This window comes from Ktedonobacteraceae bacterium (genome assembly GCA_035653615.1).
Classification (GTDB): domain Bacteria; phylum Chloroflexota; class Ktedonobacteria; order Ktedonobacterales; family Ktedonobacteraceae; genus DASRBN01.
The window spans coordinates 1-57,671 of sequence record DASRBN010000038.1 but is presented as its reverse complement, the minus strand read 5'-3'; the positions used below and the strand labels follow the sequence as shown (position 1 = coordinate 57,671).

Below are 57,671 nucleotides of genomic sequence, written 5' to 3'. Positions count from 1 at the left end.
CGTCAACCTTGTCCTGCTGGTTATGTTTTGTGCCGGAGTCGCTTTCGTCTTTATTTCGCCCTGGTTCGTCGATACTATTCTGGTGCCCGGATATCCGCTCGCTCAACAGCAACTCACCTTGCAGTTCGCGCAGATCATCTTCTTCTCGCTGCTGGCTCTGGGGCCGTTTGCCGTGCTATTGGCGGCATTATATGCCCTGAAAGAATTTGGCTGGCCCGCTTTTGCCACCGCTTCTTATCATGTCGGTATCATCCTTGGCGCTCTCGCCGGTAGTCTGCTTGGAGCGCATTACTATGGTTACCTGGGCCTCGCTATCGGAGTCCTGGTTGGCGCGGCGGGGGAAATTGCCTTGCTCCTGCCCGGCATACGCAACCAGCGCCTGCCCTACATGTTCGTACTCGACCTGAAACAGCCTGCCCTGCGCCGTATCGTCAAACTCTACATCCCGGTCGCGTTCAGCTTTTTAGTCAGTATGGGCCTGATCTACCTGGATCAAAACCTGGCGTCGCGCACTCCCTGCGGCATCATCGCGAATTTCCCTATCCACCCGGGAACCTGCGGCGCTGCCAACTACACCGCCATGCGCCTGGCAACCACGCTCATACAATTCCCGGTCGGATTAGTCGCCGCGGCCCTCTCATTTGCCGTCCTGCCCACGCTTTCGGCGCACGCGCGCGAGGGCAACAACGAGCGTTTCAAAGAGACACTCCTGTTAGGATTCCGCGTTGGGCTGTTGCTCATGGTTCCTGCCGCCGTCGGCCTGATTGTGCTGCGTCAACCGATCGTCGACCTGCTTTTCCGCCACCGCAACTACACTGCCGAGGACGCTGCTCGCACCGCTATTGCCCTGCAAAACTACGCCTACCAGCTCCCTTTTGTGGCCCTGGATCAACTCTTGATAGCCGCTTTCTATGCGCGTAAAAACACCATCATTCCGGTAACAATCGGGGTCGTCAGCATCCTGGGCTACCTTGCCGTCGCCCTGCCCCTCTGGAGTACCGTCGGCATGCCCGCGCTTGCCCTCGCCAACACCGTACAGAACTCACTTCATCCCATTATTCTTCTGATCCTCTTAAGAATAATCATGGGTTCCCTACACATACGCAAGATGCTGCCGACTGTTCTCAAGATACTACTCGCCGCCGCCGCAATGGGCGCGATAGCCTGGGCAATGCAGCTCTTGCTTGGACACATCGCGCTCTTTTCGCTCGACCGGCTCTCAGGCGCATTGCTCACAGTCATCATAGCAGGCGGACTGGCGAGCCTTGTCTACACCGGCAGCGTGCTGCTATTGAGGGTGGAAGAGGTCAATCTTGTAGTGGGTGCTGTGAAGGCAAAGCTGGGAAGAAAGTAATACAATACACGGCTATTATTGTACCCGCGCGAACAAATCATTCTCTCCCGGCACATCTAGCCCGACACGTGATGCCGCCAGCTGGTAGCACTCGTAGCCGCGCCATTTGCGCAGCAGATCCTCCGGTATCTGCGCCATAAACGCGCCAGAGTTTGCCTGGGTGCGATGCATCGACCAGGAACGGTCTTTCGCCTCCTGCCACTTCCCGACATCCAGCCACACACTGATCTGTTCGTCGGGTAATCCCAGCTTCTCAGGATCGAGTCCTGCGAAAGAACTCTGCATCTCTTGCGCCTGTGGCTGCGACCTCATCCATTCGCCGATAGCCTTTATAGCGCTGCGTGGAAACGCTGTGTAATACAGCTTGGAGACGGCATGCGCAGGTCCAAGCTCAGGATATTGCACCGCGTCGGATGCCGCGTAGAAGGCGCTCGTCGTATAACGATAGATCGCGATGTGGTCAGGATGCCCATAGCCTCCGGTTTCATCGAATGTTACCATCACATGCGGTCGAAATTGGCGGATGATCTCAACCAGCCTGGCCACTACCTCCGCGCGATTAGCCTGGACGAATGCGCGTGGGTCCTGGTTCTCAGGCGTTCCCGCCATGCCCGAATCACGGTAACCAAGGAACCAGAGGTGGTTCAGACCCAGTACCTGGGCCGCTGCTCGCATCTCTCCCTCGCGCACCTGTCCCAGATTCTCAGGTGTTGCCAGGCTGGGGTCGGCAATCTCACCAACCTCACCCCGTGTCGCGCATACCAGCCCTGTCTCTACACCGGACGCACCGTATAGTAAAAAAGCTCCGCTCATCGTCCCCTCGTCATCGGGGTGGGCGAAGAGACCTAATAATCGTTTCGTTGACATTGTTTCCATGCTTTCATATAATTTTGCCGTTCAACGGCAGACTACAGTGTTACTCTAACACCTGGACGGATTTCCTGTCAATGAGCGCGGATTTGTTGCACTTATCCTTTTAGAATAGAACAACTATTTCCAATATCACTCTATCTTTTCTGCAAGAAATGTGGTATATTCTTCTGTAGGGACGACGGCTTATCCCTGTCCTAGTCCGGTAGCAGGACAGGCACCAGGCCCTGACCCTACAAGTAAACCTTTGTGGTCGTCCTGAGGAGCTGCACGTCAATCGACCCCTTCCTATGATCGATATGGAAGGTAAAAATAGCGAAAGTAATAGAGTATAAGGAGGAGCTTCTGCATGCCAAGAACGGTACTGGATAGAGAATTACAGGAACTGAACGATCAGATCATACAGTTGGGCAATGACGTAGATAATGCTTTTGAAAAGGCTCTCAAGGCTTTGGAGACCGGTGACCAGGTTCAGGCCGGTATGGTGATTGAAGCCGATGCCATTATCGATAGTCTACGTATGGCCATCGAAGAGCATACCATTCGCTTATTGACGCTGCAACAGCCTTTAGGGGGCCGCGATTTGCGTTTCCTCACCTCAGCGCTCTCTATTGCTGGCGATCTTGAGCGAGCCGGCGATGGCGCCGCCGGGATTGCGCAGATCATCCTGCGCATGACGCCGCTGCGAGGCACGCCCGCATCCCAGGTAGTGATTAGCGGCGATGGCAAGGAGGATCAGGTCACAGAAGCCTCGATCTTACACAATATGATTGAATTAGGACGGGAAGCACGGCGGGTCTTGCAAGGCACCATGACCGCATTTGCCAACCGCGATGTCGATGCCGCGCGTCATATCTGGGAGGAAGATGATGTTGTAGATGTGCGCTATCATCTCGTGCGCCACGATCTGATGACCTTGATGGAAGGCGCTCGCGCCATTCCAGCCTTGCAGAACGACTCCCGCATCTTGCAGCGCGCCACCTACCTGCTCTGGATTGCGCATAAGCTAGAGCGCGTTGGCGATCATTGCACCAATATCTGCGAGCGCATCGTCTTCATCCTCAAGGGAGAAACGAGTATTCAGCGTTCAGAAACCTGAGGCCAGGGGATAGGGCGCGATCAATCTGGCCCCTACCCATCAATCGCTTGCCAGAAGAGGTTGGCTAACTGCACATACCCGGCGGCGCTGGGATGAAATCCATCCGAGCTGATATATTCGGGATGTGCCGTTAGCCTGCTCCCCTGGCGAAACAGGTCCACCAACGTCACCCCATAGCTTGCCGCCGCCTGAGCAATACCAGCATTCCAGTGTTGAATGGCCTGGAGCATCTGTGCTTTCTGTGCGGTCGTCTCGTTTGCGAAAGCGGGCAGACGCGTCAGGTCAGGCAAATTCGCCATTATGATACGCGCGTGCGTCCTCGTATGCAACTGGTGCAGCAGCGTATTGAGGTCTTGCATATAGTCGTTATAAGCAATACCGTCGACGAAATCATTGGCTACCAGCCAGATTGTTACCAGGTCGGGTGATGTCGAAATTGCCAGCGGTAATTCTTCCGTCAGCGCATCGTGCAGCCGGATGCCACTCACACCCAGGTTTATCAGACGCGAGCCCTTTGGCAAATGCGCCGCTATCAATGGCACGTATCCCTGCGATCCTGGCACGTTGCTGCCAACGCCAACCGCGTCGGAAGCCCCCAACGCGACATACGTGATGGGCCGTTGAAAGGTCTGGCTTTGAGCCGACCGTGTAGTCGCGGTAAGGGATGGTGAGGCCGGATGCGTCATGCTGGTAACGTTCGGACTGCCCCCCGCGGCGCAAGCTGAAAGTGCCAGGCAGAGCAGCAGTACGGATATTGAAAAGCAGCGGAAGAACCACCCGCGGATAAACTTCTTCATAGGGAGTCTGTATTTCTAGCGGATCACCGGCTTTCGAGCATACAGTCAAATATAGTACATCATATTGTATCACGTGCTTTGTGATCCACCTCACAGTTTTCCCACAAGCCGCATGCTAGACTGCTATGAAGCCCCTCATTAGAGGGAGAACCCATAAATTCTAGCCTTTATAGCGTATAAGTCAGGTGAACCCCACGCCTACAGGCGGGGGCTTGCATCTGGCCCCGAAGAGCCGACACGAGAGGCCGCCTGACAGGTCGGCCCACTCAGGGCGGGTCTACCATCCTGAGCAAGAAAAGTAAGGTACTTCTCTCGAATGTTGTAAGCAGCGTTGAGGTCTGCATTGAGTTGATAGCCACAGGAGCGGCAGTGAAAGACGGATTGCGAGCGACGATTGGAGCGATGCTGATAGCTACAGCGCGAACAGGTCTGCGAGGTGTGCCGCGGGTCAATCTTGACGACGGCAATACCCCGTGCCTGTGCTTTGTACTGCACAAACGAGTACAATTGCGCAAACGACCAGCTATGCAAGCGTCGTTTGTTGCTCACGTTCTTGTTCTTTTTACCTCTTCCCATCCTGGAGGTCTCTCGGATGTTGGTCAGATTCTCAAGAACGATGGTAGCGCCTGCAGGGGAAGTGGACACAATCCGTTTACTGAGGACATGATCGTGGTCTCTGCGTTGCCGAAACCGTTTCTTGTTCAGCTTCTTGAGGTGCTTCTTCGCCGAACGAGTGCCTTTGGCTTGCAGTTTTCTCTGGAGGCGGAAGAGACAATGTTCCTGCTCTTTCCATCGCTTCTTTCCCAGGAATTGTCGGTTGGAAGTGACTGCCGGGCGATTGAGACCCAGATCAACTCCAATCACGTCCTGAGAAGGAGGAACAACGGGTTCAGGAAAGGAAACAACGATGTGAAGCGTGAAGCGTCCTTGGCGCAAGCACAGGTCAGCACTACACACGTTGTAGCCAACGTACTGCATGAGGTGAGGTGGCACCTTGAAAGGCATTTCTACGCGCCCGTTGACTGTGGCAAGACTACAGCTGAGCGTTTGCCACTTGACCCGGTACGAACGCTGATCATAGCGGATACAGACCAGTTCGCTGTGGGGACAGCGGACAGGCTTGAAGACAGGAATGGGCTTGCCTTCTTTCCTGGCCTTCTCAACCTTGCTGGCATAGGCCTTTTCCTTCTTGATCTTCCACGTGAGGGCAGACTTGATCGCTTCCGTTGCCTTGAGACGGGCCGAACAGACCAATTGAGCGGGAAGATCAGGAAACTGGGCACGCAGCGGATAGTACGTGCGTTTGTGCAACTCCACGCCATTGCTACAGGCAGTCGAAAAACCTTCCTGAGCAACAGCATTAAAACAGGCGCTATAGTGTTCAAGCGTTGCCTTCAGACTTTGCGCCTGCTCTGGCGTCGGATTGAGTTGTACGATTATCGTTCTATTCATGCGAAAAGTATGTCATATAGACCAGGTTTTTGTCAAACATTCTGGAAAGGAGAGGGCGCATTCCTTCCCATAGCTGAAGCCAGGGGTCTCCTGCGCCTTTATGATGATCAGAAAGCAACTATATTCTAAAGAATGTCTGATTTGAAAGGAAAAAATTATGTATCGTATGCGTTCTCATCCAATGCTCATTGCTCTCTTCTTGTGCTGTATCGCGTTGCTGGTCGTGGCCTGTGGATCACCGGGCACAGGTTCGACACCCGGAGGTGGCACGACACCGACTGTAAACCCAACACCGGCAGGAAAGACTTCTACTCCCACCCCAAAGGGAAATGGGAATGGAAATCCCGGAACGGTTTCTACCACGGCTCCGGTGCCGGCAACACAGACCAGTTGTCCCGCTTCGGGCGGCGGACGAGCGGCCGTGCTTGCGCCATTGGCGCTGGGCAGCGACCAGAATATCGTCTATATTGTCAATCAGGGGCCGGCGGATGCGCCTACACTTGCCACGTTGAAGCGCTATGATGTCACGACCGGTAGTAAAACTGAGATTCTCAACCTTCCCAGGACAGAAATCAGCGAGGCCCAGGTTTCGACGGATGGACAATGGATTCTCTTTGTCGCCATTGCATCCGGTCAGGCGAAGTTGCAACTGGTGCGCATGGATGGTCAGGGGTTACAAACGTTGTATTGTGCCGCGCCACCCTCCAACGGCGCCAATACCGGTAGCGCCTTGCATGATGCGCAGTGGTCTTCCGATCAGAAGCTCATCGTTTTTGATAGCTATACCAGCAGTGGCAGCGGTGTTTATGTGCTGAATGCACAGAACGGTAGCGTGCAGGCGGACATCTTTATGAGCGGAACAGGCGTTGATTATCCGATCCTGACCTGGCTGGATACGACAAGGGTGTACCTGCTGGGGCCTCAGGTAGATGCTCCTTCGGGCGCTCTCTACCTGCTCGATACCAGCAAAGGGGCCAATCAGAACCCGCAAAATCTGCCGGTAGTCGTCACTCCTACCAATACGTTCTGCTGGAACTCCGACAGCAGCTATGATGGGACGCAATTGTATACCGCCGAATGCACGACCGACCCGAATCCAAATGGCCCCGGTATCGGCGACCAGCGCGGCCCCAGCATGATTAACGTGCGCGCGGCCAGCGGTGGCTCACCGCATACCTTTTTCACCAACGCGAACATGGCTATTACCGCCGTGCGGGCCATCAGCAAGACCACGCTCTTGTTCCTGGTTGAAAACGCCTCTTTTACCGGAAACGCCGATACCAGCAATAACGGGTTGTGGAAAGTCAATACCGACGGCAGTGGTCTGGCACGCCTGACCAGCGATGGCGCGGGAGTTTCCGGGGGGCCGAGCAATTTCAACATGTTCTCGCAGTATCCCTGGTCAAATGTTTCTCGCGATGGAAACCTGTACGCCCTGCAACATAGCAGCGCTAACGGTAAAACGCAATCGCTGCTGTTCGGTGCGCTGAACGGTGGAACGCCAACTACATTCGCGTCCATCTCGGACGGCACGCAGTTGTCGATTGTTGGCTGGACAACGATGTAATAAAAAAAAACAAGAAGAGTTCAGCGCCGGCTGGCTTCCGCGCGGAAGCCAGCCGGCGCTGAACTCTTCTTGTTTACCTTATTTACCCTCTATCGACCATTTCTAATTTGCCGGTTTCGATATTGATTACCAGGCCATGCACCGGAATCCTGGGCAGGTAAGGGCTGTTGCGAATAACCTTGACCACTTCGCCAACATTCACATGCACGTCGGAAAATGCGCCGAGCCAGCGCACCAGGCCCTGGACGTTCCCCAGGCTCTCCTGCTCGATCAATCGTTGCGGATCGACACCCAATGCCTGCATCGACGCTATCACAGCATCAGAGTTCGCATTCGCCAGGCCGCAGTTTGTATGACCGATTACGGCCACTTCGCGCACCCCCAGCAAATAGATGCCGCCAGCAAGCGAGCGAATCAAGTCACTCGCTCCTCCCTCGCGCTCAGGTTCGGAGATGGTCGCTCCAGCGGTACGCAGTTCGAGTACGTCGCCGCGTTGCAGTCCAAGCGCCTGCTCAAACATGTTCACCAACCGGCAATCCATACAGGTTACAACGGCCATATGTTTGCGGGGCGCGTGTCCGATAATGGGCAGCGGTGGCTGGCGCAGGAACTGCTCGTTATGCGCCAGGATTTCATCAATTACCATCTTATTCCCCCGCGACCACCGAATAGCTCGGCTTGCCGTTAAAGTTGTACAGGTTCTCGATCTTGATAAAATCGAAACCGGCATTGTTGACGCGGCGCAGCAACTCGATCACCTGGTCGTGATCGATTGGCGTCCCATGTTCCGGGGCCATGAAGCGGCAGCGCCAGTGGTCGGTGCAGAACGTCTCCGGCAATCCCTCTGGCCAGACCTTTGCCCCGCGATTGGTGATTACCACCAGCTCCAGGCCATCACCGCTCACCTGCCGGAATGTCTCGCCCAGCTCGTTCGCGCTTCCCTTATGCCAATCAAGGAACACGTCCACGCCAACCAGTTCCTTTGTCTCCTCTGGCTGGTTCATCGCCACCGGCTTATACTCTTCATGCTGGGGAGAAGTAGTATACTGTACCTCTTTCAGTATCTGCGGCTTCTGACCAAGGCGCGCGATCACCGCTTCGGCAAATTGTCGCGTACCCACCTTTTCCTTGCTCACGCCCTCTACATAGATGTCATAGGTATGAATGCCATCCTCGATGGTGCGCAGCCAGGCGTTATGTACCAGTGCCGCCACGTCCGGCTGGTTGATGTGTACGAGCATCATCACCGCCGCCAGCAGCAAACCTGATGGATTGGCGATATTCTGTCCGGCGCGGCGCGGAGCAGACCCATGAATAGCCTCGAACATCGCGCAGCTATCGCCGATATTCGCCGAACCTGCCAGCCCGACCGAGCCTGCAACCTGCGCCGCGATATCCGAGAGAATATCACCATACAGGTTAGGCAGCACAATCACATCGAAAGCCTCCGGCGTATCGGCAAGCTTGGCCGAGCCGATATCAACAATCCAGGTCTCGTTGGCGATATCGGGATACTCTTGCGAAATTTCATTGAAAACCTTGTGAAAGAGGCCATCCGTCAGCTTCATGATGTTGTCCTTCATGAAGCAGGTCACCTTCTTACGGTTATGACTGCGCGCGTACTCAAAGGCGTAGCGAATAATCTTCTCGCTGCCCGGTCGGCTGATCAGCTTCAGGCTCTCCACCATCTCGTGTGTTTGCCGGTACTCGATGCCCGTGTACAGGTCTTCCTCGTTTTCGCGGATAATCACCACGTCCATCGTCGGGTGCTTCGTGTCGACAAATGGATAATACGAAACGCAGGGGCGCACATTGGCATACAGGCCGAACATCGTGCGCGTCGTCACGTTGAGGCTCTTATAACCTCCACCCTGCGGCGTCGTAATGGGAGCCTTCAAAAAAACTCGCGTGCGGCGCAGCGATTCCCACGCCGAAGGCTCGATACCGGCAGCGATGCCGCGCAGGTAGACCTTCTCGCCCACCTCGACAGGCTCGATCTCGATGCGCGCTCCGGCAGCCTGGATAATGTGCAGGGTGGCGTCCATGATTTCTGGCCCAATGCCATCCCCGTATGCGACTGTAATCGGTGTCTTTTTCTCCATGATAGTAACCTGACCTTTTTCTTTGCTTCCTGATGATAAACTTTCACGAGCAAAACCGGTTATCCGAGTGGCTCAGGGCATGTCATTCTGAGTGAAGCGAAGAATCCGTGTCCATCGTGCTAGAGATTCTTCGCTTCACTCAGAATGACATGGCCAGGGTACTTACCGATTTTGCTGGTAAAAATTCATTATATATGTCCGTACAGACCATATCATATTTCTCGTTGCCTCAGTTTAGCATAGCAACGTGCGTTTGACAATTCGCTTGCATTCTGTTATCTTGAGAGAACAACGATGTAGCAATGCGGCTCTCGTCCTTCGTTTCATAGGATGAGAGCCTCTTTTATTATGAATATGCTTCTACCGGATACCGGAATGCAACCCATTCATAGGTCAATGAACGCCATGATCTCAGTTTCAATCATCAACGTCACCAGCTACACAGGCCTGGAATTGCTGCGCTTGCTGGCTCAGCATCCACAATTTGAGCTGACCTCGGTGACCGGGCGCAGCGCTGCCGGGAAACGGCTGGGCGAAGTGTTTCCCCAGCTTGTCATAGCCGCATCATCTGGCTTTGCCAGGGCTGCCAGCCTCATTATTACTGAAGAGCCTGAGCAGACCGACCTGGCTTTTGTATGCCTGCCCCATGCCGCCGCCGCCGAATCAATCCTGCCCCTGCTGGAGCGTGGTATAAAGGTAGTAGACCTCTCCGCCGATTTCCGCCTGCGCGATGTCGCCACCTATGAAGAGTGGTATAAGCATACACATCCGGCGCCCGCCTTATTGGAGCGTGCGGTCTACGGCCTGTGCGAACGCTATCGCGTGCAAATAGCCAGCGCCTCGCTCGTAGCAAATCCGGGATGTTATGCTACCGCCGCTATCCTGGGGCTGTTGCCCGCCGTATCAGCGCGTATCGTCGCACCCGGCCTCATCATCGATGCCAAATCCGGTATCAGCGGCGCGGGTCGTGGCCTTACGCTCGGCACGCATTATGCTGAAGCCAATGAGGACGTAAGCGCGTATAGTCTAACAGGGCACCGCCATCTCGCCGAGATCACGCAGGAGCTTGAAGCAGCATCCTTAGCAGGCGGGCTGCGCCTCACCTTTATACCGCACCTGATACCCATGACGCGTGGTATCCTGGCGACCTGCTATGCCGACTTGAAGCAAGATGAGATGGGCCGACTTCCGACAACGGAGCAGGTTCGCGCGCTGTACACCGAGTACTACGCGGGCGAGCCATTTGTGCATGTAGTAGACCAGCCGCCGCATACGAAGTGGACCTACGGCAGCAACGCCTGCCTGATTTATCCGCTGGTGGATAACCGCACCGGGCGTCTCCTGGTGATCTCTTGCCTGGATAACCTCATCAAAGGAGCCGCGGGCCAGGCGATACAGAACGCAAATATTCTCGCAGGATTGCCGGAGACAACGGGCCTGCCGGCGCTGTCTGTCTATCCTTAGGGGCGAAATAATGACATCAACTTTTTCAAAAATGGTATCTGAAAACAACATCAGCAATGAGTATCAACTGATCGCGCACGTATTGCGCGAAGCGCTGCCCTATATCAACTTCTTGAAAGGCAAAACGCTCGTCATCAAGCTGGGTGGCAGTACCCTGACCCATCAGAAACATGTGTTGCAGGATATTGTTTTGCTGCGCTCGTTGGGGTCCTGTCCTGTGCTTGTGCATGGCGGAGGGCCCTATATCAATGAATGGCTCGAAAAGCTCAATGTGCCTGCGCGTTTCGAAAATGGACTGCGCGTCACAGATGCCGGGACATTGGATATCGTGCGTATGGTTCTATTGGGCCAGGTCAATCAGGGCCTGGTGGCGTCTCTGATCGAAATGGGAGGGCTAGCCATCGGCCTGAGTGGAACCGATGGCAACACCATACGCGCGCGTGTCGCCGATGAACAACTGGGCTTTGTTGGCGCGATTGAAGAGGTCGATCCGAGCCTTTTGCAACTCCTTATTGAGCAGGGATATATCCCTGTCGTTGCGCCTCTTGGGCAGGGACCAGGCGCGCCTTGCCTGAATATTAATGCCGACCTCGTGGCTTCGCATATCGCGCGCGCCATGCATGCCGAAAAGCTGATCTTCCTCAGCAATGTCAGCGGTATCTGCCGCAAAGATGGCTCGTTGATTTCAGAACTCAGCCAGGCAGAAGCGCAGAGACTGATAGCCGATGGTACTATTCATGGCGGCATGATTCCCAAGGTTGCTGCCTGCCTGGATGCCCTTTCTACCGTCTCGCGCGTGCATATCGTAGATGGTAGAGACCCACACTCCTTATTGCGCGAATTGTTCACGGATCAGGGGGCTGGAACAATGATTGTGAGAAATAAAGCCTGAAAAATCTGGCTCAGCCTGTATACGTTTGCCCCAAAATCTGCTATGATTAGCTGCAATAAATCGAACCTGTTTCAATGTAGAGGGGCAACATTGAACGATGCAACACCGCCGGAGGAACCGGCCGAATCGAATACTGTACAACCGGGCTATCTGGGTATATCGCCCCCCGTTGGCCAGCTGGCGGCACGGGGAGAGCGCATCTGGGTTGATCGACCTGAGCAATTGCTTGCCGCCGTCAACACGCTGAAGCAATCACCTGTTGTTGCCGTCGATGCCGAATTTACGCAGGTGCGTTTGCGCACGCAGAATGATGCCTTTACCACCACACAGCGCCTGGCGCTTCTACAACTGGCCATTGATGGCAAATGTTTCGTCGTAGACGCATTGCGCCTGAACGATCTTTCGCCCTTGAATGCTGTCCTTGATGATCCCAATACCATCATCCTGCTGCATGGTGCGGGCGCGGATTTACGCGTGATGGCCGAGCGTGGGCTCAATATCGCCCATTACATTGACCTGGAAGCCGCGAGTCGTTCCATCTTTGGGCAGCACGAGTCGTCACTGGCGGCCATGTTGCAGCGGGCCTTTCATGTGCGCCTGGATAAGAGCTTGCAGCGCACCGATTGGACGCGCCGCCCGTTGCCATCGGCTATGATCGCCTATGCCGCGCGCGATGCCGAGATGACCCTTGCTCTCTACTCCTGGCTGGGCGAATATTTCCCTGCCGTCTTACAACTGTACGATAATGCGAACCTGCTCAAGCCTGTTGCAACCTGGATTGAACCGTTCCTGCGCGGATCATCGCCCGTTCCAGTCGATGTGGCAGTGGCCGAAGCAATAGAAAAAGGCACTATCCGTGACATCGAACAGGTATACGCCGATGTGAGGAAGGCGTTAGCCACGTTGACTCACCCTATGCGCCGCAGCCGCTTACTGCGCTTGATTGCCGATTTATTGCTTGTGGACCTCGTTCCTGACATAGAGCCTTTGCTTACTGCGCCGACTGCCGAGGAGCGCGCTGCTGCCATACGTACACTCGGCCGCCTGGGCGCCGAACAGAGTAGAGCGTTGATTACCCCATTGTTACAGGACCCTGTGCAAGAAGTGCGCAGAGCGGCGCAAACCGCCCTCCGAAGCATGTCTCCTAGAGAACCCCGCGCGCGCAAGACGACACTCGTGAGGAATGCCGATGGCTCGCGCAGCTGGACCATCGACGCAAACGACGAAAACGGCAAAGAAGCAGCATCTGATGACAATGATTGGAAAGCCCGCCTGCGCTCAATGCTGGGTGAATAACCTGCCTGGCAGGCGCGTACCCACCCATACGAGTAGCAACAGCGCCGTAATCATACTCATGCGTTTCAAGCGCCTCGCCCATTGCTCCTCTAATAGCGGGTCGCCATTGCCCAATCCCAGTTGGTGAACCAGGTTGCGCAGCAGGGTAGACCACCTGGTGCCGGCTAGCGCAAGTGTATCTTCCTCGCTCGTGTCTTCTACTGCCGCCATCTCGCCTATATGCACCGGAACGTCGCCGGTGAAGCGGCTTGTCGTGCGTATGTGCTCGGTCAGGGCGGAGAAAAATTGTTGAATAAGAACCTTGATAATGCCTTTAGCCATTGGCACCGGCACCAGCATGCTCATCGAATCAAAATGAAGTGAGCCTTTATAAGCCACGACAGTATTTTCATTCAGATCGCTCAGTTGCACCGTCCATTCCCCATCAACCCTGTTCTGCTGCCCGTCGCCTTCAATCGTAAAACGGTACGATGCCGGATAATCCTGCTCAATGATGCGCACACGCCCCGTGTACTGACCTTTTAAAGGGTTATGCTTTACCTGTATACAAAAGGCATACGTATGATTACCTAGCGCCTCGAGTCGCTCTATTCCAGGGATGCATTGTTCCATGGTACGTCTATCCATCAAACTATGCCATACCTCTTGCGGCGATGCCTGAAGCGTATAAGTTCCTTCGATCTCCATAAGAACACCTTCATAAAAGTAATTTTCGAGAATACCGCTTTCCTCCATTATAGGTGAGGATGATATATGCTGCAATGGGTAGATGTAGCGAAAGGTCAAAAGATGCTCGACACATTACCCCGTAGCATAGAGAACTTCTCCTGTGTCCAAAACTTGCGTTCGCGTCAAGCAACATGTATACTAAGCCTCGTATTATAGAGACTTTGAGTGGGTTATCCGGCACACCACGAGGGTGCCGTCGCATTTCTGCTATCCACTGGTCGAATTTTGAGTGGGAGATGTAGTGGCACCCGCGCGGGTGCCAGGTATAACTTCCTCTGTGAGGAGCATGTGCAATGAAAGTAATTCTATTACAAGATGTTGAAGGCCTGGGAAAGGCCGGCGATTTAAAAGAAGTGGCGAATGGCTATGCCCGCAATTATCTGCTGCCCCGTCACGTCGCGGCTCCCGCGACTCCTACCTTGATTGCCAATCGCGATCAACGCATTGCTGCCGAGAAGCGCAGGCTGGAGAAACAGGCTGAAGAGAATCAACAGCGAGCAGAGCGCCTGGGCCAGGTGACATTGACGTTTAAGGCTCGCGTCGGTCGAGAAGGACGCCTCTATGGGTCGATCACCAGCCAGGATATCGCGGAAGGTCTGCGCCAGAGCGAAGGCATCATCATCGACCGGCGTATGATCGAACTAGCGAGTCCGATTCGTTCCGTCGGCACGTTCATGGTGCCTGTCAAGGTCGCTCAGAAACTGGAGCCAAAGATTACTGTTAATGTGATCGATGAGGCTCAGGCCGGCGCTCCTGAAACGCAAAGCGCCGCCGTCGAGTAATACACCTGATACACCAATAAAAAGCAAGACTGGGCGGCACCTCGCATCCCGGCACCAGGTCCGCCCTCTCATTTCGCCTTGTAGGAGTGACATGTCATTCTGAGCGAAGCGAAGAGTCTCCCCGCTCACGAACATGTCATTCTGAGCGAAGCGAAGAATCTTTCCGCTCACGAACATGTCATTCTGAGCGAAGCGAAGAATCTCCGCGCAAGGCGAACTGAGTATTCACAAGTACGGGAATCCTATGCAGCGCTGGCTTTATAGTTTCTTAATCATGGCCGTCGCCGCTCCCATCGTCGCGTTGATCTGGGGGCAACAGCAAGAGATGGCCGTTTTTATTTGCTCTGCTATTGGCCTGATACCGCTGGCCGCGTTGATCGGGCAGGCTACAGAGAATCTTGAATACTACGTCGGCCCTATCGCCGGTGGGTTGCTTAATGCTACCTTCGGCAATGCTCCCGAAATCATCATCGGCATCTTTGCGTTGCAGCAAGGCCTGATCTCCGTCGTCAAAGCCTCGATCACAGGGTCTATCATTAGCAATGCGCTGCTGGTGCTGGGCAGTTCGCTGGCGCTGGGGGGATGGCGCTGGGGCAAACAATACTTCAATGCGCGTGACGCGGGCCAGTATTCGGCGATGATGGTACTCGCGGTGGCCGGTTTGCTCATACCAACCACCGGTTCGCTGGCATTAAAAATCTCTACGAATATAGAGGCCATCAGCGTCGCTATTTCTATCATCCTGCTGCTCGTTTATGCAATGTACCTGGCGACACATGTCTTCCATATTCGTTCTGAGCGGCGCAGCCCCAAACGCCACCGAAATGCTCCACAGGCAGAATCCACTGAAAATGAAGAGGTTGAGGCGGTTACAGGCGGACTCGCCCCTGAAGAGCGCGGAACGCAAAAACCTCCTAAACTCTGGTTAACGGCCCTCATCCTGTTCGTCGCGACTGTTGGCACTGCCATCAATAGCGAATTGCTGGTCGGCGCGATTCGACCTGTGACCGTGCAGCTTGGCCTGTCGCAGGTCTTTATTGGCGTGGTAATAATCCCCATTATAGGCAATGCCGCCGAACACTCCAGCGCCGTCTACATCGCCTTGCGCGATCACATCGACCTGAGCATGGCAATCGCGGCTGGCTCATCGATCCAGGTTGCCACCTTCGTCGCGCCGCTGCTGGTGCTGGTCAGCCTCCTATTTACACCCTCGCTCAGCCTGGTCTTCCAGCCCCTGGAACTGGTGGTTCTCGGATTGGCAACCATCCTCTTTGCGCTTGTCAGCCTCGATGGTGAGTCATCGTGGCTGGCGGGAGTGCAACTGGTGGCGATCTATATCATGGCCTGCGTGGTCTTTTTCTTCGTGCCCGGCTAATCACCTCGCCCTGACGCGACATTACATTTCACCATCGCGCGTGGTATCTTCGGCAAAAGGTCAGAGGCCAGCAGTCCGGCATGCCCGATTTCGGTGCTGACAAGATCGGCGGCGACCGTATGCAGGTAGACAGAGGCGCCGGCAGCGTCAAAAGGTGTCATATCCTGAGCGAGAAAACCCGCGATCATGCCGGCCAGCACATCGCCCGTGCCGGCAGTCGCCAGCGCGGGATTCGCCAGCCAGTTGATGCGCGTGCGTCCATCCGGCTCGGCGATAATCGTGCAGGCCCCTTTCAGCACAAGCGTCACCTGCCACTCTTTTGCTTTGCTGCGTGCCAGTTCCAGGCGCTCGATGCTGCCACCCGATACTTTTATTCCTCCACAGAGACGCCCCATTTCGCCAGGATGCGGCGTAATCACCGTTCCTGCAGGTAGCAATGTCCACCAGCGTTCCAGAGCGGAAAGATTATTCAGACCATCCGCGTCAATAACCAGCTGGGGACGCTTTTCATCGGGCATGGTGCGCAACTCCTCCAATACCTGCAAAATCACCTCGCGAATATATGGCGATTGCCCCAGGCCAGGACCCATCAGCAGCGAGCGATAGCCGTGCAGATGATTCACCAGCGCATTGACGCGTGCAAGACTGCCCTCGCTCTCTTCCGGCAGCAAGACAAACGTGGCCTCGTGGAACGCGCCGGCATAGATGGGCAGCATCGGTTCAGTCACCGCCAGCGTTACCAGGCCCGCGCCGACACGTCCTGCCGCGCTTCCTCCTAGAAATGCCGAGCCTGGATACGGTGGCGACCCACACAGTAGCATTACCTTGCCGAACGTGCCTTTGTTGCTCTGCAATGGTCGCTCAGGCAGCAGACCCTTTACCAGGGACGCCGTCAGCATCTCTGTTCGCAGGTGAAGCTCCATTTCAGCAGGCAGGCCGATATCGCCCACGTACATCTCACCAAGATAATCTCGACCAGGAAAAAAGAAAAAGCCTTGCTTCGGGCAGGCCAGCGTAATCGTCATATCGGCGTGAATGGCTCCGGGATCAACCTCGCCTGTGTCCGCGTTCATGCCCGTTGGCAGATCGACTGCTATCACACGCAGCGAATCTCGCTTCTCTCGCTCCTTGCCAACGCGGCCCAGCAGTTCTCGCATGCTATCGGGAAGTGGGCGCGAGCGTCCCGTTCCCAGCAGCGCATCCAACATATAGCTGGCGCGTTGGATGATCTCCTCCAGCCTCGCGGGCGTATCTTGCTCGGGAACATCCTCACCGTGAATAGTTAGTTTTTGCTCTTTCCAGCGATAGGTGCTGATCAGCCCGCCCCACTTTTCCAGGTGGCGTGCCATCACCAGCCCATCGCCGCCATTATTGCCGGGGCCAACCAGAATCAAAAATTCAAGCCCTTTGACCGAAGGATGGTGGCGCATGTGCTGCAATAGAATTTCCGCCGCACTTTTGCCGGCGTTCTCCATCAGGATAGCGGAAGTCAGGCCATACTCTCTATCGGCTCGCTGTTCAAGCTCGCGCATTTCATCAACAGTCACGATGTACATAACTTTTCTCCTGGCTCTATAGATCGGTGTTTGCTTTGTTGTTTCGCTATACATCATTGTAATGCGTAAGCGGATATCAGGGAAGGGTTCGGGCCTATTGCATCTCTTTCGCCTGACTGGCAATGATCGCCGTCACGTGTTCGGAGAATGATGCCTCAAAATAGCTGTTGAGGCGGCTCCAATGGTTCCCAAGCCGCTGTCTTCTCGCAAAATACTCCAGATCGCGCGTCCAGGAGCTGAATGTATCCTCGTCTATCAACCTGCTCCTCCATTGATGGTAAATGTTTTCGTGCAGCATTAACCACCACGTCAATAAATTGAAGTAGCGCTGCTTATCAATGTCATCTAACTCGTCGAATCGCTGCATTGCCTGGCTCCAGAGCTCTATCAACCCACGGTCCTGGGCCAGCTGGAAATAGAAAGGTGTGGATAACTCGACGAGCTTCTGGGTATTAGCGGCTCGCACCAGTTTGGTGTTCTCCCGCAGCTGGTACCATACCAGCACAATGGAGACGATGAAAAGAACCCCTTGAATAATAATGGCGATACTCGCCAGATCGCTTAATGCCATAGTATCTACTCCTATTTCATGATGCTAGTGATGCAAGCTTGTAGCTCTTCTGCTATGGTAGCACAAGATGGATGGGGTGGTTCCTATAATATAATGAGGCCAACCTATTAAAAGGCAGCTATTTGCTCGAACTGGAGAAAAATCAATGGCAATTCAGCACAATCAACCACAGAGGGGATGAGCCTTGAGGAATTCCTGGCTTTTATTGAGCGTGACCCTGAACATCGCTATGAATTAATTGATGGCTATCCTTACCCGGTGACTGGCGAGTCCAAAACGTGACCATGGAATCGGGACGAAGGTACTCACGACCAGGTGGGAGATAGGTATAGATACCTGCCCTCATAATCAGAAAAGCTGCCGAAAGAGCGAACAAGACAGATATTATGCTCAAAACTCCTAACAAGATAGTGATTCGAGCTATGAGAGATATATTCGGATGAGGGTTTGACCTGTAGTTAGTCATAGGTCCTTCGTCCATTCTATGCGCTCGTTTCAAAATATTAACTTCACTATATAATTAATTTTCCAGGTTATCTTGAGATAATTTCCCGCTCATCCATATAATAATCCAATATTTGCTTATCTGTCAATCTCTCTGCTATTAATTGGCGCTCCGTCAATTGAGGGAAAGAGGATGAAAACCCAAAAAGAGTAGAGATCTACACGACCTCGCAAGACTATGCTATACTCCCACTATGAAACTGGCGCTCAAAATCACACCACAACGCAGCACGCAGTACGCGAATATGACCCAGGCGCTGGCCGCACCCGAACTGCTTGCCAGTTCCGTTGGCCCTGCCATCACACAGATCGAACCGGCTACATTAGCGGGCCAGGAATATCTGTTAGCCACATTCGACGAACAGGACCCGTCCTTTCCCCTATCTGATATGCTGCCTATTCTCTCTCGATTAGGAGCCACAAGCGAGGTCTACGAGTATTTCGAGCAGATTGGCGAAACCCCGGGACCGTTTTTGCGCCCGTTAAGCCCCCAGTTCGTCCCTTTCGTGCCCTTAGAGATGGCCGAGGTGCGCCGCTATAAAGGCAAGACTAACGAAATCTTCACACGGGTAATGCTCAATGTGGCTATTTTCGCGGGCGCCTATGCCGGGCAATTCACGGGGCGCTTGAGAATACTCGATCCCCTGGCGGGTGGGGGTACGACACTCTTCCTGGCGCTGGCGAACGGCTACGATGCCTTTGGCATTGACCATGAACGGCAGGACATCGAGACGACCGCCGTCTTTATCCGCCAGTATCTCAAAAGCGAGGGCATTCCGTTCAAGGAGATTGATGAACGCGGGCGCAGGGCAGGGAGACGCTACCAGTTCGAGGTCGGACGCAAGGGTGCGACGCGCGCACTTGTCCTGGCGCATGGCGAGACTGCCCAGGCGCAATTGCACATGCAGGAGGTTCCGGGTGGGCCGCGCATGCACGCCGTCGTTGCCGATTTGCCGTATGGCATCCAGCATTTTGGGGAGATTTCCAGTTTGCTCGGCAAGGCGTTGCCTGCCTGGGAGAGCTTGCTTCTAGCAGGTGGCACATTGGCCCTGGCCTGGAATGCCACGCGCATCGAACGCGCCGCGATGATCGAGCTTGTGGAACGAGAGACGCACATGCATGTACGCAATGAACCGCCCTATACGCAACTGGCGCATACAGTTGATCGTGTCATCAAGAGGCGCGATATTGTCGTTGCTGTGAAAGCCGGTAGGGATAGTAGCTTGTCCCTGTCCTGACCTGGTCTAGCTCAGTAATTCTTTCACCATCACGGCCGCCGCCGCATTTGGGTCACCCGCGTTATTTGTAGCGTAGAGAACGACGAGGCCGTCTTCGTCGCCGGCCTTAAACGTAGTGGTAAAGCTCACGTTGACGGAAAATGTGGTGCTACCGTTGCCTGCCGCTCCTGTGGCGCTGGCCTGACCAATGTTGGTGTACAGGTGATCGAGAACTGCTACCTGGCCAATCTTCCCCTCGAATGCATTGCCGGTCCCCTTGACGGTGACGGGACTGCTGAGGAGATCGCGGCTCTGTGGGGCAGTAATAGCCATGCCATTGGATTCAACCGCTACGACTTCCCAGATGCCGCCGTTCGTATTTCCTTCTAAACGCTGGAGGGTGACTTTGATCGTACCACCTCCTGTATCCGGATTTTTCACCGACACGGCCGCCTCCGTATCATGGCTGCCGCCACCGCTTACAATCGTGGTTGGGGAGTTGGCAGGCCAGTTCAGCAGGTTCGGGTTAGAGACCATGTGATCGGTGACCATGGCGGGATCGAGTTTCCATGCATCCTGTCCCCGGTTTACTAATGCCTGATCTCGCTCGGCCTGGAAACGCGTCATATCGGGAAAGATGCCGGGGAAGGATATTGGTACAAAAGTGCCGGCGCCATCGGACCATTTGAACTCACGAAACAGGTCCTGGGTCAATTGGGCGTCGGATTTGCCCTTATTGATGCTGGAATTCGCATCCACCTCACCGGTCAGGATGGTGTTATATACGCTGATCTTCGCGTCACCCTCCGCCAGAGACAGTAATTTGAAGAGTTGCGTGGGATTGGGGCTGGTAATGTTGTTATACACATAGACATCCAGGATGCCCCCACTGCCGGAGTTGCGCACCGTCACCAGCGCCTGCAAGGTGGCATTGCCGATGAGGTTGCCACAACTCACCGTCTCTACTTTAGAGATATTGCTCTGGGTGGGAATAATCGGGTCCCAATGGGATGGAGCTTTTACCGCGTCGGGACACGGTCGTGTTCCCAGGCCAATGTATGGTGTTGCGCTGGGAGTAGCGTTTCCACCCGCGAGAGTTGTTCCTTGCGCGGTAGGAGTTGCGTTAGCTCCATTGCTGCCACCGCTGCAAGCTGCGAGCGCAAGCGAGATTGTAAAGAGGAGCACCGCGCTGAGAAGCAGGTACCTGGCACGCGCTGAGAGTTTTTGCCACATTTTTCGGGTCCTCCAGGGGAGCAGTGGAAAGAAAGATAAAGGCGTATTCCTTACCTATGTATGCACGGGTACATAGCCGGTACGCCTTCAAATTGTCACTCTATCTTAGATAATGAACGATTGAGAGTAACTATCTCGTCGTTTCCCCCGGTTCTCTCATCTTCAACAAGCTCTACTCAACAGCTGCAAGCGGCTAGCCAGACAGGAGAGTTCCTATTTCAGCGCCATACTGATGATAGAAACGGCGCCAAAGAGGATGATGAAGACGATGGTGATATTGAAGATCAGGCGCTCTACGCCGCGGCGCGTCTTAAAGACCGCTCCGCTTGTGCCGCCGAAGGCGCTGCCCAAACTGGCGCCTCGCGCCTGCAGCAGGATAAAAATGATGACGGCTATGGCCAGAATAATTTGCACTGTTTGCAGTGCAGGAAGCCAGTTAGACAAATGTTTCCTCGCTTTCGTATCTCAGCCCAATAGGGATATGCTGTTCATTGCATGATACATCATTATCGAGCGAGATTATATCATATCATGTGCCAGGCGTCGAGACCTTTTTATCAGGTGATTCTCCAGAAGTGGGGCAGAGATTCTTCGCTTCACTCAGAATGACATGATGAAGGACGGTCCTTCATCATGTCATTCTGAGTGAAGCGAAGAATCTCTGCCCGCCTTTCATTCAGCCGAGCCACCTTGTCTGAGCTTGCGGACTTCTGCGAAATCACCAGCTTTTTACGGATGTTCTTATTGTCGAATCGTGATGCTTATCCTATCTTTGTGAGTTGTTCGGCGTCATGTGGGCGGGGCAAGCCCACGCCCCTACTGGCATGTGCCTTCTCATGGCAGGTCGCGCATAATACCACAAAGTGCCGGGAATTGTAGCGGTCGAATATATTGCGCGCGAAATGCAGCGTGTGTAACTGCAGCGCCTCGTCGTATTTCCCACATACCGGGCAGGTAAAACCGGCCTGCTCGCTGAGCGAGCGTTTCAACCCGCGCATCTGGGAGGTATGGATCACATCCAGGCTGACGTGAAACAGCAGGCCCGACAGGATCAGTAAGAACAGGCGCGAGCGCATGCGCACGCCTAGAAATAGCAATGCTCCCAGTACAATCGGGTGGTGGAGCAGCCTTGCTTCTGGCCGCTGGGGTGGATCGGCCTGCCCGAAATAGCGTATCGCGGCGCGCAAGCTCAATGTGCGATGTGTCACGGCGTGCCATAGATAATGATCCACATCGATAAGGACGCTCGCGGCCAGCGGTATCCAGACATCTTTTTTCAGCACGGGTAGCGCAATAACGGCCGCCGCGGTCGATAATTTCACATGTTCCTGTATCTGCATTCCTCTAGTAGTACCTTTCGAGCAAACAAGGAAATCCTGTTTTCACAAACGTTCATTGCTTATGAGAGAAATAGACTCATGCGTCTCTGGCGGGAAAAGTATAAACCCTGAAGCAAGATCGGGTCAAGACCGGTCATAAGCAGGCAGGCTTGAAACCAGGACTACCGCACATCGTGTGTCCTGGGAAAACAGAAATTCATAACTACATTTGAATATTCACAACCATATCTTAACCCGATTTCTATTGGAACACCAGCATCTCAATGGTATGCTCTCTCCTGAGCCAAGGGGAGGTCACTGGAAATGAGTATCGAGTTCTAAATAAGAATAAGTAGATACGAGGGCAAGTTCTCAAGCTATCAGGAGAACTTGCCTCTCTAGCTGTATCTACAGAAAATATCCCCGATATCAATCTCGCAAAAGGAGATGCCGTTGATGGCAACTAATGTCGTGAATGAAGTTCAATTAGAGCAAATACCGGCTTGTTTCCCCCAGCCGGAATCAGAAACAAATGAGAGTATTGGATGCAGCGTCGGCATAATGGCATATAATGAAGAGGCTAATATCGCTCGCACGATAAAGGCAGTGCTTGAACAGACAGGCCCTTCTTTCCAGCTTGAAGAAATCATCGTCGTTGCCAGCGGATGTACCGATCGTACCGTGCCCATCGTCTCTGAAATTGCTCTGCAAGAGCCGCGCGTGCGCTTGTGCGTGCAGGAGAAGCGCGAAGGCAAAGCCTCTGCTATCAACCTCTTTCTCAAACAGGCAACCAGTCCCGTGGTCATCCTGATTGGCGCCGATATCATTCCTGAAACTTCATCCTTAGAAAATCTCTGTGCCCCCTTTAAAGACCCATCCGTCGGTATGGTCGGCGGGCGTCCCGTGCCGGTCAACGATCCATCAACCTTTATGGGGCATACCGTGCATCTCCTGTGGCGCCTGCATGATCGAGTTGCTCGCATTCATCCCAAACTTGGCGAGGTAATTGCCTTCCGCAATGTTATCTCGGGCATCCCGGTCGATAGCGCCGTCGATGAAATCTCCATTCAAGCCCTGATCTCCCAGCTTGGCTTTAAGCTCCTGTATAAACCTAATAGCGTCGTCTACAACAAGGGTCCCGTCACGGTGCGCGATTTCCTCAAACAGCGCCGCCGCATTTACGCGGGCCATCTAAAAGTGCTCAAGCAGCAAAACTACGAAGCCTCGACAATGAAAGTCACGCCCATTGCTCGCCAGCTCATTGCCTGTCGCGATTTTACTATGAGTAGTCCAAAGCAGGCGATGTGGACGCTGGGCGCCATCGCTCTGGAAGGCATTGCGCGCATGCAGGGTAATTACGATTACTGGCGCAAACGCGAACACCATATCTGGCAGGCCGTCGAGTCTACAAAAGACCTGGAGGCCGGTGAGCGCAAGGTACGCCGCATCTGCAACGCCCAGAGCGTGATCGTCTTCCGCTTCATCCTCGAGGGCGCGAAACATACCGATGTGCATCGCGAGCGTGAGGATCGCGAGGCGACCGAAGCCGCGCGCAAGTTCCTGCCGCTCCTGCGCACCAGGATTCGCAAAGAGGACCGGCTCTCGATCAATGGTCCCGGTATCATGACGGCCGTTATTCGCGCCGACCAGCATGGAGCGGAAATTGTCGCCCAGCGCATCAAAAAAATAGTAGAGAGCAGTACTGTGCGCGTCGGTGCGCGAGGCAGAGAGGTGAGGGTGACGGTAGCTCACAGCTCGCTGACATTTGCCTCTAAGGCCCCCAACGGTGGTATGACAGTTACCGGTCCGCTTGTCGATGAAGCGATATTGGCCGCTTTCACGGCCAATAATGAAATCTAGCAGGATATAAAAAGAGGTAAGCCAGCATACAACACTTGCTGGCTTACCTCTTTTTATATTTATCAACCAGCTTGAAAAATCATATCATATTTGATATACTTCAAACAGAGGAATGTAATGAATAGTGAGCATTCCGAACATAAAAGACAGTGGCGCGACTATCAAACTGAAAATGGAGCCAGACCCATAAAAGATTTCTTACTGGCCCTACCGATGAAGATCGTGCTGCCATCCTTGAAGAAATGGAGCATGTACGCAAGTACGGTAAAGCAGTAGCCCGCCATTTGCATAAGGATATCTATGAAGTACGTGCTACCTACAACACGAAAGCTTATCGTATCCTTTTTGCTTGTGAAGGGCGCTATCAACACATACTCCTTTCTTTGGAAGGATTTCAGAAAAAAACGCAGCAAACACCCAGGAACCATATTAAATTAGCAGAACAAAGATTAGCAGATTGGCGAAGGCGCGGGGAAGCAAAACGAGCTAGCCAGGAGCATTAGACTAAAATGTCTGGGAGGCCCGTTGGGGATTGAAACACCTCAACAATGAAGCTTCTCCACTTATTAAAAACAAGCTAAAATGTCTGGGAAGCCCGTTGGGGATTGAAACTCCATGCGATAGGCTCGGGCTTATGTTGGCTTGTAGCTGAATGATCTGGCAAGCCCGTTCGAGATTCTTATGAAAAGAAGGAGAAGATGCATGGAAAAAGATTTCCTTGACGAAATGATCGACGAATCAACTAAGCGAAATCCTGAATTCCCCGCATTAATGGAAGAAGCACGCCAGAGGCGAGCTTTATTGAATGCGCTGGCTAATGTCCGGAGTCGCTCTCGAATTTCACAAAGCGCCCTGGCAAAACGCATCAAAACCTCGCAACCGGCCATTGCACGATTAGAGGCCGGGGTCGTTGATCCACGACTATCGACGTTACAGCGCTATGCGGCCAGTCTAGGGAAGCGCATAGAATGGACAATTGTTGATGCCTGAACTGCAAAAAAGAACTCCCAAGGTTGTGCTTTAGACAGAAAGTGAACCATATCCCAATATTGGCTATCCCCTTGTAGAACATCTATCCTTGTGGTACAATAGAATTCGGGCGAGGACAGTAGTCCCCGCCCGAACTTATTGAGAAAAGCGAATCTTAACCTGTATGGAAATTTCCTGGTTTGGCCACTCCTGTTTTCAGTTGCGTGGCAAAAATGTTACGTTGATCACCGATCCCTTTTCTCCTCAGCCGGGTTACTCGCTGGGTAAGGTCAATGCCCCCATCGTCACCATCAGTCATAACCATCCCGGGCATAATTATGTTCAGGGTGTTGCGGGGGAACCATATGTTGTGCGCGGCCCAGGCGAATATGAGATCAGTGATGTCTTGATTACCGGCGTCCCCTCCTATCACGATAATAAACGCGGGCAGGAGTTGGGGCGCAATACCATTTATGTCATTCATATGGATGAAATAGTAATTTGTCATTTAGGCGACCTGGGCCATATCCTGCAAGAGGAACAGCTGGAAGAGGTCGCCGATGCCGATGTGCTATTGATTCCGATTAGCGGGCAGCATACCCTCAATGCAGCTCAGGCTGCGGAGGTGATCAGCCAGGTAGAACCGCGGATCGTTATTCCTATGCACTATCGCCCCGGCTCAGGAGAAAGTCCCGACCCTCTCGACAAGTTCTGTCGTGAGATGGGCGTTGAAACTGTGACGACACAGCCGAAATTAGTGATAACGCGTAATACCGTGCCTGCTGAAATGCAAATCGTCATTTTAGAAGCGCGCTTAAAAGTCTCATCAATGTAGGGCAACTCTACCTACAAGCCCGTAGGAGCGAGAGGTGGATGTGGATGCGAGATGGAACCCTTGGAGCCATCCACCGGCCATATCGGCAGCATCGCTCGGGCTCGTGACTACGGGTAAGGAGGATCGCATGTCAAAATTTATCTTTGTAACGGGCGGTGTGGCATCATCGGTGGGTAAGGGTATAACGGTCGCCTCGCTAGGCCGCTTGCTCAAGAACCGTGGTGTCTCCGTCTCCCTGATGAAACTCGACCCTTATATTAATGTTGATCCTGGCACCATGTCGCCCTACCAGCATGGGGAAGTCTTTGTCACCGATGATGGCGCCGAAACCGACCTGGACCTTGGCCACTATGAGCGTTTTACCGATGAGCCTGCCTTACAGGCCAATAATGTAACCACCGGCCAGGTCTATGCCTCTGTTATCGCTAAAGAGCGTCGTGGAGAATATCTCGGCGGCACCATCCAGGTCATCCCGCATATCACCAACGAGATTAAGGAACGCATCCACAATGTGGCCCGTCGTTCCGATGCCGACGTAGTCATTGTCGAAGTCGGTGGTACCGTCGGCGATATCGAAGGCGAGCCCTTCCTAGAGGCTATTCGCCAGATGCGCAAGGATGTCGGGCGCCGTGATGTCCTGTATATGCATGTCACGCTGCTGCCCTACCTGATGGCGACCAAAGAGCTAAAAACTAAGCCGACCCAGCACAGCGTCAAAGAGTTGCTACGTGTTGGTATTCAACCCGATGTGATCCTCTGTCGCTCAGATTATCCCCTCAGCGATGAATTGCGCGAGAAAATCGCGCTGTTCTGCAATATCGAAGAGCGGGCGGTCGTTCCCCTGCTCACAACCGAGACGATTTATGAGGTTCCCTTGATCCTGGAAGAGGCGGGATTGGGAGAATACCTGGTGCAGGAGCTTGGTCTGCCTGAACATCCCGCTCAAATGCAGGAATGGCGCGAACTGGTAGAAAAGATCAAACGCCCGCGCCGCAGCATCAAGATTGGTCTCGTCGGTAAGTATGTTGAACTGCACGATGCCTACCTCTCGGTTGCCGAGGCGCTGCGGCATGCCGGTTGGTATCACGATGTTGATATAGATATTCAATGGATCAATTCCGAGGCCCTGGAGAGCATGGGCGAGGGATATACCGAATTGCTGGAAGATGTGGCCGGTATCGTGATTCCCGGCGGCTTCGGTCATCGCGGCATCGAGGGAAAGGTAAAGGCAGCTAACTTTGCGCGCCGTAATAACAAGCCGTACCTGGGCCTGTGCCTGGGCTTGCAGGTGGCGATGATTGAGTATGCGCGCAATGTCCTGGGTCTGGCAGGCGCTAACAGTACGGAATTCGATCCCCAGACGCCTAATCCTGTCATTGACCTGATGGTGACGCAGCGCCAGGTGGCCGACAAGGGTGGCACAATGCGCCTTGGTAACTGGGTCTGCTGTCTGACTCCCGGCACCAGAGCCTATGCCGCTTATGGTGAGCCTATCGTGTTTGAACGCCATCGCCATCGTTATGAATTTAATAATGAATTCCGCAAGCGTATGGAATCCAATGGCGTTATAGTGAGCGGTCGTTCTGCCGATAATAGCCTGGTTGAGGTCGTTGAACTGGCGGATCATCCCTGGTTTGTCGCGTCGCAGTTCCACCCTGAATTTAAGAGTCGTCCCACGCGCCCGCACCCGCTCTTCCGCGATTTCATCGGCGCCTGTGTGCGCCTGGAGAACGAAAAACAAGAGGAGCATGCCATTCTGAGCGAAGCGAAGAATCTCTCTGATCAGGCATTCGAGCGGGAAACGGTCGGAGTGCCCTATACGGAGCGGGGTGCGCGCAACACGTTTCAAGCTCCTCACCAACCAGACTCCCGCGTCGAAATATAGTATATAATAGAAACTATGCAGTACCTTAGTCAACTGCTCGGCGCGCCCATCGAGGATTCGGAGGGTGCGCGAGTAGGGAAAATCGCTGATATATTCATAGCGCAGGAAGAGCCTGCGCCCCGCACAATCTTGCTGGTCGAGGGGCAGGAGGATCAGCGCTGGTACGTGCCTGCTGAATCCGTCGCATGGCAGGGCAACGTTCTGCGCCTGCGTGTCCCTCTAGAACAGCTTTCTGCTCAGTCCATTGCTACATTTTCGCCGCTGATCAGCCTGGCACAGGATGTGCTTGATAAGCAGGTCATCGATCTTGCGCGCAAGAAGGCCGTGCGCGTAAACGATATCTGCTTCGACGATAACTGGCACATTCTCGGCATCGATAATAGCTCCCTCGGGTTGGTGCGCAGGCTCGCGCCCTCCTGGCTGCTCGGCGCCAATAGCAGGCGTTCCCCCGCCAAATTGATTCCGTGGAATCGTATCGAACTCATTGGTACGCCCCCTCCTGAAGAGGATATGAATGAAGAGCAGGACAAAGGGGAACCTCCGGCAGGTACTACGCCTGAAGGCTTAACCGGGCCGTTGCGCCCCGTGAGCGGGCAGCTTGCGGAATTGCACCCTGCCGATATCGCCGATATCGTCCATCAACTGACTCCCGGTCAGGGCGCGCGTTTGATTGAAGGTCTGGACGACGAGACGGCCGCCGATGCGCTCGAAGAGATCGATACCGAACGGCAAAGTCATATTCTGGAGAACATTCGCCCGGAGCGGGCCGCTGATATCCTGCAAGCCATGGAGCCGGACGAGGCCGCCGATTTGCTGGCGACCCTTCCCGAAGAACGCGCCCAGGAACTCTTACGTCTGATGACTCCCGAGGAATCCGAGGATGTCCAGGAATTATTGGAATATGAAGAAGATTCGGCGGGCGGTCTCATGACCACTAATTTTATTGCCCTCAATACCGGTAAGACCGTCGCCGAGGCAATCGATACCGTCCGCGCTTATATGAGCGAGCAGGATGTACGGGCCGCTTATGTGTATTGTGTTGCCGATGAGACATCGGATGAAAGTTCTTTACTGGGCGTCGTTTCTCTCTGGGATCTGCTGATCTCCGATCCCACGCTATCTCTAAAGGAAGTGATGGAGACGGATACGATTACCGTCCGCCCGGATACCGATCCGCGAACCGTCGCCGAGATCATGGCGAAATATAACCTGCTGGCCGTTCCTGTCGTGAGCGACGAGGGCATTCTCGAAGGCGTTGTCACCGTCGATGACGCGCTGGATGTGCTGCTACCCAACGAGCGGCGTCGCAAACCAACCAGAATGTATTGATGATGTCCACTGTGGGATAGGTGATACCTATGGCATGGATACCTGGTCGCAAATCGAACAATAATGGGCGAGGCCCCGGGGCTGCTTCCAATGGGGCGAAAAAGCATGATACACGCGATGCCGACCCGACATATTGGCCAGACTTCGGCTTTATTCCACCGGCTGCCGCGCCTCTCCCTCTCGCCGAAGCAATTCGCCAGTTGCCGGAACAATATAAGCGTGTAGTGACTAAACCATACGCGGAAACATTTCTGGTAGAGATGGCGCAGGCCAGTTGGAGCATGGTCTGGATTCAATTGCTCGGCTATGCGATCATTGCCGCAGTGCTTGCCTTCCTTGTCTCGCTCTTTTCACTGCCTGCTACTCCCAACCCGGCAAGCCCCACAGGCCTGAGCAGTCCATCCGTAATCCGGGCGCTTACGCTTGGCTCGACGCTGGGGCTTTTTATCCTGATACCCGTTCTGTTTTTCTTACTGATGGCTATCCTCTACCTGCTCGCCAGGGCCTATGGTGGGCGCGGAACGTTCTTGCAACAGTGTTATACCACCCTGCTTTTTCTTGTGCCGTTTGGCCTCGCCGTCAGTGTCGTTGGGATTCTGCCTATTTTTGGCAACTTCCTGTCGGCTTTCCTGGCTATCGTATGCTTCGTCTACAGCATCGTGCTACAAAGCTTTGCGAACGTTGCCGTCCATCGCCTGACGGGTGGAAAAGCCACAGCAGCCGCGGTCATCACCGCTCTGCTCCTCATCCCCTTAGCTGTGGGAGCCTTGATTCTCTGGACTTTTATCCTTGTTTCCCTGGGCGTGTAGGGGCCGATTGATCGGCCCTCCGTCCATTACCGAACTATTCTGTTTAACTGCATTATCGCGCCCTGAAGTACGCCCCTCATATATCCTAGTACTTCTGACCCGTTCTATTGAGCAATCCAAATGCATCAGGCTATAATACTGCCTTGTAAAGCGTATTCTCTCGCATCGCTTTCTGGCATACATAAAAGTATCTCATTGCCGGAAGCCGTGAGAGAAAAAATTCTAAGTATAAAGAGGGGTAAACGTTCATATGGATGTTTCGGGTAATCAGAAGGTGAAAGCACCTCGCCCACAAGTATTTCAAGCTCTATTGAATCCTGAAGTTCTCAAAAATTGCGTGCCTGGTTGCGAAAGTGCCGAGTTTGTAGATTTCCCAACGGGCCGCCAGTTAAAGCTGGTCGTATCGCCAAATATTCCTGGCTTGAAAGGGCCGTATAACATCTTCTTGCAGACAGGGGAAGTAATTGCGCCGTCGCGCGTCGTCTTCATAGCGGAACCCAGCAGCTCAGTTGGCACCATCCGCGCCACCTGCGCCATTGATCTCACGGATGATGCCGAGGGAACGCTGCTCAACTATAGTGGGCACGCGGATATGGAAGGAAAGATCGCCGCTACCCCCGATATGGTCATCAACGGGGCAATGAAGATGGCGCTCGGCCAATTCTTCAAGAATTTTGAGAAGCAGGTCAGCACGGTTCGCGCTTAGTTGACTTTAACAGGGCGCGACAGCATGGTTAGATGCTTCGCTGCGCGCAGCGAAGCATCTCTGGTTCCCTTTCGTTCAGTTGAGCCACCGCACTCATGGGTAATCACCAGGAGCCTCCTCTTGATCCCATCCAGAAACTTTTGTAAAATTGCGTCTATGCAGCAGCATACTCCATTCTTAGTCGCGTAAGCCTGGCGCAGCGCTTACCCGGCAGAGAACAGGCGCCACCATTCAGTTACCGGGCGGCGCTCATTCCCGATGAACTCCAGGGCCGCGTCAATAGCGCGTATCGCCTGCTTGCTCTCTCAACGCCGCCTCTCGGCTACTTTCTGGCCGGTTTGCTTTTGCAAGTTGCCGGTGCGCGTCCGACCATCCTTGTCTTTCTGGCCAGCCTGCTTTGCCTCGCATTGCTGGCAACATAGAGTCGCGCATTGCGAAAAGCTGGATAAAAAAATATCCCGGCTGCCTATTCCTGAACATGTACGCTGCGCGGCCCAAAGGCGATAAATCTTGCCGGTAAATCGCGTACAAGCGGCACGCGTAACAGCAGCGAGAAGAATGGTGATATCGCCGGCGGCTTATCCGTCGTCAGAACCCTGGTCAGCACCTGCTTTTGTATCAGGTTTTGCAAGCCCTGGATAATGCGTGTTGGCAATTCGCGCTCCCGCTGTACGCGTGCCAGGTCGCCGGTTGGCGCTTTGCCTTGCAAGAGGTCATTGCCGAGTATGTTGGCCGTGACTACGGCATCTTGAATGGCGTAATTAATGCCCACTCCACCGACCGGCGACATCACGTGGGCGGCATCTCCGATGAGCAGCAGGCCCGGGCGATACCATCTGCGCAGGCGACTCGATTCCACCGAGAGCACGGATACCTGTTTCCACTCCTGAATGGTATCCACGCGGCCGGCGAATTCCGGCAGCATCTCTCCTATCACCTGGCGCAAATGCTCGAGGCCCGCGGCGCGGATTTCCTGGTATCCACCCTTGGGAATGACATAGCCCATCTGCCAGTATTCGTTCCGGTCAAGCATGATCAGGATATGACCCCCACTAAGCCGTCCGCCAGATTTCTCTGGATCGCCTGCTTTGCGTGGCAAACGAAACCAGAGTACATCCATCGGCGCTGAAGTCTGGATCGGCTCAAAACCTGCCAGGCGGCGCACACGAGAAAAACGACCATCTGCTCCGACAGTAAGTACCGCGCGCAGCTCGTGCCAGCCATCCTTGCCGCGGTAATGAACACCGTGAATGTAGCCATCCTCCTCTATCAGCTTCTCCGCTCTGGCCCCCATAACCAGCCGGAAGTTCGGGTAGCGGCCGGCTTCGCTCGTAATGAATGAGAGGAAGTCTGCCTGTGGAATCAATGCGATGTAGGGAAATCGCGTTTTCAGGCGATGGAAATCGGCAAGCGTCAAGTTCCCCTTAGCGGTCTGTACGGGTATACTGGATGCTTTGGTGTGACGCAGCTGGAGTAAGCGATCCGCGAGACCTATTTCATCCAATATTTGCAGAGTCGATGGATGAATGGTATCTCCACGAAAGTCCCGGTCAAAATCCATATGCTCCTCCAGCAGCACGACGGGAACGCCTTTACGCGCGAGAAGGAGCGCCAGCACCGCTCCGGCAGGGCCACCACCTACGATACAACAGGTTGTTTGCTCAACTTGTTTGGCCTGTGTTGTTTCCGCAACGACTTCGTTCTGCATTTTTTAGTACCTCCTAAATCTTGAATAACGACCTGGTGTCATGCCATGGCTCGCATGTCATTCTGAGCGCAGCGAAGAATCTCACATGAGCTAAATTGATCAGGTGCGTGCTTCGGATTCTTCGCTGCGCTCAGAATGACACGTCCGGCTCGGTTCTTATGTCACGCGATCTGCCGGCGCATCGTCAACGAGCTTAACAGAACCATAACCAGCGCGAATATCAACAGGCCCGCCAGTTGCCCCGCGATTTGCCCGATATCATCGCTCTTGAGCATGACACCGCGTAAGGCATCATTGGCATAGGTCAGGGGCAGGATGTAGGAAATGGGACGTAACACGCCCGGCAATTGAGCGATGGGCCAGAAGATGCCGGAAAGGAAGACCTGCACGCCAAAAACCAGCGGGATAAACTGCACAATCTGAAATTCGTTCTGCGCAAAGGTCGAGAGGAAGATGCCGAGATTGACGCTGCCAATGGTGAGCAACGCCGTGACCAGGAACACTAAGGCGAGGTTGCCGCTGTAATGAACCTGCAGCACGAAGACGACGAAAATCAGGATCAGCACCGACTGCACAAGCGCAAAAAGCGTAAAGCCGCAGATGTATCCCAGCACCAGTTCGGGGCGCGTCAACGGCGAGACCATTACTCGTTCAATCGTGCCCTGCGAGCGTTCGCGCAGGAAAGCGACCGAAGTAAGGATGAAGACGAAGAAAAAAGAGAAGACGCCGATGAAGACGGGTGCGATGGAGTCGTTGAACGTATATTGCGGCCCTCCATGCAGGTAGTGTGGCTCGCTGATGGTGAAAGGTATAGGTCCCGCGAGCGTTGCCGGGGTAATCGGTACCTGCCCACCCTGGTTTTGCTGCGCCTTCAAGCTCGAGAGCGCGAGACCAAGCTGGTGCGTAAATGACTCGGTGAGGTCTCGCATGGCGCTTGCTACGGTCGGGTCAGAGCCTTCGAGTTCGATCTGCACGACCGGGTTCTGGCCCGCCAGGACCTGCCGCGCGAAATCCGGGGGAAATAGAATCGCGGCATCGGCATTCCCGTTTTGTAGTGTAGTTGTTACCTGATTGGCAGGAATATAGATGGTGTTCAGTTTATCCTTTCCGGGCAGCAGGTCGGTAATCAGCGTGTTGATGGTATCGCTGCCCGGGTCGGTGGGGCGCACAATCGCCAGTGTGTGAACGCTGCTCGTATTTGTGAGTACCAGGTAGAGCAACGTCATGATCAAGAGAGGAACGATGAAGATCAGCCCCAGCGTGCGTTTGTCGCGCAGAATCTGGCGAATAATGCGCGTGGCCAGTGCTAGAGTGCGTTCGAGACTCATAATACTTCTCCGTTTCCTATAGCCATAAGAGCTTGTTTTGTATGGTGTTCGGCTGATTCAAGATGACGATATGTGTTGACATCCCTTGCACATGTTTCATTCTCTTTCATCCTTCCTGCTGTCGCGTGGCGAAGTAAAGGAAGGCATCTTCCATGTTATCTTTGCCGGATTGGCGTAGTAGCTCCTGGGGCGTGTCCTGTGCCAGCAACATGCCCGCCCGCATCAGGCCCAGGCGTGTGCAGCGTGCGGCTTCATCAAGATGGTGCGTGGAGACGATGATGGTAATGCCCTCGCAGTTCATTTGCGCGAAATATTCCCAGAAAGAACGCCGCAGTTCAGGATCGACTCCGACGGTTGGCTCGTCGAGCAAGGCCAGGCTGGGATGATGCACCAGCGCCGTGGCAAGCGAGAGGCGCTGCTTCATACCGCCACTAAAGTTGCCGACGATATCATTGGCGCGGTCGGCAAGGTCAACCCGTTCCAGCATTTCGTCGATGCGCTGTTTCTGCTGCTTGCCACGCAAACCATAAATGTTGCAGAAGAACTGCATGTTCTCCCGGGCTGTGAGGTCAAGATAGAGGGCGCTCAACTGCGTCATGTAGCCAATGTGAGGTGCGATTATTGCGCTCGGCATCCGTTCGCCCAGAATGCGTATCGTGCCACTTGTGGGGCGCATCAAACCGACCATCATGCGGATCAGCGTCGTCTTGCCTGAGCCATTGGGACCGATCAATCCGAATGTCTCGCCGGTATTGATGGTCATGCTGAGATTATCGACAGCTCTCAGTTTGCCAAACTGCTTGACAAGATCGCTGATAACGACGACGAGAGAACCGGTAGCCTTATCCGGTTGCTGTCCCTCGTGAATATCGGAAGTAGCTTCTGCCATGGAGATTCCTCCTTTTGATATTAACTGACCGGCCAATTAATAACAGATCAAAAATTTTTTAGTATCGCTCCGCAGAAGGGCAACGCTGCTAAAGATTTCCTGACTATCGACCTGGTAAAAGGCCCTTGAGCATCGTTTCAACTATCGCATCAGCAATCTGTTCGTGTGTATAATGCAAGACCTGCGGGTCATGGAGAATATTGCGTCGCAGTACGAAAGCCATCACGCTACCGATAAATAGCTGTGGTAGCAGCGCCGCGTCCATCGGGCGCAGTTCTCCTGCCTCTATTTTGTTCCGAAAGTAGCCTTCAAGAAAGCCCAGGGCCTGTTGTATCGCCTCGTTTATCGTCGATCCTGTATCAGGGTTATACACAACTTCCGGGAGAAATACCCGGATCAGTTGAATGAAATTTTCGTCTTCAAGAATGCCCAGCACCTGCATCACGATAAAACGCAGGAACACTTCTGGCGGCAGAGCCAGCGCCTGTGGGGGCAGAGCATTGATAATACGCAAAGGCGAACGCCCATCGATAATGGCCCGCAGTAATGCTTCCTTGCTCTCAAAGTAATGATAGATCAGGCCAGGGGTAATCCCCGCCTCGCGCGCAATATCTTTGTTTGTAGCCCTGACGAAGCCTTTTTCCGCAAAGACATGCATAGCCGCATCGATGATTTGTTCGCGGCGATCTTCCACCACTTTCGTTGTGCGTGCCATATAGTGATATCGTTTCTAGTCCCTATAATTAATTGACCGACCGATTAATTTTAATGAAAGTATAGCCAGGAAAAGGGGGAATGTCAAGAGGGATAGAACGCAAAATGCTCTCAAATTTTTGGGAAAGGCAAAACCTGCCTATGTAGCAGCAATTATGAGACCAGTTCAAGTTGCGGGACATCTAGCACGCGCGCCAGCAACCGTAATTGATATGGTTGTGGGTCCTCGCGACCGGTCTCCAGGTGCGCGATTGTATCGCGGCGAATACCGGTCATATCAGAAAGCTGGCCTAAACTCAACCCTTTGCGCTGGCGAAGGGTGCGTAGATGTGGTAAGCCATGCGGCTTAGTGGAACCCGGTTTCAAGACATGATGCTTCATTATGACCTCTCCTTTGAGGTTTGCAACGACCGTCTCAGCTTCGTTGCTGGAACAGAGTCGAGCTGCAACGTGAGCTAATTTCCTTTAAGATCATTCGTCATTGTTTATGATACCAGTTTCTCACAGTGATGTCCAGCGCAGCAGAAAATATGGCCAGGTTTGCCATCATCCTTTTCTCCATTCACTGATGTTCCAGTTGTTCTCGACGACGTTGGGATTGGGGACGACGTTCCGCACCGTAGCGCTGATGGTCATGATATTGAGGCCGGTATACAAAGGAATAATGTAGACCTGGTCTGCAAGGCGCTCTAAGAATTGGTGATAGAACTTTACGCGACCGGCAAAGCCTACTGTATTTCTTCCCTGTTGTAGGGCCTGGTCGATGATAGGATCCTTGACGCGGCCGTAGTTGCCCAGACCTGGTTGATCCGCGGTTGGTATTTGCGAGGAGTCGAAAACGGCATATTCATCATCGGGTTCCGGGCTATTTTGATAGCCGAACATGGCCAGGTCATAGGCACCGGTTGCCAGGATACCACCTTGATTATAGAGGCCAAAGAAGGTGTTCAGGGGATAATACAGAATCTGGATGGAAATGCCGGCTGCCAATAAATCCTGTTGGATTCGCCGGGCAGCAGCGGCGCGCAGAGGATTGGAAGCGGTTGTAACAAGACGGAGCGCAAACGGCTGGCCATGGCGGTACAGTAAACCATGTTGACCGGAAAGCCAGCCGGCCTGCGCGAGTAGCTGCCTTGCCATGTGGGGGTCAAAAGGGGCCGAAGCAATGCTGGAATCATAGACGAGCGAGGGAGGAGGCTCGACCTGGTCTGCAAGGCGCGAACAATCTGGCATGTGCAGCGCCTGTTCAATGATGGCGCACCTGTTGATTGCCATTTGAATTGCGCGCCGTACCCGCACATCTTGAAAAATAGGACGAGCCAGGTTGAAGTCAAGGTGCTCATAGGAGGCAGCGGGTGTTTCGCGTAGTTGCACGCCTGCCGGAAGGTGGACAAGGCTTGAGAGATCATCTTCCATATATCCCTCGCTGATGTCAACCTGCTGCTGCTTGACTGCGCCGGTGAGCGCGGTAAGATCGTTGTAAGAGCGGTAAATGAGTTGTGAAACAAATGGGCCGGAGAATGTCGTCGAAGTGTAGTAGGGGTCTGGTTTCAACGTATAGCTCTTTCCATTCTCGAAGTGGGCAAGCATGTAGGGGCCATCGGTTACAGTGGGGGCCAGGTAGACGCTCGTCATGTTTTGCAGGTCGATGTCTTTTAGCTTGCCCCAGGCGTGCTGGGGAGCGGCATATGGCAGATACGACAGGTAGGGACCGTATGCGTGTTTCATATGCAGGATCACGGTGAAGTTATCAGGCGTATCGATGCTGGCTATCTGGTCGTACCCGCTCATGGTGATCGCTCCAGTATTTGGGTCCTGGTCGAGATGCCACCAGTATTGAAAATCGCTTGCCAGGATCGGCTGGCCATCCGACCAGCGCAGATCGTGACGCAGGTGCATAATGATAGTCTTGCCATCATCCTTCACACCACCATTCGCGGGCAGGGGCACTTCAGTCAACTGGTCGGGTTGGATGTGAAACCGGTTGTCATAATAGACGGGCGCAGACCAGAGCGCCGCGCTCACCTCAAGATCGACCGCGGAGGCCGAAAACAAAGGGTTAACCGCATCAGGAAATCCTCTGTCTGCGAAGATAATCGTGCCACTGGTTGAGCCGTGAGGAGGCGATGGAGGCATGGATGGAGTTGTGCTACACGCGACAACCAGCCATATCAGCAGTAGGGGCAGTGCTTGCCGCGCCCACCATGACACTTGACGCACCGGCAGCATTCGCACCGGGGGCGCGGCAAGCACTGCCCCTACTGCTGTACGCGCCATTAGTGACCGGTAGCCACAATTTTTTGCGCCGTTTTTACCAATTGATACGAGCTAACCGGTATGTACGAGGGGCTATTCCCGTTTTCACCCTGGAAGACCACTACAACATCCGTCAGAAACTGATCAGGCGCCCAGTCAATCACCGTCACGCCTGCCGCATCTCGTGAATCGCTTAGCATATGCATCTGGTGGCCGATATGGAAAATCTGTAACGACTGGGCAATCGTCAGCAACATCTTTTCATTCACGCCCATTTGCTGGTTGCCAACGATCCAGAAGACAACGTTATTCTGCTGGTAAATCAGCTCGCTGCGCCCGCCATAGGCCCATTGAGGCAGCGATTGACCATCTTGTAATGCCCATTGCCCATCGACATAAATTGCTTTCGCCTCGCCATATTGATCGATTTCTACCGGGTGAGCTGCACCCTCCTGCACCAGCTGGAGCACATCCTCATTGGGCAGGAATTCGCGCACGATAATCTGATTATTCGCATCCGGTTTCTGGCCGTTGAGCGTATAAACCAGATCCAAAATGGGACCATTCGCCCATTGCTGCCCTGTATCCTCCAGAAGTACGGCGGTCAAGGAGTAGTCACGTGGAATCATTTGCGGCCAGTACATCGGGAAACTTAATCGTTGTATCGCCTGTGATAGCGATATTTGCTGGGGCCACTCGCGCGCATCAAAATCATATGTACCATGATGCCTGTGTACGCCGGTCGGATAATGCTCTACCTGGTAGACACCGCTGTGTGATCCTTGCAGTAAAAGGGCCATGCCCGAAGTAAATGATGGCGCCGTAAACGCTACCGTGAAAAGCATCACGAGCATCAGAACGCACGCAAAAGCCAGTAAGGAACGATTGACGACGATGCCATGTATGCTGCTGCTAATGACTTCCTTTGCGGAGCGCGGCGCAGTGAAAAGACGCCGTCGCAAATGAAGGCGACGAAAGACACGCGCGCTTGTTTTCTTTTCAAAGCCATGTTCAGCGGGGCGAAAACGTGGGTCTTCGGCTTGCAGTAATGTTTGTACGAAAAGAGGAGGCAGCTCTTCTTGCTCAGCAGAAAAAAGCGTATTCAGTTCCTGCGCGAAGGCCAGGTCTTCCTCGCTGAAGTCAGGCGGAATCGCTTCCTTGCGCAGTAAGCAAGAGATGGGATCATCATCTTCCCTATTCATTTGTGTGTCAAATTCGCTCATACTCATATGCGTGCTCCTTGAGCGTTTCGCGTAAGCTTTTCCGCGCGCGCCAGAGCCGGGTATCGACAGCGTGGCGTGTGAGGCCAGTTTTCGCTGCCAGTTCCTCGGTACTGGCAAATTTAAAATAGCGTTGGATAATAAGATAGCGGTCAAGCTCTGGCAACGTCGCCAAGGCCAGGCGCAGTTCTTCGCGCCTTTCACTCTGCTCCAGCAGGTGTTCCATACTAAATTCTGGATGTGGTGGAAGCGTCACGCGGGTATCGTTGTCGTATCCTCCCCACCCATATCCTTTGCGCCCGCCTCCATCCGATGATGCCCATTGACGATTTTCGTCCGCCGATTGCATATTGTGGGTCTGGCGGCGACATAATTGACGGCGCCGGTCCAGGGCAATATATTTTGCGCGCATCGTCAACCAGGTACGTAGCGTACCACGTTCAGAATCGAAGGTTTCGATTTCTTGCCAGACGGCAACAAAGAGGTCGTTGACGCACTCTTCCGCATCCTGGGTGACGCCCACACCATCAAGTACCAGGCGAATAAAATAAAACACCTCGCGCGAGTAACGAGAAATGAGAGTCTCAAGGGCTTCAGTGTTGCGTTCTTGCAGCAACCGTGCCAACTCTTCATCTGACCAGTTTGGTCGCACCATACTTGCTCCTTAAAGGATCTGAGTATGCAGCTTACGTATTGAACAAAACACTGCTTCCACCTCTTTAGCAGTGTCGCCTCTTTCCCTGGTGGCCTGCCTGACTTTATGTCGATGTGCAGCATCCCTACCAGGTCAAAACGACGATAAAAGCAGCATATCTGATCGGTGGTGCTCTCGCCTTCACTATAGTTATACGTCTGTTAGAACAAAAATCTCTCAAGGAGTCGCGCCATGAGGGATGTTCAGCAGGACAAAGCTCATAGGAAAGACTTCTTTCAATTTTGCTGCAAATCCTCTGAAATGTCAAGTTTTTGGTGCCTGGTGATTACCTATAAGCGCGCCAGGGATTCTTCGTTGCACTCAGAATGACATGCCCCACCATGTCATTCTGAGTGCAACGAAGAATCCCTGGCGCCCTCCATGCAGCTGAGCCGACGGACTTCTGGGTAATCACCAATTTGGTGCAGCAAAGCAGGAGAAAAGGCGTCAACCGGAGCAAACACCATAGTGAGCTTCATAGCGTGCGCATGCTATAATACTCCAAAGAGCAATGCTGGGATGCGCTGCATTCTATCTGGAGGTATCTATCTATGACTTTTTCCATCGTTGCGCGGGACCCCAACGCGGGTGAACTAGGAATTGCCGTTCAGTCTAAATTTCTGGCTGTTGGCGCGGTTGTGCCATGGGCCAGGGCGGGAGTAGGCGCGATTGCTACACAGGCCTGGGCTAATACGACCTACGGACCATCGGGCCTGGAGCTGCTGGCGCGTGGTTTATCCGCTCAAGAGACCATTGCGCGTCTTACAGCTGCTGATGATGGACGGGCCAATCGCCAGGTAGGCATCGTTGCCGTGCATGGCGAACCCGCTACCTTTACCGGCGACGATTGTTTTCCGTGGGCCGGTGGTCATACCGGGGAGCATTATGCTTGTCAGGGCAATATTCTCGTAGGAGAAGAAACGGTATTGGCTATGGCTCGCACATTTGAGCAAACAGACGGGCATCTCTGTGATCGCTTGATGGCCGCGCTCGCGGCAGGTCAGGCTGCCGGGGGCGATAGCCGGGGGCAGCAATCGGCAGCGTTGCTGATCGTGCGTGAAAAAGGCGGCTATAGTGGCTTCAATGACCGTTTCATCGACCTGCGGGTTGATGATCATCCCCGGCCAATTGAGGAACTGCAGCGCATTCTGCAATTGCATAAACTGTATTTGTTTCCCCCTGCACCCCAGGATATCCTGCCCATAGACGATGCATTGGCCCGCGAATTGCAGGAACTGCTCACCACCAGTGGCGACTATAAAGACAGTGTCAACGGCTCCTATACTACTGCTACGCGCGATGCATTTCGCCAATTTGTAGGGCGCGAAAATCTCGAGGAACGCTGGTTCGAGGATGCGCGTATTGACCGTGTGGTGCTGGAGTTCATGCGCGAAAAATTACGGGCATAAAAATGGGCCTGGACAAATTGCCCGGTAAAGAATACCAACGAATCGGCCCCACGGCTCTGCCGTAGGGGCCGATTCATCGCGCCCACCGCCGATTGATCGGCCTGCGCGGGAATTCCGTCGACTCAATATTTTGTTCCTGACCTACGGAGCCGCGATCAAATCAGGGACGAGATTGTTAGAAACAGGCGACCCCAGCCCGGTCGGGAAGTCATAACCGGGGCCTGCATTGCAAATGCCGCCCGAACTACCCGTCGTAATGTCATGGTAGTCCTTAGCATATTTTTGCGGGTTGCTGGCCACGCTGTACAGCTCGATGTCAGCGTTCATGAATGTGTGCTGGCGCCCGCTATTGGCATCGGCCAGTACTCCAGACCAGATAGGCGCTCCGATGCTGGTACCGGCAACTTCTACAAAGCCGCCGAAATCGGAATCGTACATGGCCATACCGGTAGCGACCATGGCAACGTCCGGCACGCCGCGTTTGGAATTATTGTTGAAGCCGTTCTGGTAGGACGGAACATGCTCGAACTTGCTCAAGCCACCGCCGCTGCCGCTCCATGTTGTCTCGCTAACATAGGTGCCATCCTGCTTAATCGTGAGCACGGTGCCGCCCACGGCTACAACATCAGGAGATGCGGCCGGGTAACTTACTCCACAACCGCTGTCGCCGGACGAAGCGGTGAAGGTAACTCCCTTAGCATTACCGGCAGCGAAAATGGCATCGCCATGAGCTCCTTTTTCACCGGGGCGCTCTTTGCCACCGAAGCTCATCGAGACATCGGCCGCGCCCTGGTTGGCATAAGCATCGCCAGCCGCCTGGTCAAGGCGCTTGAACGTTGGATTGACGGCGACTTCCAGCACAATTGTGGCCTGAGGGGCCACCGCGTGTGCCATTTCGACATCCAGGTCCGTCTCCAATCCCCAGCTTGATGGCGCTGAGCAAACCTTTTTGCCTTGCGGGTAGACCACTTTGACGGTCGTAGAAGGCAGGCCGAATGCCTGATCATACTGGTCGAGGTCGGACTGGACATGCGGATTGCCACAGGCATCGACAATGGCAATGGTGATGCCCGCGCCCTGCTGGCTTAACTGGTCGATTCCATAAGCCTTGCGAAACTGCTGCGGAGTAAAACCGTTGACATTGGGCGCTCGAGTGCCGTGAGCATTTTGCAGGATAATCGTTGGGTAGGCGATAGCGTTATCGAATTGATCCGCCTCTGACGTGCTTTGTGCGAAAGCGGTCGCCCCCGAACCAACGATGCCCAGCAGGAAGGTCAAAATGAAAGCTAACGCGCTGATCTTGCGTATCATGCTTGCTACTCCTTTGTAGTGAAATGCAATGGGAAAGATGGCCCACCCGGTTTCTGAAAACACTTAGTAGGCCATCTTTGTATACGTTCATTGCCTCAGCAATGGCATCACTTGCTGGTGCTGCGGGATTACGGAGCCGCGATCAAATCAGGAACGAGCGCGTTCCCAACTTCGGTACCTAATCCGGTTACAAAGTCATAGCCGGTCTTGGCGCTGCAAATGCCACCGGAGCTACCAGTCGTAATGTCATGGTAGTCGGTTGCGTACTTGCTAGAATTGCTGGCCACATTGTACAGTTCGTTGTCGGCATTCTGCATGCTATGCGCGCGCTTCTGGTTGACTCTTGCCAGCACACCGGCCCACAAAGGAGCAGCAACGCTGGTGCCACCGACGACAATGAATCCGCCGATATCGCTGTCATACATGGCAACGCCGGTATTCGGATCGGCAACCATAGCGACATCAGGAATGCCACGCTTCGAATTGTTATTGAAACCGTTCTGGTAGGACGGGCGGCTTTCGAATGCACTGGTGCCACCACCGCTGCCATTCCATGCAGACTCGCTCTTGTAGCTGCCATCCTGATTGATAAACAGGCTGGTGCCGCCAACAGAGGTGACGAATGGCGAAGCGGCAGGATACTGGGCGCCGCACCCGCTGTCGCCAGAAGAGGCGGTGAAGCTTACACCCATTGAATTGCCGGTCGAGAAGATGCCATCAGCGCTTGACCCGGTCTCGCCGGAAAACTCGTTACCACCAAAGCTCATGGAAACGATGGTCGCACCTTGTTTTGTGTAAGCGTCTTTGGCCGCGTTAAGCAGGTCGCTGAAGGAAGCGCTGCGCGCCTCTTCTAGTACGATCTTGGCCTTCGGCGCGAAATCATGCACCATCTGGATATCCAGGTCCGTCTCGACGCCCCAGCCGCCTGGGTCTGAACAGGGCGTTCCCTCGGGCTGGACAACTTTAATCGTGGTACTCTTCAAACCAAAAGCCTTGTCGTAGGCATTGAGGTCAGCCTGCGCGTGAGGATTGCCACAGGCGTCATCGATGGCTACGGTAACGCCCTTACCGCTATCTTTCTTGCTGATCTGGCTGATAGCATAGGCTTTACTCAGCTGCTGCGGTGAAAAACCTGAGATGTTTGGTGCCTGCGTACCATGCGTGGTTTTCAAAATAAAATCAGGATGCGCGAAAAGATGCGCGAGAGGATCCGACCCCGAAGGGCTTTGCGCGAAAGCGATTGCCGCTGAACCAAAGATGCTCAGCAGGGTGGCCAGGACGAGTACTGACCAGGTAATTTTTCGCATGTGTTGGCTATGCTCCTTTTCTTCGTGTTGACAACAGGAGATGCAAGCGTTTCTTGTCCCCCACAGGCAAGTTTAACTGAACATATTGATAAAAGTCAACCCTTTATTCTACTGATTGTGATTTTCCTGTGTAAAAGAAGGAAAAGAAGGAGAAGCGTTAGTAGGAGTGGAATATTGCAAAAAAGCGCGCCCTCTGGACCGTAATCCAGATTGAGCGCACTTTTTCTGCTAGCCTGCTAGTCTATTACTTGATATTCAGCACCGGTATCTTCGAAACGGTCCAGCGGTCATTAGGGCTGGCCACCTCGAATTGCACCATAGAGATGGCATCGGTCGGACAGCGCACGATACACAGCCCGCAGCGGATGCACTTCTCCTCGTCGATGATCATATCGGCGCCGCCTTGCCAGGTTTCCGTTCCCAGGTGCAGCGGGTCGCCTTTGACCACACGCGAAAGTCCCTCCATACTGATGCAGTCGTAGGGGCAGATGTCGACGCAGCCAGAACAGAGAATACAGATTGATGGATCAATCATGATATTCAACTGGCATTGCAAGCAGCGCCGGGCCTGCTCTACCGCCTGCGCGGGCGTGTAGCCTGTCTCAGTCTCGCGTGTGTTGCTGTAGCGCTCCTTCAGTGGTAGAGAGGGCATCATCTGGAACGGGATAGACTCGTAGTCATCAACCATGCCGCGCCGGTAATCAGGCAGTTCGACCTCTTCAGCTGGTTCAGCGGGCTTATCTTCGCCGCCGAGATAGCGATTGATGGCAATCGCCGCGTCGCGCCCATCACCGATGGCAGAGATCAGATTGCGCGAGCCTTCGGTATAGTCGCCACCTGCGAAGAGGCCGGGGTAACTGGTCATCCAGGTTTCCCGATCCACCAGCGGTACGCCTGAGCGTTTGTTGACCTCCAGCTTCAATTCATCGGCCTGTATCCATGATGCATCGCTATACTGGCCAAATGCCGCGATAATCGTATCGGCCTCGATCACAAATTCGGTGCCGGGAATGGGTATCGGACGGCGACGCCCGCTGGCGTCGGGATCGCCCAGCTTGTTGCGAATCAATTTGAGGCCGCTGGCGTGGATGCCATCGTTGCTCAATACTTCGAGCTGCGTGACGAGGTATTGGAACTCGACATGCTCGAACTCTGCCTCATCGACCTCGTACTCGTCGGAACCCATTTCCTCTTTTGAACGGCGATACAACACGTAGACCTTTTCGGCGCCAAAGCGCACCGAGGTCCGGCAGCAGTCCATAGCCGTGAAGCCGCCGCCCAGCACGATAACCTTTTTGCCGATGAAGGCAGGCTCACCGAAATTGGTCTTGGCCAGCAACTTGATGCCATCCTCCACGCCTTTCAGGTCCGCTCCTGGAATGACCTTGTTATCCGGGCCGGTCAGAGGATTAGAAATGTAGCAGCCCGCCGCCAGATAGACCGCGTCATACTGTTTCAGCAGGTCGGTAAGCATGACATCGCGCCCAACACGCGTATTATAGTGCATCTCTACGCCCAGGTCGTCCATGTATTCGTTGCACTCTTCATATGTAACCGAGCGCGGCAAACGCCATACCGGAATACCGTTCACCATCACGCCGCCTGCAACGGGGTCGGCCTCGTAGACCGTGACAGGGTAGCCCATTTCCCGCAGGTCGCGCGCGCAGGCCAATCCCGCTGAACCCGCGCCGACAATCGCCACCTTCTTCTCTTTAGTAATCGGCGGCCGCTCGGCATGATGCCGGTATTCGCGGTGATCGGCGGCGGCGCGCTTCAACCAGCAAATGGCTATCGGCTTGCCGTCGATCTTGTTGCGACGACACACAGGCTCACAGGGACGCGCGCACGTGCGACCAAGCACGCCGGGCACGACATTGCACTTTCGGTTCAGCAGGTACGCCTCATCGAAGCGTGCCTGCGAGATCAGGCCGATATAGGTAGATACATCTGTGTGTGCCGGGCAGCCTACCTGGCATGGAATATTCGTCTGATACCAATCGGGCGTCGCCACTATCGACTGGTATCGTGCTTCCAACTCACTATCGGGATCAATCATCGAAAAATCCTTTCCTGAGTATCCAGCTCGTCAAATGCATAGACCTGTATTTCTGACTGTGGATCTCGGCACTTGCTCATGTTGCCTGGTTTCTTACCGCCTGGTCATTTCGTCATGCTCGATGAGTCCGCGCTCTAGCGCAACCGGCGTCTCGCTTTCAGGCAAGATGATGAAGGGCGGGAATTTGTTCTGTATATGATTTCTTTTGTTGCGCAAGATAAACATACCACGCATATGTGGTTTCTTATCAGATTATAGCACAGGCGGGAATGAGGGACAAGGCAGATTGATTCCCCATTCTGCCTTTTGAAAACTGATCCTTTCCATTATATTCGATAAAAGGGCATTAAGAACACCGGATAGTTGTCTCAGGGCAGACTTGAGGCTCCTCCTACCCTTCTGCATACTATCCGGTGTTCTCCATATCATTGAGTCTCTGGGCGCAATTTCATACGCCCATGTAGACTTTCAAGATAAGATTATGGCCCAGACAGGACGCAACCGCGCACGTGGTTGTCCCATTCCTTCTGCACCTCGTAAGGATGGCCATTCCAGTTGACGTCCCCGTTGCCGGGACCAAAAATCCAGGCGCACTTGTCGCCGATTTCATATCCGGCCAGGTCGTACCAGGCGTTCAGAAGTGGGTCGGTCGCCGCCTCCATCTGCTCGTGAGAGGTGACATTGATGGTGCTATCGGCATCAAAATCATTATTGGGGCTGTAGGAAACGCCGCAAGCCGAAAGATTCGTGCCCGTATAGGGCATCGCGGCGTAGAGCGTGTTGCTGCCGAAGTAGCCATGATAGGCGCAGAAACTTGTGAAGCTGCACGAACTGCCATCACAGATGTTTTCTCCCCTGGCCGTGAAGACAAAGAAGACGTTATTGATGCTCGATGACCAGTGATTGACGCTCTGCGCGTGCGTCACTTCACCCTGGATTTGCGCATCTGAAAGCGTGCCGCTGGGATAAGCTGCTGTATCCACCCAGGAACCGCCTAGAACAGCATTGCTGGGATAACCGCCGCCACTTTGCGTATACTGTGTGTTGTTGTGATACAGCCCGGAACCGCCTACATCACCGAAGTATCTGAGAATGAGACTGTTATACGTGGGACTGACATACGAGCCTGTCGGCTCCCAGAAGATGGTATATGCATAAGCAGTACCCGCCATTACCGGGCCACCGTGGTAGCGCAGGTTGCCATAGCCTGCATTTGGATGAGCGTTCTGGTGCGTTCCCAGACGCGTTGCTGATAAATGCGTCCTGCTGATAGACGCCGCGCTCGCGCTTAAAGGTTGCAGTAGCCCCACTACGAGAAGAACAATAGTGAGGAAAGGAATCAGAGGAAGAATGCTTGCTCTTCGTTTCAAGTAAGACACCTCTTTCTCTTACCATCTTGCCCAACGCGAAATGCTACACACGACTCCCAAGTCGCCTGCGTGAGCGAGATGAATAAGTGCCGACGACGTGATTGATCTACATCCACTTGACGACGACATTTCGATGAGCAGGCCTCAGGAGATCGTACCAGCCCCCAGCCGGCGATCACTACTCAGTATCTAGTATATAACATATTTTTTTCTGCTTTGCAAACTCTGTAGTTGCAATTTGCTCTATTTTCGCATATCGCACCATTACAAAGTCCGTAGAATTTATTCATGCATATTCTGAGAACCAATAATCGCAAGCAAGCCGCCTAACAAAGCCGAACGGGACGCAACGCTGCTTAAAAGAAGGTATTCGCCGGGGCTATGATCAAGCCCACCTATTGGCCCCAGGCCATCCAGAACGGGCACGCCGAAATGTGAGACATAGCTTCCATCTGACGAACCACCTGTACTGACATGATTCAGGGGAAACCCGAGAAAGCCGGCGATCTCTTGTGCGGCCCCTGCCAGTTTCAAGCTCACAGGTGTGGATACCATCGGTTCTTTAGCATCTGGTGAAACCTCCAATGTCAAATCTACACCGGGTACGAGTTTCTGTTTCATCATTTCTTGCCAGCGCTGCTCGGTTTCGTTTCTATCATTGCTGTGTAAATAGCGCAGATCGAAGCGTGCCTGCGCGTGTTCCGGGACGACATTGAGCGCTGTTCCTCCCGAAATCAGACCCGGGTTGATAGTGATGCCCTCGCGCCAACCATTCAGGCTTTGAAATTGGAGTACCTGGTGCGCGATTTCGGTGATCGCGTTCAATCCCTTCTCCGGTTCAACGCCCGCGTGTGCGGATCGACCGCGCGCGACCAGCGTATAGCCGGAGTTGCCTTTGCGGGAACTGACGATATCCCCATTTGCGCGCGCCGCCTCCAATACCAGCGCTCCCTGGCAGTTGCGGCACATTGCCTCAATCAAATCGATGCTATGCCGGTACAGGATTTCTTCATCGGAGACGCAGAGAAACCGCAACTCGGCGAAAGGACGTGTCCCCATCGCCAGCAGTGCCTCGATTGCGTAGATGGCCGCCAGGATGCAGCCTTTCATATCGCAGACGCCGGGACCAAGGGCGATATCGCCCTCGATGCGCAGCGGGCGTTCGCCAGCTGTTCCAACGGGGTAGACCGTATCGATATGGCCGAGCAGTAGCACATTGCCGCTCCCCTCGCCGTGCATACTGCCGGTCAAATCGTTGCCGCAGGCTTCACGTTCGACAATGTTGACCTGCATGCCGAGTTTCCGCATGCGTGCCCCCAATTTGACAGCCATAAGATCGAGGCCGGGTTTATAGTGACTATCCGAGTCGATAGCGCAGAGTTCGCGCAACTCTTCAATATACTGTGGCAGGTGTTTCTGTGTGTAGTCACGCACACCTGATACAAGGGAGTGTAAGTCCATAAAATAGTGCTTTAAAAAATCTAGCTATCGCTTTGATTTCTATCTTGTTGTTAATGAGATACAGGAATCAAAACGGAAAATCAATGTAGGGATATTATATAGTATCACGCCCTGGATGTGTTTAGTGAATTGCGAATAGTTTGGTTAGTCGCTGCATTTCTCATCTCCCATTCCCGTAAGATATACTCAAGGCAAAAGAACTATTTTATGTTTTGCATAGCAAAGGAGCTAATCAACCATGCCCAACACCGGTGATACCTCTTCTACCATCAATTCGCAGGCAGGAAGTGGGCCGCGCACTGTGCGTGCGCCACGTGGCACGGCGCTCACCGCCAAAAGCTGGCTCACAGAAGCGCCGATACGCATGATTATGAACAACCTCGACCCCGACGTGGCCGAGAAACCGGACGAGCTTATTGTTTACGGCGGCATCGGCAAGGCAGCGCGCAACTGGGAATGTTTCGACCGCATAGTCGAGACGCTCAAAAATCTGGACGAAGACGAAACTCTGCTCGTGCAATCGGGCAAGCCGGTCGGCGTGTTCAAAACCCATCCTGACGCGCCGCGCGTACTCATCGCCAACTCCAACCTGGTGCCGCATTGGGCAACCTGGGAGGTTTTCCGCGAACTCGACCGCAAGGGCCTGATGATGTACGGCCAGATGACTGCCGGTTCGTGGATTTACATCGGCAGCCAGGGTATCATACAGGGGACGTATGAAACCTTCGTGGAAATGGGCCGCCAGCACTTCGGCGGTGACTTATCCGGTAAATGGATACTGACCGCGGGTTTGGGAGGGATGGGTGGCGCTCAGCCATTGGCTGCCACCATGGCAGGCGCCTCCGTGCTTGCCGTTGAGGTAGACCAACAACACATCCAGCGCCGTCTGCATACTGGCTACTGCGATACAATCGCCAGTACGCTGGACGAGGCGCTCGATCAGATTCGCGAAGCAACCAATCTCAAACAACCGCTCTCTATCGGACTGCTTGGCAACGCGGCTGACATCTATCCTGAACTGGTGCGCCGCGGAATTAAGCCGGATATGGTCACCGATCAAACATCTGCGCATGATGTTCTGAACGGATATATTCCTGCCGGTTTGAGCCTTGCGGAAGCGGCGGAACTTCGCCAGCGTGACCCTGAAGGCTATGTCAAGCGGGCGAAGGAATCGATTGCGAAGCAGGTGCGCGCGATGCTGGAGTTCTACCATCAGGGAATTCCGGTCGTCGATTACGGCAACAACCTCCGTCAGGTGGCGTATGAGGCGGGTGTGACAAATGCGTTTGATTATCCCGGCTTTGTACCAGCTTATATCCGCCCGTTATTCTGCCGTGGCATCGGCCCGTTCCGTTGGGTGGCCCTCTCCGGTGACCCGGAAGATATTTACAAAACTGATGCCAAAGTAAAGGAACTGATCCCGGATAACCCGCATCTGCACCGCTGGCTGGATATGGCACGCCAGAAAATCCATTTCCAGGGCTTGCCTGCACGCATCTGCTGGGTGGGGTTAGGCGAGCGCGCAAGGCTTGGGCTGGCGTTCAATGAAATGGTCGCCAGAGGCGAACTCCGCGCACCAATAGTCATTGGCCGCGACCATCTTGATTCCGGCTCGGTCGCCAGCCCTAACCGTGAAACCGAAGGGATGAAAGACGGCTCCGATGCAGTTTCCGATTGGCCGGTACTCAATGCTCTGCTCAACTGCGCGAGTGGTGCGACCTGGGTCAGTTTCCATCACGGTGGCGGAGTCGGCATGGGCTTCTCACAGCACGCCGGGCAGGTAATAGTGGCCGACGGCACACCAGCAGCTGCAAAACGCCTGGAGCGGGTGCTGACCAACGACCCCGCATCCGGCGTTATGCGACATGCTGACGCCGGATACGAAGAAGCCATAGAGTGTGCGAAGGAAAACGGGCTTAATTTGCCGATGATTTTCTAGCTGTATCTGTCGCACCTCTATCAGATATCAGAAAGAACACGCAGCACTGCCAAAGTGTGCTGCGTGTTCGTGTTATGCGTCCGGGAAATTCGGGATGCCTCATGGCTGTGCTTATGCACTGGCTATTTTAAATTGGAACACCGGCATAGTTTCAACGCCTGGCGAAACTAGGTTGTCGGTGTTCTCGTCGTGTTGTTGATCTTCCAGGTCCCGTTTTCATCGGTAAGGTTTGTGGGGAAAGAAAATGTCCTGTTGCTGTTATTGACGGCAATCACGATTGTACCGGTCGCCGAGGAGCCATTTTCTTGCACATTGCTCACTGTACAGCTCTTGATTCCCCCCAGAACTGGCGAATTCAGCAATTGCTCTCCGGTGTTAAAAGAGTTCTTATACTGCTGTAAGCTTACTCGCGCCTGAAACTGAGAGGAGAGCTGGTTATAGGCTTCCTGCGCGTCATTGGTCTGAAGCGCATTGCAGTAAGCCTGTAATGTTTTGGTCGGCGTGGAGCGATTCACATACCAGAAAGCTGCTGCCGCCGCGCCAATGATGATTAGCAGAAGAACAATCAGCCCGATCCATAATCCCAACCGGCTCTTTCTTGCAGGCGCGGCAGGCTGTACCGGCAGTCCAGGTGAGGTTGTGCCGGATTGACCATAGGCATTATATTGACCGGGTTGAACCGGTGGCGCATATGGCTGCTGCGGTGGCGTGCCGTAGTTCGGGTAATCCGGAGTGGGCGGTGGATAGTTTGCAGGCGGTGGATATGCTCCGGCATTTGGATTATAATTCGGCGCTGGGGCAGCGGGCGGTATCCCTGCCGTGGGTGCGTAACTCGGATTGCTCCATGCATTCGGGTTGGCAATCGTTGCTTCAGACTCCTGATTACCGTCTGCCCCATACGTCTGGTAAGAGAATTCTGTGCTGCCGATGCGAATAAAATCGTTCGGCTTCAGTTCATGAGGCACATTCGGCGCCAGGCGCTGCGAATTGATGAACGTTCCATTGGTGCTGCCGAGATCGGTGATCACGTAGCCCTCACCCTGCGGGTGAATCTCGGCGTGCCGTGATGATGCCTGGGCATCATTTAAAGCAATCGAATTATCCCTGCCTCGACCAATTGTTACACTATCCTGCCCCAGCATAAATTGACCTGATGGGCTGTTAAGAGCAGCTCTCACGTTCGGCTCCTTTTATTTATTATTGTATGCCATTGATTTTCCAATCATTGTTGCTATTATGATCCTCGACGAGCAAGATGATCGCGGAGGCTGGTGACCCGCTCGCGTTTTTAAAGGTTGTATCGGCTGCCGCGTTGATTCCAGAGACAATGATCTTACTATAAGAACACGTGAGACCCGCGAAATCCGTCTCAAACTGCGCTTCCGTGTTTCGGCTTTTCAAATCGCTGGAGAGCGTGCTATAGGCGGTCTGGTAATCACCGCTTGCCAGGGCATTGCAAAAAGTGGTCATCGTCATCTCAGGTGAGGAAAGCAGTATACTGATCTTCCAATTGTTGCTGCTGTCCTGTAAGAGCGTGACCGTTCCATGATAGGTATGTCCCGATGTAACGAGCGTCAAGGTCGCGGTTGCAGTATTGGCAATGATATTGGCGGAACTATGCATGCAGGAAGTGGTCTTGCCCAGGGCCTGTGCGGTGGCGGCGTACTGAGGCTCGGTTTCCATATTTTGTAAGGAAGTCGCAAGCTGGTTATAAGCCGCGGCATAATTTTGCGCTTGCAGGGCCTGGCAATATGCATCCAACGTCTTCTCAGGCGTAGGGCGAGCGAAATAGAAAAGTGCGGCTCCCCCTGCTATCAACAGCACAAGCACGATGAGCGAAATCCATAGCCATGTTCTGCGACGACGTGCAGGCGGGGCCGCGGGCACCACAGTGGGAGCTGGCATAGCCCAGGGATAACCTGGGCTGCTGCCTGGATATCCTTGCTGCGGGAATGGTGGCCAGTAGCTCGGTCCACCAGCTGGCGGCGGCGTTCCTTCTGGGATTGCTACGCCATACGCTGTATTTTCTGTAGCAGCAGGCACGGCGGGAGAGAAACCTGAAGAGATGCTGTGATCCTGCTGGGGCATCTCTTGTTGCTGATTCGCCTCGGCCTCTGGTTGCGCAGTTCCGGCTGGCGGAACCTCTTGCATTTGCTCCGAACTGCTTTGCCATGGGGGTATACTATCCGCCTCGTAAGTGAATGTCGTGTCGCCGATGGTAATCGTATCGCCGGGATTCAGTTTGCGGGGCATATCCCATGCCAGGCGCTGCCCATTTACAAACGTACCGCTGCCGCTTCCCAGGTCAGTGATGCTATAGCCCTGACCATCCGGGCGAATCTCCGCCTGGTATTCTGCTACATTGGCATCATGCAGTACCAGCTGGTTATCGGGACTACTTCCGATAGTGAGAACCGCCGGTTCCAGGACTGTTCTTCCCATAGGGCCGTTGAGTGCTGCTTGCATACTCTAGCTCCCTCTATTGCGTTGGAAAATTAATGGCATCGATCTTCCAGGTACCATTCTCCTGTACCATATTGGTTGCCCCGTTAACTGACCCTGAATTGGTGAAAAACGTCAGGGTCGTTGTTGCGCTACTACCATTCACAGCAGGGGTACTGTAGGAGCATGAAGTGGCTGAAGAGAAGAAATTGGCAAAGTCAGCCTCAGAGATCTGGGTCTGGCGGAAACTGGATAGCTGGTTGTAGGCAGTTTGATAATCCCGATTTTTAATGGCGTTGCAGAATGTATCCAGCGTCTTCGTGGGAGTGGATGCATTTGCTGCCACAACCGCGAACAAAAGGATTGCGAGTACTATTACAACACCCACCACGCCCAGCACGATCCAGAGTGTGCGCCGGCTCTGCCGTGCGGGAGGTGCGCCGGCGCCAGGAACTGCTCCAACGGCTGCGCCATAGGCAGGTTGCGCGGCTGGTGCTCCATATGGAGAATAAGCGGGAGGCGGTGGTGCCGCGTAGGGTTGCTGTACCGGTGGCGCCTGGTAATCCAGCGGCGGCTGGTAGGCAGGCGGTGGGCTTGCTTCGTACTGACTGTATGGGGAGGCCGCTGCCTCAGTGGGCAGGTAGGATGGGTTATTTGCGTAAGGGGAAGGAGCAGCAACTGTTGGGTCGTATCCCAGGCCTCCGGGTCCTCCATAGACGGTCGGAGCGATGGGAGCGGCTCCAACCACTTCATAGGAGTAGGTCGTATCGCCGATGCGGATTTTATCCCCTGGATTCAAGGTCGTCGGGGAATTGGGTGAGAGCTTGCGTTCATTCACGAACGTGCCATTCGTGCTTCCCAGATCGGTGATACTATAGCCTTGACCGGCCGGGCGAATAATAGCATGATGTGATGAAGCCTTTGGATCATTCACCACCAGTTTATTATCTGCCAGGCGGCCAACCGTAATCTCGCCAGGCCCCAGATTGATTCGCCCCGAAGGACCATTCAGTACAGCTTCCATGATAGACTCCTCCTAAGTTCCGTTCCTCCAACGACAAAGATGAAATAATGACATTGCCAGTAAGCCATGCTGCATTCTAGCATACATCTCATGTACTGTCGAGTGTGAAATGAAGTAATCTAAACTTGCCATCGCTAGCAAACCATGTCATAATTGGTTGGCATTACAATCCTGGAAACACAAACGTTTTAAATACTGATCTTCATCTTGTGAACGCTCTGTAGCAATCAATTATGAAAGGCAGCTATTGATGGAAGAAAACCCAGGAGCAGCCGTCTCGGACCTTTCGAGTATCGCTGATCGCGACTCCAATATAGTTATTACCACTAACAGATTGACTAAAGTCTATGGCAAGCTTGTCGCCGTCAATGACCTGCATTTAGAGGTAGTGCGCGGCGACGTGTTCGGTTTCCTTGGACCCAACGGCTCCGGCAAAACCACCACTATTCGCATGCTGCTCGGCCTCATCCAGCCCACAGCCGGGCGCGCAGTCATCTTCGGCATGGATACCAGCACGCATATGTCCTCTATTCTGCCGCATATTGGAGCCATCGTCGAAACCCCCGTCTTCTATCCCTATCTGTCAGGACTCGATAACCTGCGCGTCATCGCTACCGCGTCCGGTATGGTCTCGCATCCAGTGAATCACAGGCGTATCGACGAAGTGCTTGACCTCGTCGAACTGCGTAGCGCGGCAAAAATGGCTTATCGCAAATACTCGCTCGGTATGAAGCAGCGCCTTGGCATCGCCGCGGCCCTGCTCACCGACCCGCAGCTCGTCCTGCTCGATGAACCCACCAACGGACTCGACCCTGCCGGAATGTTCGAGATTCGCCAGTTGATCCATCGCCTCTCAGGCCTCGGTAAAACCATCTTCCTATCGAGCCACCTGCTCAACGAAGTGCAGCAGGTCTGCAACCGCGTCGCAATCCTGCAAAAAGGCAACCTCATCAAACAGGGCAACGTCCGCGATTTGCTACTCGGTACCGAACAGATTATGGTGTGTATGAACACCGGGGAAGACCTGCAGTCCGCATTCAACGTCCTGCAATCCGCCCGGGAACAGGGAGCAGACTGGCTAACTGAGGTGCGTATCGAAACCAACCGTCGCGGTGAACCAATGTTGCGCATTCATGCCCCCAGAGTACGCTCAGCGGAAATCAACGCCATGCTCGCGCGTAACAATCTCTACGCCGCCGAACTGCATCCATTCGAAGGCAGCCTCGAAGAAGTCTATCTCGAGCTCACCTCTGGCTCTCCCAGCAATGGCTCTGATATAGGCGCAGCAGCCCGTGGGGGGCGATTGATCGCGCCCACCGCCAGTGTACCGGCCTCCGTGACTCCCAGCAACCTTTCCTGGCCCCCTGCCGGTAACCCGTCATCTCAAACCAACGACAATCAAACGCGAGGAAATCAATGAACACAACGCCACAAACACAACTTGCAGCGGAATTCGATCCGGCCTATGCAGGCGAAACAAACCGCGCTGTGATCACCGGGCGGCGAGATTACTTCAGCACCCTCTTGCGCCTGATCGGTATGGAACTCTATAAAATTCGCCGTCGCCCCATGTCGAAGGTGCTTGGCATCATCAGCATTGTAGCGGTCGTTCTCCTATTCCTGGTTGTGCTGTTCGTCACGCTGCTTCTCGTTCAGAAAAGCGCGATTATTAACTTTTCTCTACTACTTCCGCCTTTTGCTTTCTATCTCGTCACCCAGACGACTCTGATACTCGGCCAGGTGCTGATCGTTATCCTGGTTGGTGCGCTGGTTGGCGGTGAATATGGCGTCGGCACCATACGACTCATGCTCACACGCGGTCCGACACGCTCGCAATTCCTGCTTGCTAAAGTAGGAGCTGCCCTTGCCTGCTGCGCCATCGGCACCATTGTCATGATCGTTCTGGGCATTCTGCTCGGACTTTTTTTCAATCTCTTCACCGGCCTACCCTATAACTTCGACTATTTCACCGGCGCCTGGTTCGGCCATGCTCTGCTCTACGTACTCATCACCATCTTCAGCCTCTTCGTCTACTCCATGCTCGCGCTCTTCCTCGCGACGCTGGGACGTTCAACCGCCGCCGGTATCGCCGGGGCGCTTACGTGGCTGTTGCTAGGAGAAACCATCCTGCGTACTATTCTCGAACTGCTTGGAGAAGCAATCGGAGGGGCTACAGGTGACTTCCTGCGTGCAGTCCCCGATTACTTAATCGGCGCCAACACGGGTGCCCTTCAGCAAAATCAGGACCAGTACCTGAAATTTTTTGGCAACTCCTCACTTGCCACCAGCAGTTCCATCAGCGACCTGCGCGCCACGCTCGTACTCCTGGCCTACCTGCTCGTCTTCATCGGTCTCTCATTGTGGCTCCAGCAAAAACGTGATATAACGAATTGAGATCGTCACCCTAGTAAGGGCGATCCTGGAGGTCGCCCTCATCAAGGTCCATGTTAAACACTGTTACCATCAAAGAATATGCATATGCGCTCGGTTTTGATATCGTCCGCGTTACCGGTGCAGAGGAATTTCCCGAAACTGAGCGCGTCATCAAAGAGCGCATTGCCCAGGGGCTTATGGATGGCCTTCCATGGTTTACTGCCGAACGCGCCGATGTTTCCTGTCATCCTGATGCACTTCTGCCGGGCGCCCAATCCATCATCGCCCTTGCCATGTGCTATCTCACCCAGCAACCCGACGAGGATCCAGGCGATACTCCACGCGGGCGCATCTCCCGCTATGCCTGGGGCGACGACTATCACGACATCATCAAGCCCAAACTGCAACAGTTCGCCGCCTGGCTACGTGAATACGCTCATGACGAAATTGGCAATGTAGAGACCCGCCTTTTTGTTGATACCGGTCGCATGGTAGACCGTGCCGTCGCTCAGCGAGCAGGCCTGGGCTGGTATGGCAAGAATACTAACATCCTGACCAAAGGCTGGGGTTCCTGGATCTTCCTCGCCGAAATTGTCACCAACCTTCCGCTTGGCGGTGACAAAGGTCAGAACTATGACCCTCCGGTGAAAGCGAACTGCGGCAACTGCGAGATTTGCCTGCATGCCTGTCCCACCGGCGCCCTACCGGCTCCCTACGTCCTCGACAACACGCGCTGCATCTCCTATCTCACTATCGAACTGCGCGGCAGCATTCCGCTCGAACTGCGCCCGCTCATGGGCAACCTGATCTTCGGCTGCGATATCTGCCAGCAGGTATGCCCCGTCAACAAAATCGCGGAAAAGCGCCTTGGCCTGCGCGATTCGACTGCCGTATCTCCCAACCCTATACAATCCGCGCGCTACTCGCGCCCCATCCACTTCCAGCCCCGTTCCGCTTTCCAGCCGCGTCCCGGCATTGGCGGCAACCCCGAACTCATTCCCTTGCTCTCTCTGACCGAAGAGGAGTTCCGCGAGCGATTCCGCCATAGCCCCATCAAACGCGCTAAACGTCGTGGCCTGCTGCGCAATGTGTGCGTCGCCCTCGGCAACAGCGGCGACCAACGGGCAGTTCCCGCGCTCATCAACGCCCTGCACGATTCTGAGCCACTTGTGCGCGGTCATGCAGCCTGGGCGCTTGGCCGGCTCGGTGGTCCGCTCGCGAAGGATGCGCTAGAAAAGGCGCTTGTGACGGAAGAAAATGTGGAGGTTCGGGCTGAGATTCGGTGTGCGCTGGATGAGTTCGATCTCGCCTGATACATTTCGAACAAAAAAAGCGCAACTCAACGAGTTGCGCCTGTCATTCACAATCCTTCAGAAGAATAATTACCTCAATTTTGCCGAGACCAGGCAAGAGATGAGCAGAGGCTCGCGAAGCATGAAGTTTTGACTCATACTCCCTGTGAAAGCTACTTTTTCTAGTACGGTTCCCTCCGATGCTGATATCACAGATCACCACACTTGAGGGAAACAAGCCGTACGATCATTAGGGCCGCTCCGCTGCGCCGGTTGCCCGGCTCACACGCGCGGTCTATCCACCAG

Annotated in this window: 49 protein-coding genes (1 of these 49 running past the window's edge); 21 read left to right on the top strand and 28 right to left on the bottom strand. The window is 54.0% G+C overall.

Features of this window, described 5'->3' with window-relative positions:
• Positions 1-1,354, top strand: the 3' portion of a protein-coding gene (locus VFA09_23180; protein ID HZU70193.1) for a lipid II flippase MurJ. It extends 374 nt beyond the left edge of the window; 1,354 of the gene's 1,728 nt are visible here — the last part of the coding sequence; the start codon falls outside the window, past its left edge; its stop codon occupies positions 1,352-1,354.
• Between the two features lie 15 nt (positions 1,355-1,369).
• On the opposite strand, the gene VFA09_23175 is transcribed toward VFA09_23180, so the two are convergent.
• On the bottom strand, positions 1,370-2,221 hold the full coding sequence (locus tag VFA09_23175; protein ID HZU70192.1) for a PIG-L family deacetylase: 852 nt from the start codon (positions 2,219-2,221) through the stop codon (positions 1,370-1,372).
• A gap of 352 nt (positions 2,222-2,573) precedes the next feature.
• Here VFA09_23175 and phoU point away from each other — a divergent pair, with 352 nt between their 5' ends.
• Positions 2,574-3,323: a phosphate signaling complex protein PhoU gene (gene phoU, locus VFA09_23170; GenBank protein ID HZU70191.1), complete on the top strand. Its 750-nt coding sequence runs from the start codon at positions 2,574-2,576 to the stop codon at positions 3,321-3,323.
• A 32-nt stretch (positions 3,324-3,355) separates the two neighbouring features.
• Here the strand turns inward: phoU and VFA09_23165 are convergent, their stop codons facing one another.
• On the bottom strand, positions 3,356-4,120 hold the full coding sequence (locus tag VFA09_23165; GenBank protein ID HZU70190.1) for a GDSL-type esterase/lipase family protein: 765 nt from the start codon (positions 4,118-4,120) through the stop codon (positions 3,356-3,358).
• A gap of 198 nt (positions 4,121-4,318) precedes the next feature.
• Complete coding sequence (locus VFA09_23160) at positions 4,319-5,572, bottom strand: transposase (protein ID HZU70189.1); 1,254 nt, start codon at positions 5,570-5,572, stop codon at positions 4,319-4,321.
• A gap of 157 nt (positions 5,573-5,729) precedes the next feature.
• On the opposite strand from VFA09_23160, the gene VFA09_23155 reads away from it, so the two are divergent.
• The gene (locus VFA09_23155) at positions 5,730-7,139 is read left to right on the top strand and encodes an LpqB family beta-propeller domain-containing protein (GenBank protein HZU70188.1); all 1,410 of its coding nucleotides are present in this window, start codon (positions 5,730-5,732) and stop codon (positions 7,137-7,139) included.
• Between the two features lie 82 nt (positions 7,140-7,221).
• Here the strand turns inward: VFA09_23155 and VFA09_23150 are convergent, their stop codons facing one another.
• Positions 7,222-7,785: a carbonic anhydrase gene (locus tag VFA09_23150; GenBank protein ID HZU70187.1), complete on the bottom strand. Its 564-nt coding sequence runs from the start codon at positions 7,783-7,785 to the stop codon at positions 7,222-7,224.
• Between the two features lies 1 nt (position 7,786).
• Positions 7,787-9,241, bottom strand: a complete 1,455-nt coding sequence (locus tag VFA09_23145; GenBank protein ID HZU70186.1) for an NADP-dependent isocitrate dehydrogenase — start codon at positions 9,239-9,241, stop codon at positions 7,787-7,789.
• Positions 9,242-9,646: 405 nt separating this feature from the next.
• Here VFA09_23145 and argC point away from each other — a divergent pair, with 405 nt between their 5' ends.
• From argC to VFA09_23130, 3 genes are all read left to right on the top strand, one after another.
• Positions 9,647-10,705, top strand: a complete 1,059-nt coding sequence (gene argC, locus VFA09_23140; protein ID HZU70185.1) for an N-acetyl-gamma-glutamyl-phosphate reductase — start codon at positions 9,647-9,649, stop codon at positions 10,703-10,705.
• Positions 10,706-10,715: 10 nt separating this feature from the next.
• Positions 10,716-11,597 carry an acetylglutamate kinase gene (argB, locus tag VFA09_23135; protein ID HZU70184.1) on the top strand — a complete coding sequence of 294 codons (882 nt, stop codon included), beginning with the start codon at positions 10,716-10,718 and terminating at the stop codon, positions 11,595-11,597.
• A gap of 90 nt (positions 11,598-11,687) precedes the next feature.
• Positions 11,688-12,893, top strand: a complete 1,206-nt coding sequence (locus VFA09_23130; protein HZU70183.1) for a HEAT repeat domain-containing protein — start codon at positions 11,688-11,690, stop codon at positions 12,891-12,893.
• Here the strand turns inward: VFA09_23130 and VFA09_23125 are convergent.
• Positions 12,876-13,580 (bottom strand): SRPBCC domain-containing protein, encoded by a 705-nt coding sequence (locus VFA09_23125; GenBank protein ID HZU70182.1) that lies wholly within the window; start codon positions 13,578-13,580, stop codon positions 12,876-12,878. The two genes, VFA09_23130 and VFA09_23125, sit on opposite strands and share 18 nt — an antisense overlap.
• Before the next feature lie 335 nt (positions 13,581-13,915).
• On the opposite strand from VFA09_23125, the gene rplI reads away from it, so the two are divergent.
• A complete protein-coding gene (gene rplI / locus VFA09_23120) occupies positions 13,916-14,404 on the top strand; it encodes a 50S ribosomal protein L9 (GenBank protein ID HZU70181.1) in 489 nt (162 codons plus the stop codon).
• Positions 14,405-14,648: 244 nt separating this feature from the next.
• Positions 14,649-15,779 carry a calcium/proton exchanger gene (gene cax, locus VFA09_23115; protein HZU70180.1) on the top strand — a complete coding sequence of 377 codons (1,131 nt, stop codon included), beginning with the start codon at positions 14,649-14,651 and terminating at the stop codon, positions 15,777-15,779.
• Here cax and VFA09_23110 read toward each other — a convergent pair.
• Complete coding sequence (locus VFA09_23110) at positions 15,776-17,335, bottom strand: NAD(P)H-hydrate dehydratase (GenBank protein HZU70179.1); 1,560 nt, start codon at positions 17,333-17,335, stop codon at positions 15,776-15,778. The two genes, cax and VFA09_23110, sit on opposite strands and share 4 nt — an antisense overlap.
• A 94-nt stretch (positions 17,336-17,429) precedes the next feature.
• Positions 17,430-17,906: a hypothetical protein gene (locus VFA09_23105; GenBank protein ID HZU70178.1), complete on the bottom strand. Its 477-nt coding sequence runs from the start codon at positions 17,904-17,906 to the stop codon at positions 17,430-17,432.
• A 698-nt stretch (positions 17,907-18,604) separates the two neighbouring features.
• Between VFA09_23105 and VFA09_23100 the strand changes: the two genes are divergently transcribed.
• Positions 18,605-19,648 (top strand): hypothetical protein, encoded by a 1,044-nt coding sequence (locus tag VFA09_23100; protein ID HZU70177.1) that lies wholly within the window; start codon positions 18,605-18,607, stop codon positions 19,646-19,648.
• 6 nt (positions 19,649-19,654) lie between these two features.
• Here VFA09_23100 and VFA09_23095 read toward each other — a convergent pair whose 3' ends face one another.
• The 3 genes from VFA09_23095 to VFA09_23085 form a co-directional block, all read right to left on the bottom strand.
• The gene (locus VFA09_23095) at positions 19,655-20,860 is read right to left on the bottom strand and encodes a Gmad2 immunoglobulin-like domain-containing protein (protein ID HZU70176.1); all 1,206 of its coding nucleotides are present in this window, start codon (positions 20,858-20,860) and stop codon (positions 19,655-19,657) included.
• A 213-nt stretch (positions 20,861-21,073) separates the two neighbouring features.
• Positions 21,074-21,304 carry a preprotein translocase subunit SecG gene (gene secG / locus VFA09_23090; GenBank protein ID HZU70175.1) on the bottom strand — a complete coding sequence of 77 codons (231 nt, stop codon included), beginning with the start codon at positions 21,302-21,304 and terminating at the stop codon, positions 21,074-21,076.
• Positions 21,305-21,621: 317 nt separating this feature from the next.
• Positions 21,622-22,200 carry a hypothetical protein gene (locus VFA09_23085; protein HZU70174.1) on the bottom strand — a complete coding sequence of 193 codons (579 nt, stop codon included), beginning with the start codon at positions 22,198-22,200 and terminating at the stop codon, positions 21,622-21,624.
• Between the two features lie 435 nt (positions 22,201-22,635).
• Between VFA09_23085 and VFA09_23080 the strand changes: the two genes are divergently transcribed.
• The 7 genes from VFA09_23080 (at position 22,636) to VFA09_23050 (ending at position 30,572) form a co-directional block, all read left to right on the top strand.
• Positions 22,636-24,039 (top strand): glycosyltransferase, encoded by a 1,404-nt coding sequence (locus tag VFA09_23080; protein ID HZU70173.1) that lies wholly within the window; start codon positions 22,636-22,638, stop codon positions 24,037-24,039.
• A gap of 702 nt (positions 24,040-24,741) precedes the next feature.
• Complete coding sequence (locus VFA09_23075) at positions 24,742-25,029, top strand: helix-turn-helix domain-containing protein (protein HZU70172.1); 288 nt, start codon at positions 24,742-24,744, stop codon at positions 25,027-25,029.
• Positions 25,030-25,192: 163 nt separating this feature from the next.
• Positions 25,193-25,843 (top strand): MBL fold metallo-hydrolase, encoded by a 651-nt coding sequence (locus VFA09_23070; protein ID HZU70171.1) that lies wholly within the window; start codon positions 25,193-25,195, stop codon positions 25,841-25,843.
• A gap of 127 nt (positions 25,844-25,970) precedes the next feature.
• Positions 25,971-27,728 carry a CTP synthase gene (locus tag VFA09_23065; protein ID HZU70170.1) on the top strand — a complete coding sequence of 586 codons (1,758 nt, stop codon included), beginning with the start codon at positions 25,971-25,973 and terminating at the stop codon, positions 27,726-27,728.
• A 15-nt stretch (positions 27,729-27,743) separates the two neighbouring features.
• Positions 27,744-29,057, top strand: a complete 1,314-nt coding sequence (locus tag VFA09_23060; protein HZU70169.1) for a CBS domain-containing protein — start codon at positions 27,744-27,746, stop codon at positions 29,055-29,057.
• A gap of 29 nt (positions 29,058-29,086) precedes the next feature.
• On the top strand, positions 29,087-29,866 hold the full coding sequence (locus VFA09_23055; protein HZU70168.1) for a Yip1 family protein: 780 nt from the start codon (positions 29,087-29,089) through the stop codon (positions 29,864-29,866).
• A gap of 250 nt (positions 29,867-30,116) precedes the next feature.
• Complete coding sequence (locus VFA09_23050) at positions 30,117-30,572, top strand: SRPBCC domain-containing protein (protein HZU70167.1); 456 nt, start codon at positions 30,117-30,119, stop codon at positions 30,570-30,572.
• Between the two features lie 466 nt (positions 30,573-31,038).
• Here the strand turns inward: VFA09_23050 and VFA09_23045 are convergent, their stop codons facing one another.
• From VFA09_23045 to VFA09_23010, 8 genes are all read right to left on the bottom strand, one after another.
• Complete coding sequence (locus VFA09_23045) at positions 31,039-32,280, bottom strand: FAD-dependent oxidoreductase (protein HZU70166.1); 1,242 nt, start codon at positions 32,278-32,280, stop codon at positions 31,039-31,041.
• 161 nt (positions 32,281-32,441) lie between these two features.
• Positions 32,442-33,608 carry an ABC transporter permease gene (locus tag VFA09_23040; protein HZU70165.1) on the bottom strand — a complete coding sequence of 389 codons (1,167 nt, stop codon included), beginning with the start codon at positions 33,606-33,608 and terminating at the stop codon, positions 32,442-32,444.
• Positions 33,609-33,714: 106 nt separating this feature from the next.
• The gene (locus VFA09_23035; protein HZU70164.1) at positions 33,715-34,497 is read right to left on the bottom strand and encodes an ABC transporter ATP-binding protein; all 783 of its coding nucleotides are present in this window, start codon (positions 34,495-34,497) and stop codon (positions 33,715-33,717) included.
• 103 nt (positions 34,498-34,600) lie between these two features.
• Complete coding sequence (locus tag VFA09_23030) at positions 34,601-35,212, bottom strand: TetR/AcrR family transcriptional regulator (GenBank protein HZU70163.1); 612 nt, start codon at positions 35,210-35,212, stop codon at positions 34,601-34,603.
• Positions 35,213-35,364: 152 nt separating this feature from the next.
• A complete protein-coding gene (locus tag VFA09_23025; protein HZU70162.1) occupies positions 35,365-35,592 on the bottom strand; it encodes a helix-turn-helix transcriptional regulator in 228 nt (75 codons plus the stop codon).
• Between the two features lie 165 nt (positions 35,593-35,757).
• The gene (locus tag VFA09_23020; GenBank protein HZU70161.1) at positions 35,758-37,488 is read right to left on the bottom strand and encodes a peptide ABC transporter substrate-binding protein; all 1,731 of its coding nucleotides are present in this window, start codon (positions 37,486-37,488) and stop codon (positions 35,758-35,760) included.
• Positions 37,488-38,696: a hypothetical protein gene (locus VFA09_23015; GenBank protein ID HZU70160.1), complete on the bottom strand. Its 1,209-nt coding sequence runs from the start codon at positions 38,694-38,696 to the stop codon at positions 37,488-37,490. Before VFA09_23015 ends, VFA09_23020 begins: the two co-directional genes overlap by 1 nt.
• Positions 38,677-39,342: a sigma-70 family RNA polymerase sigma factor gene (locus VFA09_23010; GenBank protein HZU70159.1), complete on the bottom strand. Its 666-nt coding sequence runs from the start codon at positions 39,340-39,342 to the stop codon at positions 38,677-38,679. Before VFA09_23010 ends, VFA09_23015 begins: the two co-directional genes overlap by 20 nt.
• A 590-nt stretch (positions 39,343-39,932) precedes the next feature.
• On the opposite strand from VFA09_23010, the gene VFA09_23005 reads away from it, so the two are divergent.
• Positions 39,933-40,790: a DUF1028 domain-containing protein gene (locus VFA09_23005; GenBank protein ID HZU70158.1), complete on the top strand. Its 858-nt coding sequence runs from the start codon at positions 39,933-39,935 to the stop codon at positions 40,788-40,790.
• Between the two features lie 141 nt (positions 40,791-40,931).
• On the opposite strand, the gene VFA09_23000 is transcribed toward VFA09_23005, so the two are convergent.
• From VFA09_23000 to VFA09_22975, 6 genes are all read right to left on the bottom strand, one after another.
• Positions 40,932-42,101 (bottom strand): S53 family peptidase, encoded by a 1,170-nt coding sequence (locus VFA09_23000; protein HZU70157.1) that lies wholly within the window; start codon positions 42,099-42,101, stop codon positions 40,932-40,934.
• 128 nt (positions 42,102-42,229) lie between these two features.
• Positions 42,230-43,408: a S53 family peptidase gene (locus VFA09_22995; protein HZU70156.1), complete on the bottom strand. Its 1,179-nt coding sequence runs from the start codon at positions 43,406-43,408 to the stop codon at positions 42,230-42,232.
• 244 nt (positions 43,409-43,652) lie between these two features.
• Positions 43,653-45,464, bottom strand: a complete 1,812-nt coding sequence (locus VFA09_22990; GenBank protein ID HZU70155.1) for an FAD-dependent oxidoreductase — start codon at positions 45,462-45,464, stop codon at positions 43,653-43,655.
• Between the two features lie 93 nt (positions 45,465-45,557).
• Positions 45,558-45,698 (bottom strand): hypothetical protein, encoded by a 141-nt coding sequence (locus tag VFA09_22985; GenBank protein ID HZU70154.1) that lies wholly within the window; start codon positions 45,696-45,698, stop codon positions 45,558-45,560.
• Between the two features lie 245 nt (positions 45,699-45,943).
• The gene (locus VFA09_22980; GenBank protein HZU70153.1) at positions 45,944-46,834 is read right to left on the bottom strand and encodes a hypothetical protein; all 891 of its coding nucleotides are present in this window, start codon (positions 46,832-46,834) and stop codon (positions 45,944-45,946) included.
• A 282-nt stretch (positions 46,835-47,116) separates the two neighbouring features.
• Positions 47,117-48,295 (bottom strand): M20 family metallopeptidase, encoded by a 1,179-nt coding sequence (locus tag VFA09_22975; GenBank protein ID HZU70152.1) that lies wholly within the window; start codon positions 48,293-48,295, stop codon positions 47,117-47,119.
• Between the two features lie 238 nt (positions 48,296-48,533).
• On the opposite strand from VFA09_22975, the gene hutU reads away from it, so the two are divergent.
• Entirely contained in the window at positions 48,534-50,234 is a 1,701-nt protein-coding gene (gene hutU / locus VFA09_22970; GenBank protein ID HZU70151.1) for a urocanate hydratase, read from the top strand.
• 167 nt (positions 50,235-50,401) lie between these two features.
• Here the strand turns inward: hutU and VFA09_22965 are convergent, their stop codons facing one another.
• Genes VFA09_22965 through VFA09_22955 form a run of 3 tightly spaced genes read right to left on the bottom strand, consistent with a single transcriptional unit; the run spans position 50,402 to position 53,700 of the window.
• Complete coding sequence (locus tag VFA09_22965; protein HZU70150.1) at positions 50,402-51,412, bottom strand: FHA domain-containing protein; 1,011 nt, start codon at positions 51,410-51,412, stop codon at positions 50,402-50,404.
• Between the two features lie 19 nt (positions 51,413-51,431).
• Positions 51,432-52,700, bottom strand: coding sequence for an FHA domain-containing protein (locus tag VFA09_22960; GenBank protein ID HZU70149.1), 1,269 nt, complete (start codon positions 52,698-52,700; stop codon positions 51,432-51,434).
• Positions 52,701-52,713: 13 nt separating this feature from the next.
• On the bottom strand, positions 52,714-53,700 hold the full coding sequence (locus tag VFA09_22955) for an FHA domain-containing protein (GenBank protein ID HZU70148.1): 987 nt from the start codon (positions 53,698-53,700) through the stop codon (positions 52,714-52,716).
• Positions 53,701-53,950: 250 nt separating this feature from the next.
• Here VFA09_22955 and VFA09_22950 point away from each other — a divergent pair, with 250 nt between their 5' ends.
• From VFA09_22950 to queG, 3 genes are read left to right on the top strand one after another with little or no spacing between them, the layout of a single operon-like run.
• On the top strand, positions 53,951-55,120 hold the full coding sequence (locus VFA09_22950) for an ATP-binding cassette domain-containing protein (protein HZU70147.1): 1,170 nt from the start codon (positions 53,951-53,953) through the stop codon (positions 55,118-55,120).
• A complete protein-coding gene (locus VFA09_22945) occupies positions 55,117-56,094 on the top strand; it encodes an ABC transporter permease (protein HZU70146.1) in 978 nt (325 codons plus the stop codon). The genes VFA09_22950 and VFA09_22945 overlap by 4 nt, the downstream gene beginning before the upstream one ends.
• Before the next feature lie 50 nt (positions 56,095-56,144).
• Positions 56,145-57,386 carry a tRNA epoxyqueuosine(34) reductase QueG gene (gene queG / locus VFA09_22940; GenBank protein HZU70145.1) on the top strand — a complete coding sequence of 414 codons (1,242 nt, stop codon included), beginning with the start codon at positions 56,145-56,147 and terminating at the stop codon, positions 57,384-57,386.
• Positions 57,387-57,671: the final 285 nt, after the last annotated feature.

Coding starts and splice junctions, on each gene's coding strand:
- VFA09_23175 (HZU70192.1), bottom strand. CDS start 2,221: ATGTCAACGAAACGATTATTAGGTCTCTTCGCCCACCCCGATGACGAG.
- phoU (HZU70191.1), top strand. CDS start 2,574: ATGCCAAGAACGGTACTGGATAGAGAATTACAGGAACTGAACGATCAG.
- VFA09_23165 (HZU70190.1), bottom strand. CDS start 4,120: ATGAAGAAGTTTATCCGCGGGTGGTTCTTCCGCTGCTTTTCAATATCC.
- VFA09_23160 (HZU70189.1), bottom strand. CDS start 5,572: ATGAATAGAACGATAATCGTACAACTCAATCCGACGCCAGAGCAGGCG.
- VFA09_23155 (HZU70188.1), top strand. CDS start 5,730: ATGTATCGTATGCGTTCTCATCCAATGCTCATTGCTCTCTTCTTGTGC.
- VFA09_23150 (HZU70187.1), bottom strand. CDS start 7,785: ATGGTAATTGATGAAATCCTGGCGCATAACGAGCAGTTCCTGCGCCAG.
- VFA09_23145 (HZU70186.1), bottom strand. CDS start 9,241: ATGGAGAAAAAGACACCGATTACAGTCGCATACGGGGATGGCATTGGG.
- argC (HZU70185.1), top strand. CDS start 9,647: ATGATCTCAGTTTCAATCATCAACGTCACCAGCTACACAGGCCTGGAA.
- argB (HZU70184.1), top strand. CDS start 10,716: ATGACATCAACTTTTTCAAAAATGGTATCTGAAAACAACATCAGCAAT.
- VFA09_23125 (HZU70182.1), bottom strand. CDS start 13,580: ATGGAGATCGAAGGAACTTATACGCTTCAGGCATCGCCGCAAGAGGTA.
- rplI (HZU70181.1), top strand. CDS start 13,916: ATGAAAGTAATTCTATTACAAGATGTTGAAGGCCTGGGAAAGGCCGGC.
- cax (HZU70180.1), top strand. CDS start 14,649: ATGCAGCGCTGGCTTTATAGTTTCTTAATCATGGCCGTCGCCGCTCCC.
- VFA09_23110 (HZU70179.1), bottom strand. CDS start 17,335: ATGTACATCGTGACTGTTGATGAAATGCGCGAGCTTGAACAGCGAGCC.
- VFA09_23105 (HZU70178.1), bottom strand. CDS start 17,906: ATGGCATTAAGCGATCTGGCGAGTATCGCCATTATTATTCAAGGGGTT.
- VFA09_23100 (HZU70177.1), top strand. CDS start 18,605: ATGAAACTGGCGCTCAAAATCACACCACAACGCAGCACGCAGTACGCG.
- VFA09_23095 (HZU70176.1), bottom strand. CDS start 20,860: ATGTGGCAAAAACTCTCAGCGCGTGCCAGGTACCTGCTTCTCAGCGCG.
- VFA09_23085 (HZU70174.1), bottom strand. CDS start 22,200: ATGCAGATACAGGAACATGTGAAATTATCGACCGCGGCGGCCGTTATT.
- VFA09_23080 (HZU70173.1), top strand. CDS start 22,636: ATGGCAACTAATGTCGTGAATGAAGTTCAATTAGAGCAAATACCGGCT.
- VFA09_23075 (HZU70172.1), top strand. CDS start 24,742: ATGGAAAAAGATTTCCTTGACGAAATGATCGACGAATCAACTAAGCGA.
- VFA09_23070 (HZU70171.1), top strand. CDS start 25,193: ATGGAAATTTCCTGGTTTGGCCACTCCTGTTTTCAGTTGCGTGGCAAA.
- VFA09_23065 (HZU70170.1), top strand. CDS start 25,971: ATGTCAAAATTTATCTTTGTAACGGGCGGTGTGGCATCATCGGTGGGT.
- VFA09_23060 (HZU70169.1), top strand. CDS start 27,744: ATGCAGTACCTTAGTCAACTGCTCGGCGCGCCCATCGAGGATTCGGAG.
- VFA09_23055 (HZU70168.1), top strand. CDS start 29,087: ATGGCATGGATACCTGGTCGCAAATCGAACAATAATGGGCGAGGCCCC.
- VFA09_23050 (HZU70167.1), top strand. CDS start 30,117: ATGGATGTTTCGGGTAATCAGAAGGTGAAAGCACCTCGCCCACAAGTA.
- VFA09_23045 (HZU70166.1), bottom strand. CDS start 32,280: ATGCAGAACGAAGTCGTTGCGGAAACAACACAGGCCAAACAAGTTGAG.
- VFA09_23040 (HZU70165.1), bottom strand. CDS start 33,608: ATGAGTCTCGAACGCACTCTAGCACTGGCCACGCGCATTATTCGCCAG.
- VFA09_23035 (HZU70164.1), bottom strand. CDS start 34,497: ATGGCAGAAGCTACTTCCGATATTCACGAGGGACAGCAACCGGATAAG.
- VFA09_23030 (HZU70163.1), bottom strand. CDS start 35,212: ATGGCACGCACAACGAAAGTGGTGGAAGATCGCCGCGAACAAATCATC.
- VFA09_23025 (HZU70162.1), bottom strand. CDS start 35,592: ATGAAGCATCATGTCTTGAAACCGGGTTCCACTAAGCCGCATGGCTTA.
- VFA09_23020 (HZU70161.1), bottom strand. CDS start 37,488: ATGGCGCGTACAGCAGTAGGGGCAGTGCTTGCCGCGCCCCCGGTGCGA.
- VFA09_23015 (HZU70160.1), bottom strand. CDS start 38,696: ATGAGTATGAGCGAATTTGACACACAAATGAATAGGGAAGATGATGAT.
- VFA09_23010 (HZU70159.1), bottom strand. CDS start 39,342: ATGGTGCGACCAAACTGGTCAGATGAAGAGTTGGCACGGTTGCTGCAA.
- VFA09_23005 (HZU70158.1), top strand. CDS start 39,933: ATGACTTTTTCCATCGTTGCGCGGGACCCCAACGCGGGTGAACTAGGA.
- VFA09_23000 (HZU70157.1), bottom strand. CDS start 42,101: ATGATACGCAAGATCAGCGCGTTAGCTTTCATTTTGACCTTCCTGCTG.
- VFA09_22995 (HZU70156.1), bottom strand. CDS start 43,408: ATGCGAAAAATTACCTGGTCAGTACTCGTCCTGGCCACCCTGCTGAGC.
- VFA09_22990 (HZU70155.1), bottom strand. CDS start 45,464: ATGATTGATCCCGATAGTGAGTTGGAAGCACGATACCAGTCGATAGTG.
- VFA09_22985 (HZU70154.1), bottom strand. CDS start 45,698: ATGCGTGGTATGTTTATCTTGCGCAACAAAAGAAATCATATACAGAAC.
- VFA09_22975 (HZU70152.1), bottom strand. CDS start 48,295: ATGGACTTACACTCCCTTGTATCAGGTGTGCGTGACTACACACAGAAA.
- hutU (HZU70151.1), top strand. CDS start 48,534: ATGCCCAACACCGGTGATACCTCTTCTACCATCAATTCGCAGGCAGGA.
- VFA09_22960 (HZU70149.1), bottom strand. CDS start 52,700: ATGCAAGCAGCACTCAACGGCCCTATGGGAAGAACAGTCCTGGAACCG.
- VFA09_22955 (HZU70148.1), bottom strand. CDS start 53,700: ATGGAAGCTGTACTGAATGGTCCTTCGGGGCGAATCAATCTGGGGCCT.
- VFA09_22950 (HZU70147.1), top strand. CDS start 53,951: ATGGAAGAAAACCCAGGAGCAGCCGTCTCGGACCTTTCGAGTATCGCT.
- VFA09_22945 (HZU70146.1), top strand. CDS start 55,117: ATGAACACAACGCCACAAACACAACTTGCAGCGGAATTCGATCCGGCC.
- queG (HZU70145.1), top strand. CDS start 56,145: ATGTTAAACACTGTTACCATCAAAGAATATGCATATGCGCTCGGTTTT.